Annotated in this window: 51 protein-coding genes, 1 tRNA gene and 1 pseudogene (1 of these 53 cut by a window edge); 19 read left to right on the top strand and 34 right to left on the bottom strand. The window is 71.4% G+C overall.

What is annotated here, in order from left to right:
• The 3 genes from BIU91_RS00750 to BIU91_RS00740 form a co-directional block, all read right to left on the bottom strand.
• Positions 1-1,826, bottom strand: the 5' portion of a protein-coding gene (locus BIU91_RS00750; protein ID WP_071403790.1) for an excinuclease ABC subunit UvrA. It extends 568 nt beyond the left edge of the window; only the first 1,826 of its 2,394 coding nucleotides appear in the window; the start codon lies at positions 1,824-1,826; its stop codon lies beyond the left edge, outside the window.
• Positions 1,827-1,917: 91 nt separating this feature from the next.
• Positions 1,918-2,370 carry an NUDIX domain-containing protein gene (locus BIU91_RS00745; RefSeq protein WP_071403789.1) on the bottom strand — a complete coding sequence of 151 codons (453 nt, stop codon included), beginning with the start codon at positions 2,368-2,370 and terminating at the stop codon, positions 1,918-1,920.
• A gap of 10 nt (positions 2,371-2,380) precedes the next feature.
• A complete protein-coding gene (locus BIU91_RS00740; protein WP_027465633.1) occupies positions 2,381-3,142 on the bottom strand; it encodes an SDR family oxidoreductase in 762 nt (253 codons plus the stop codon).
• 154 nt (positions 3,143-3,296) lie between these two features.
• On the opposite strand from BIU91_RS00740, the gene BIU91_RS00735 reads away from it, so the two are divergent.
• Complete coding sequence (locus tag BIU91_RS00735; RefSeq protein ID WP_071244706.1) at positions 3,297-3,770, top strand: NfeD family protein; 474 nt, start codon at positions 3,297-3,299, stop codon at positions 3,768-3,770.
• On the top strand, positions 3,767-4,969 hold the full coding sequence (locus tag BIU91_RS00730; protein WP_071403788.1) for an SPFH domain-containing protein: 1,203 nt from the start codon (positions 3,767-3,769) through the stop codon (positions 4,967-4,969). Before BIU91_RS00735 ends, BIU91_RS00730 begins: the two co-directional genes overlap by 4 nt.
• Positions 4,970-5,041: 72 nt before the next feature.
• Here BIU91_RS00730 and BIU91_RS00725 read toward each other — a convergent pair whose 3' ends face one another.
• The 9 genes from BIU91_RS00725 to BIU91_RS00685 all read right to left on the bottom strand — a co-directional run bounded on the left by BIU91_RS00725 (position 5,042) and on the right by BIU91_RS00685 (position 15,952).
• Positions 5,042-5,392: an RNA polymerase-binding protein RbpA gene (locus tag BIU91_RS00725; RefSeq protein ID WP_027465636.1), complete on the bottom strand. Its 351-nt coding sequence runs from the start codon at positions 5,390-5,392 to the stop codon at positions 5,042-5,044.
• Positions 5,393-5,502: 110 nt separating this feature from the next.
• Positions 5,503-7,095 carry an apolipoprotein N-acyltransferase gene (gene lnt / locus BIU91_RS00720; protein WP_253183651.1) on the bottom strand — a complete coding sequence of 531 codons (1,593 nt, stop codon included), beginning with the start codon at positions 7,093-7,095 and terminating at the stop codon, positions 5,503-5,505.
• 11 nt (positions 7,096-7,106) lie between these two features.
• Positions 7,107-9,545 carry a DEAD/DEAH box helicase gene (locus tag BIU91_RS00715; RefSeq protein WP_071244709.1) on the bottom strand — a complete coding sequence of 813 codons (2,439 nt, stop codon included), beginning with the start codon at positions 9,543-9,545 and terminating at the stop codon, positions 7,107-7,109.
• Positions 9,542-10,363: a twin-arginine translocase subunit TatC gene (gene tatC / locus BIU91_RS00710; protein WP_366556891.1), complete on the bottom strand. Its 822-nt coding sequence runs from the start codon at positions 10,361-10,363 to the stop codon at positions 9,542-9,544. The genes BIU91_RS00715 and tatC overlap by 4 nt, the downstream gene beginning before the upstream one ends.
• Before the next feature lie 655 nt (positions 10,364-11,018).
• Positions 11,019-11,990 carry a YafY family protein gene (locus BIU91_RS00705; protein ID WP_071403786.1) on the bottom strand — a complete coding sequence of 324 codons (972 nt, stop codon included), beginning with the start codon at positions 11,988-11,990 and terminating at the stop codon, positions 11,019-11,021.
• The gene (locus BIU91_RS00700; RefSeq protein ID WP_071403785.1) at positions 11,983-13,035 is read right to left on the bottom strand and encodes a WYL domain-containing protein; all 1,053 of its coding nucleotides are present in this window, start codon (positions 13,033-13,035) and stop codon (positions 11,983-11,985) included. Before BIU91_RS00700 ends, BIU91_RS00705 begins: the two co-directional genes overlap by 8 nt.
• A gap of 71 nt (positions 13,036-13,106) precedes the next feature.
• Positions 13,107-14,027 carry an FKBP-type peptidyl-prolyl cis-trans isomerase gene (locus BIU91_RS00695; RefSeq protein ID WP_084740364.1) on the bottom strand — a complete coding sequence of 307 codons (921 nt, stop codon included), beginning with the start codon at positions 14,025-14,027 and terminating at the stop codon, positions 13,107-13,109.
• 42 nt (positions 14,028-14,069) lie between these two features.
• The gene (locus tag BIU91_RS00690) at positions 14,070-15,206 is read right to left on the bottom strand and encodes a tRNA (adenine-N1)-methyltransferase (protein ID WP_084740361.1); all 1,137 of its coding nucleotides are present in this window, start codon (positions 15,204-15,206) and stop codon (positions 14,070-14,072) included.
• Positions 15,203-15,952 carry an HAD family phosphatase gene (locus BIU91_RS00685; protein ID WP_253183650.1) on the bottom strand — a complete coding sequence of 250 codons (750 nt, stop codon included), beginning with the start codon at positions 15,950-15,952 and terminating at the stop codon, positions 15,203-15,205. Before BIU91_RS00685 ends, BIU91_RS00690 begins: the two co-directional genes overlap by 4 nt.
• A 147-nt stretch (positions 15,953-16,099) precedes the next feature.
• Between BIU91_RS00685 and BIU91_RS00680 the strand changes: the two genes are divergently transcribed.
• A complete protein-coding gene (locus BIU91_RS00680) occupies positions 16,100-17,023 on the top strand; it encodes a PAC2 family protein (RefSeq protein ID WP_071403783.1) in 924 nt (307 codons plus the stop codon).
• Positions 17,024-17,648: 625 nt separating this feature from the next.
• On the opposite strand, the gene mshC is transcribed toward BIU91_RS00680, so the two are convergent.
• The 3 genes from mshC to BIU91_RS00665 form a co-directional block, all read right to left on the bottom strand.
• Positions 17,649-18,893, bottom strand: a complete 1,245-nt coding sequence (gene mshC / locus BIU91_RS00675; RefSeq protein WP_071403782.1) for a cysteine--1-D-myo-inosityl 2-amino-2-deoxy-alpha-D-glucopyranoside ligase — start codon at positions 18,891-18,893, stop codon at positions 17,649-17,651.
• Positions 18,890-19,720, bottom strand: coding sequence for an undecaprenyl-diphosphate phosphatase (locus tag BIU91_RS00670; protein WP_071403781.1), 831 nt, complete (start codon positions 19,718-19,720; stop codon positions 18,890-18,892). Before BIU91_RS00670 ends, mshC begins: the two co-directional genes overlap by 4 nt.
• A gap of 62 nt (positions 19,721-19,782) precedes the next feature.
• Positions 19,783-21,111 carry a M20/M25/M40 family metallo-hydrolase gene (locus BIU91_RS00665; RefSeq protein WP_071403780.1) on the bottom strand — a complete coding sequence of 443 codons (1,329 nt, stop codon included), beginning with the start codon at positions 21,109-21,111 and terminating at the stop codon, positions 19,783-19,785.
• A 161-nt stretch (positions 21,112-21,272) separates the two neighbouring features.
• On the opposite strand from BIU91_RS00665, the gene BIU91_RS00660 reads away from it, so the two are divergent.
• A tRNA-Leu gene (locus BIU91_RS00660) sits at positions 21,273-21,358 on the top strand.
• A gap of 399 nt (positions 21,359-21,757) precedes the next feature.
• On the opposite strand, the gene BIU91_RS00655 is transcribed toward BIU91_RS00660, so the two are convergent.
• The 7 genes from BIU91_RS00655 to BIU91_RS00625 form a co-directional block, all read right to left on the bottom strand.
• On the bottom strand, positions 21,758-22,342 hold the full coding sequence (locus BIU91_RS00655) for a hypothetical protein (RefSeq protein ID WP_071403779.1): 585 nt from the start codon (positions 22,340-22,342) through the stop codon (positions 21,758-21,760).
• Between the two features lie 11 nt (positions 22,343-22,353).
• Positions 22,354-23,493 carry a zinc-dependent alcohol dehydrogenase gene (locus BIU91_RS00650; protein WP_071403778.1) on the bottom strand — a complete coding sequence of 380 codons (1,140 nt, stop codon included), beginning with the start codon at positions 23,491-23,493 and terminating at the stop codon, positions 22,354-22,356.
• A gap of 156 nt (positions 23,494-23,649) precedes the next feature.
• Positions 23,650-24,978, bottom strand: coding sequence for an FAD-dependent oxidoreductase (locus BIU91_RS00645; RefSeq protein WP_071403777.1), 1,329 nt, complete (start codon positions 24,976-24,978; stop codon positions 23,650-23,652).
• Positions 24,979-25,010: 32 nt separating this feature from the next.
• A complete protein-coding gene (locus BIU91_RS00640; RefSeq protein WP_017887301.1) occupies positions 25,011-25,220 on the bottom strand; it encodes a hypothetical protein in 210 nt (69 codons plus the stop codon).
• 7 nt (positions 25,221-25,227) lie between these two features.
• A complete protein-coding gene (locus BIU91_RS00635) occupies positions 25,228-27,018 on the bottom strand; it encodes a DEAD/DEAH box helicase (RefSeq protein WP_071403990.1) in 1,791 nt (596 codons plus the stop codon).
• A gap of 191 nt (positions 27,019-27,209) precedes the next feature.
• Positions 27,210-28,454: a DNA polymerase IV gene (dinB, locus tag BIU91_RS00630; protein WP_071403776.1), complete on the bottom strand. Its 1,245-nt coding sequence runs from the start codon at positions 28,452-28,454 to the stop codon at positions 27,210-27,212.
• A gap of 268 nt (positions 28,455-28,722) precedes the next feature.
• Entirely contained in the window at positions 28,723-29,886 is a 1,164-nt protein-coding gene (locus BIU91_RS00625; protein WP_071403775.1) for an acyl-CoA dehydrogenase family protein, read from the bottom strand.
• Between the two features lie 23 nt (positions 29,887-29,909).
• Between BIU91_RS00625 and BIU91_RS00620 the strand changes: the two genes are divergently transcribed.
• Positions 29,910-30,704: an SGNH/GDSL hydrolase family protein gene (locus tag BIU91_RS00620; RefSeq protein ID WP_071244716.1), complete on the top strand. Its 795-nt coding sequence runs from the start codon at positions 29,910-29,912 to the stop codon at positions 30,702-30,704.
• A 152-nt stretch (positions 30,705-30,856) separates the two neighbouring features.
• Here BIU91_RS00620 and BIU91_RS00615 read toward each other — a convergent pair whose 3' ends face one another.
• Genes BIU91_RS00615 through BIU91_RS00600 form a run of 4 tightly spaced genes read right to left on the bottom strand, consistent with a single transcriptional unit; the run spans position 30,857 to position 35,469 of the window.
• A complete protein-coding gene (locus tag BIU91_RS00615; RefSeq protein WP_071403989.1) occupies positions 30,857-32,230 on the bottom strand; it encodes a serine hydrolase domain-containing protein in 1,374 nt (457 codons plus the stop codon).
• A 42-nt stretch (positions 32,231-32,272) separates the two neighbouring features.
• Positions 32,273-33,505, bottom strand: coding sequence for a D-alanyl-D-alanine carboxypeptidase (locus BIU91_RS00610; RefSeq protein WP_171907744.1), 1,233 nt, complete (start codon positions 33,503-33,505; stop codon positions 32,273-32,275).
• 25 nt (positions 33,506-33,530) lie between these two features.
• Entirely contained in the window at positions 33,531-34,181 is a 651-nt protein-coding gene (locus tag BIU91_RS00605) for a DUF1097 domain-containing protein (RefSeq protein WP_071403774.1), read from the bottom strand.
• Complete coding sequence (locus BIU91_RS00600) at positions 34,174-35,469, bottom strand: amidohydrolase family protein (protein WP_071403773.1); 1,296 nt, start codon at positions 35,467-35,469, stop codon at positions 34,174-34,176. Before BIU91_RS00600 ends, BIU91_RS00605 begins: the two co-directional genes overlap by 8 nt.
• Before the next feature lie 147 nt (positions 35,470-35,616).
• On the opposite strand from BIU91_RS00600, the gene BIU91_RS00595 reads away from it, so the two are divergent.
• Genes BIU91_RS00595 through BIU91_RS00585 form a run of 3 tightly spaced genes read left to right on the top strand, consistent with a single transcriptional unit; the run spans position 35,617 to position 39,043 of the window.
• Positions 35,617-36,294: an FCD domain-containing protein gene (locus tag BIU91_RS00595; protein WP_071403772.1), complete on the top strand. Its 678-nt coding sequence runs from the start codon at positions 35,617-35,619 to the stop codon at positions 36,292-36,294.
• Positions 36,291-37,418 carry an acetamidase/formamidase family protein gene (locus BIU91_RS00590; protein ID WP_071403771.1) on the top strand — a complete coding sequence of 376 codons (1,128 nt, stop codon included), beginning with the start codon at positions 36,291-36,293 and terminating at the stop codon, positions 37,416-37,418. Before BIU91_RS00595 ends, BIU91_RS00590 begins: the two co-directional genes overlap by 4 nt.
• Positions 37,415-39,043 carry an AtzH-like domain-containing protein gene (locus BIU91_RS00585; protein ID WP_071403770.1) on the top strand — a complete coding sequence of 543 codons (1,629 nt, stop codon included), beginning with the start codon at positions 37,415-37,417 and terminating at the stop codon, positions 39,041-39,043. The genes BIU91_RS00590 and BIU91_RS00585 overlap by 4 nt, the downstream gene beginning before the upstream one ends.
• Here the strand turns inward: BIU91_RS00585 and BIU91_RS00580 are convergent.
• Positions 39,040-39,858, bottom strand: coding sequence for an RNA methyltransferase (locus BIU91_RS00580; protein WP_071403769.1), 819 nt, complete (start codon positions 39,856-39,858; stop codon positions 39,040-39,042). The two genes, BIU91_RS00585 and BIU91_RS00580, sit on opposite strands and share 4 nt — an antisense overlap.
• Before the next feature lie 269 nt (positions 39,859-40,127).
• On the opposite strand from BIU91_RS00580, the gene BIU91_RS00575 reads away from it, so the two are divergent.
• The 3 genes from BIU91_RS00575 (at position 40,128) to BIU91_RS00565 (ending at position 42,478) form a co-directional block, all read left to right on the top strand.
• Positions 40,128-40,961, top strand: coding sequence for a Sir2 family NAD-dependent protein deacetylase (locus tag BIU91_RS00575; protein WP_071403987.1), 834 nt, complete (start codon positions 40,128-40,130; stop codon positions 40,959-40,961).
• A 97-nt stretch (positions 40,962-41,058) separates the two neighbouring features.
• A complete protein-coding gene (locus BIU91_RS00570) occupies positions 41,059-41,697 on the top strand; it encodes a histidine phosphatase family protein (protein ID WP_071403768.1) in 639 nt (212 codons plus the stop codon).
• A gap of 49 nt (positions 41,698-41,746) precedes the next feature.
• The gene (locus BIU91_RS00565) at positions 41,747-42,478 is read left to right on the top strand and encodes a hypothetical protein (protein ID WP_071403767.1); all 732 of its coding nucleotides are present in this window, start codon (positions 41,747-41,749) and stop codon (positions 42,476-42,478) included.
• 138 nt (positions 42,479-42,616) lie between these two features.
• Here BIU91_RS00565 and BIU91_RS00560 read toward each other — a convergent pair whose 3' ends face one another.
• Together BIU91_RS00560 and BIU91_RS00555 are read right to left on the bottom strand one after the other, a co-directional pair.
• Entirely contained in the window at positions 42,617-43,687 is a 1,071-nt protein-coding gene (locus tag BIU91_RS00560; protein WP_071403986.1) for a glycosyltransferase family 1 protein, read from the bottom strand.
• A 5-nt stretch (positions 43,688-43,692) separates the two neighbouring features.
• Positions 43,693-44,685 carry an alpha/beta hydrolase gene (locus tag BIU91_RS00555; protein ID WP_253183649.1) on the bottom strand — a complete coding sequence of 331 codons (993 nt, stop codon included), beginning with the start codon at positions 44,683-44,685 and terminating at the stop codon, positions 43,693-43,695.
• Positions 44,686-44,798: 113 nt separating this feature from the next.
• Between BIU91_RS00555 and treS the strand changes: the two genes are divergently transcribed.
• Both treS and BIU91_RS00545 read left to right on the top strand, forming a co-directional pair.
• Positions 44,799-46,508, top strand: coding sequence for a maltose alpha-D-glucosyltransferase (gene treS / locus BIU91_RS00550; RefSeq protein ID WP_071403984.1), 1,710 nt, complete (start codon positions 44,799-44,801; stop codon positions 46,506-46,508).
• Positions 46,509-46,543: 35 nt separating this feature from the next.
• Positions 46,544-47,290: a 3'-5' exonuclease gene (locus BIU91_RS00545; RefSeq protein ID WP_216099620.1), complete on the top strand. Its 747-nt coding sequence runs from the start codon at positions 46,544-46,546 to the stop codon at positions 47,288-47,290.
• Between the two features lie 179 nt (positions 47,291-47,469).
• On the opposite strand, the gene BIU91_RS00540 is transcribed toward BIU91_RS00545, so the two are convergent.
• From BIU91_RS00540 to glgA, 3 genes are all read right to left on the bottom strand, one after another.
• Entirely contained in the window at positions 47,470-47,718 is a 249-nt protein-coding gene (locus BIU91_RS00540) for a type B 50S ribosomal protein L31 (RefSeq protein WP_017887280.1), read from the bottom strand.
• A 102-nt stretch (positions 47,719-47,820) separates the two neighbouring features.
• Positions 47,821-48,603 (bottom strand): ABC transporter ATP-binding protein, encoded by a 783-nt coding sequence (locus tag BIU91_RS00535; RefSeq protein ID WP_017887279.1) that lies wholly within the window; start codon positions 48,601-48,603, stop codon positions 47,821-47,823.
• Between the two features lie 9 nt (positions 48,604-48,612).
• Positions 48,613-49,812: a glycogen synthase gene (glgA, locus tag BIU91_RS00530; protein WP_071403766.1), complete on the bottom strand. Its 1,200-nt coding sequence runs from the start codon at positions 49,810-49,812 to the stop codon at positions 48,613-48,615.
• A 47-nt stretch (positions 49,813-49,859) separates the two neighbouring features.
• Here glgA and BIU91_RS00525 point away from each other — a divergent pair, with 47 nt between their 5' ends.
• On the top strand, positions 49,860-51,101 hold the full coding sequence (locus BIU91_RS00525; RefSeq protein WP_071403983.1) for a glucose-1-phosphate adenylyltransferase: 1,242 nt from the start codon (positions 49,860-49,862) through the stop codon (positions 51,099-51,101).
• A gap of 113 nt (positions 51,102-51,214) precedes the next feature.
• The gene (gene serB, locus BIU91_RS00520; RefSeq protein ID WP_071403765.1) at positions 51,215-51,853 is read left to right on the top strand and encodes a phosphoserine phosphatase SerB; all 639 of its coding nucleotides are present in this window, start codon (positions 51,215-51,217) and stop codon (positions 51,851-51,853) included.
• A gap of 12 nt (positions 51,854-51,865) precedes the next feature.
• On the opposite strand, the gene fabG is transcribed toward serB, so the two are convergent.
• Positions 51,866-52,579, bottom strand: a complete 714-nt coding sequence (gene fabG, locus BIU91_RS00515; protein ID WP_071403764.1) for a 3-oxoacyl-ACP reductase FabG — start codon at positions 52,577-52,579, stop codon at positions 51,866-51,868.
• Positions 52,580-52,745: 166 nt separating this feature from the next.
• Between fabG and BIU91_RS00510 the strand changes: the two genes are divergently transcribed.
• The 3 genes and pseudogenes from BIU91_RS00510 (at position 52,746) to BIU91_RS00500 (ending at position 54,456) form a co-directional block, all read left to right on the top strand.
• Positions 52,746-53,168, top strand: a complete 423-nt coding sequence (locus BIU91_RS00510; RefSeq protein ID WP_051596733.1) for a DUF3099 domain-containing protein — start codon at positions 52,746-52,748, stop codon at positions 53,166-53,168.
• Positions 53,168-53,374 (top strand): annotated as a pseudogene (locus tag BIU91_RS18020) (hypothetical protein); the annotation flags it as partial. The gene BIU91_RS00510 and the pseudogene BIU91_RS18020, both read left to right, overlap by 1 nt.
• A 98-nt stretch (positions 53,375-53,472) precedes the next feature.
• A complete protein-coding gene (locus BIU91_RS00500; RefSeq protein ID WP_084740354.1) occupies positions 53,473-54,456 on the top strand; it encodes an SURF1 family protein in 984 nt (327 codons plus the stop codon).
• A 618-nt stretch (positions 54,457-55,074) separates the two neighbouring features.
• Here the strand turns inward: BIU91_RS00500 and BIU91_RS00495 are convergent.
• A complete protein-coding gene (locus BIU91_RS00495) occupies positions 55,075-56,673 on the bottom strand; it encodes an ABC-F family ATP-binding cassette domain-containing protein (protein ID WP_071403762.1) in 1,599 nt (532 codons plus the stop codon).
• A 115-nt stretch (positions 56,674-56,788) separates the two neighbouring features.
• On the opposite strand from BIU91_RS00495, the gene BIU91_RS00490 reads away from it, so the two are divergent.
• Positions 56,789-57,388, top strand: a complete 600-nt coding sequence (locus BIU91_RS00490) for a biotin transporter BioY (protein ID WP_071403761.1) — start codon at positions 56,789-56,791, stop codon at positions 57,386-57,388.
• Positions 57,389-57,671: the final 283 nt, after the last annotated feature.

The following is a 57,671-nucleotide window of genomic DNA, read 5'->3' as shown; positions in this document are numbered from 1 at the left end:
ATGCCGAGGTCGGTGTACACGACACCGGCACCGTTGCACGCCGGGCAGGCGCCCTCCGAGTTGGCGCTGAACAGTGCGGGCTTCACGCCGTTGGCCTTCGCGAAGGCCTTCCGGATCGGCTCGAGCAGACCGGTGTACGTCGCCGGGTTGCTCCGCCGTGAGCCACGGATCCCGCTCTGGTCGATGGCGACCACGTCGTCGCGCCGGGCCAGCGATCCGTGGATGAGCGTGCTCTTGCCCGAGCCGGCGACCCCCGTGACGACGGTGAGCACCCCGGTGGGGATGTCCACGTCGACGTCGTGCAGGTTGTGGGCCGAGGCGCCGCGGATCGCGATCGCCCTGTCCGGACGACGGACCTCGGACTTCACGGTGACGCGGTCGTCCAGGTGCTGACCGGTCACGGTCCCGCTGGCACGCAGCCCGTCGACGGACCCCTGGTAGCAGAGCGTCCCACCGCCGGACCCGGCACCGGGCCCGAGGTCGACGACGTGGTCGGCGATCGCGATGACCTCGGGCTTGTGCTCGACGACCAGGACGGTGTTGCCCTTGTCGCGGAGCCGGACGAGCAGCTCGTTCATCCGCTCGATGTCGTGCGGGTGCAGCCCCGTGCTCGGCTCGTCGAAGACGTACGTGACGTCGCTGAGCGAGGAGCCCAGGTGCTTCACCATCTTCACGCGCTGCCCCTCTCCCCCGGACAACGTGCCGGTCGGGCGGTCGAGCGACAGGTAGCCGAGTCCGATCTCGACGAAGGACTCGAGCCGGTCGCGGAGCCCCTCGAGCAACGGCCCGACCCCCGGGTCGTCCAGACCCCGCAGCCAGGCGACGGCGTCGGTGATCTGCATCGCGCAGACGTCAGCGATGCTGCGGCCCGCGATCTTCGACGAGCGGGCGGTGTCGTTCAACCGGGTCCCGTCGCAGGCCGGACACGTGGTGAAGGTCACCGCACGGTCGACGAACGCCCGGATGTGCGGCTGCATCGCCTCGCGGTCCTTCTGCAGGAACGATCGGCGGACCCGGCGCACGAGCCCCTCGTACGTCATGTTGATGCCGGCGATCTTCTGCTTCGTCGGTTCGCGGTACAGGAAGTCCTGCCGCTCCTGCTCGGTGAAGTCGCGGATCGGGGTGTCCCGGTCGAAGTAGCCCGACTCGGCGTACAGCCGCACGTTCCACCCGTCGGTCCCGTACCCGGGGATCGTGAGCGCGCCGTCCCCGAGCGACTTCGTGTCGTCGAACAGCTGCGTCAGGTCGATGTCGTTCACCAGCCCGCGACCCTCGCAGTCCGCGCACATGCCACCGAGCCGCGTGAACGAGACCTTCTGGGCCTTCGCATCCGCACCCTTCTGCACCGTGATCGCTCCCCCGGCCGTCACGGTGGCGAGGTTGAACGAGAACGCGTTCGGCCCCCCGATGTGCGGCTGACCGAGTCGGCTGAACAGCACGCGCAGCATCGCGTTCGCGTCCGTGGCGGTGCCGACGGTGGAGCGCGGGTCGGCGCCGATGCGCTCCTGGTCGACGACGATCGCGGTGGTCAGGCCGTCGAGCAGGTCGACGTCCGGACGGGCGAGCGAGGGCATGAACCCCTGCACGAACGCGCTGTAGGTCTCGTTGATCATCCGCTGCGACTCTGCGGCGACGGTGCCGAACACGAGCGAGCTCTTGCCCGAGCCGGAGACCCCGGTGAACACCGTGAGCCGCCGCTTCGGCAGGTCCACGTCGACGTCGCGCAGGTTGTTCGCGCGGGCACCGCGCACCCGGATCCGGTCGTGCCGGTCGGCAGGGTGCGCGTCGGCGCCGGTGGGGTCGTCGTCGACCGGATCGGTGTGCATGCGGGTCAGCGTACCGACGGGAGGCCCGTGGCGGGGCCGCCACGGGCCTCCCGTCCGGTCCTGGGTCGGCCGTCAGGCCGTGGTGCGGTGCTCAGGCGCCGTGACGGCGCACCAGGTCCGGCAGCTCGGCGGGTTCGAACTCCTCGTCGGTCGCGTCGAGCTCGTCGGCGGTCCACCACCGCGAGGCGAGGATGTCGACGCGCTCGTCATCGGTCCACTCGGCGTCCGACAGCTCGAAGCCGGGCGTGCGGACGACGTAGAACTCGGCGTGCCCGCGGTCGTGGTCGGCGAGGTCCCACTCGACCGTGAAGTCCCAGGACCACACCGGTTCGCCGGGTTCGTCGATGACGATCCCGGTCTCCTCGCGCAGTTCGCGGATCGCAGCGTCGCGGTGGGTCTCCCCCGGGTCGACCCCACCACCCGGCGTGATCCAGCGGTGGGCGCCGTCCGACGAGGGCGAATTCGTGTCCATCAGGAACACGCGACCCTCGGGGTCGAGCAGCAGGATGCGGGAGGTGCGGCGCAGGCCGGGCTTGGCGGTCACCCGCCCGACGTTAGCCGACGAATCCGCTGACGTCGCCGACCAGCTTGGTGTGGTCGGCGGGGATCGGCTCGACGGCGGCGAGGGCGATCTCGGCCGCGAACTCGGACACGCTGTAGAGCTTGCCGACCTCCTGCCGACGACCCTCGATCGCGCCGGGGTTCAGGCGGTTCAGCAGCGTCGCGGTGATCGTGCCCTCGATCATGTCGCCGGAGACGACGACGAACTCGATGCCGGCAGCCTCGAGCTGCGGGATGAGCTCACGGAGGGCGAGTTCTCCGGCGCGCTTGCTCTTGGCGACCGGGACGTACTCGTCCATCGTCTCGGCGGTCTCGACGAAGTGCGCCTGGTGGCTCGTGACGAACACCACGCGGGACCCGGCGGGCATGTGCGGCACGGCGGTCTGCAGCATGTCGACCTGGGCGTCGCGGTTCAGGCGGAGCGCGTAGTCCTCGCCGACGCCGGACTCCATGCCGCCCGACGCGTTCAGCACGAGCAGGTCGATGCCGCCCCACTCCTGGACGACGGTGTCGACGAGGGCCTGCACGGAGGCGTGCTCGGTGAGGTCGGCGCCGACGGCCAGGGCGGAACCACCCGCCTCGACGATCTTCTCGGCGATCTGCTCCGCGCGCTTGGCCTTGTTGCGGTAGTTCACGACGACCTTCGCACCGGCCTCGGCGAGGTACCCGACGGTGTCGGCGCCGATGCCACGGGACGAACCGGTGACGACGGCGCGCTTGTCGGTGAGGGATCCGGGGGCGAGGGGGTTGCTCACAGTCGTGTTCTCCAGGTCTGGTTCCGGCCGGTCGGGCGCACCGAGCCTACCAATCGCCTGCACGACCGTCGGACGGCCCTGATATGTTGAACGGAGTTGTACCGGCTGTCGCGACGCAGCGAGCCGCCGCGCGCGACCGAGGGAGGGAGATCGCGTGAACGGAATCGATTGGATCCAGAGCACCGTCTGGATCGGCCTGGTGTTGCTCCTGGGCGTGGTCGAGATCTTCACCCTCGACTTCATCTTCATCATGCTCGCGGCGGGTGCCGCCGGCGGGTTGATCGCCGCTCTGCTCGGCGCCCCGTGGTGGCTGTCCGCCATCGTCGCCGCGGTGGCCGCACTCGTGCTGCTGTCGCTCGTCCGACCAAGACTGCTCGTCGCGCTCGGCCGCGGTGCCGACCCGCACCGCACCAACGTCGAGGGGCTCATCGGGCTCGCCGGCACGGTCGCGGTCGCCTTCACCTCCTCCAGTCCTGGTCAGGTGCGCCTGGCCAACGGCGAGACCTGGAGTGCGCGGTTCGCCGCGGACTCCGTCGACCGCACACCGCCACTCGGCACCCCCGTGGTCGTCGAGTCGATCGAGGGGTCGACCGCGGTCGTGCGCCTCGCAGAAAGGGCCACCTCGTGACCAGCATCTCCCCGGGGACGATCGCACTGATCGTGCTCATCCTCGTCGTCGTCATCTTCGTGATCGTCGTCCTGGCGAAGGCGATCCGGATCGTTCCCCAGGCCACCGCGGGGATCGTCGAGCGACTCGGCAAGTACCACAAGACCCTCAACCCGGGCTTGAACCTTCTCGTCCCGTTCATCGACCGCCTGCGGCCGCTGCTCGACATGCGTGAGCAGGTCGTCTCGTTCCCGCCGCAGCCCGTGATCACCGAGGACAACCTGGTGGTCTCGATCGACACCGTCGTCTACTTCCAGGTGACCGACGCCCGTGCCGCGACGTACGAGATCGCGAACTACCTCGGCGCCGTCGAACAGCTCACCACCACCACGCTCCGCAACGTCGTCGGTGGCCTGAACCTCGAAGAGGCCCTGACCAGCCGCGACAACATCAACGGCCAGCTCCGCGTCGTCCTCGACGAAGCCACGGGCAAGTGGGGCATCCGCGTCGGCCGAGTCGAGCTGAAGGCGATCGAGCCGCCCGTGTCCATCCAGGACGCCATGGAGCAGCAGCTCCGTGCCGAGCGCAGCCGTCGTGCCGCGATCCTGCAGGCCGAGGGCACCAAGCAGTCCCAGATCCTCGAGGCCGAGGGACAGCGACAGGCCGCGATCCTGGCCGCCGAGGGTGACGCCAAGGCACAGGTGCTCCGTGCCGAGGGTGAAGCCCAGGCCATCGCGACCGTGTTCGAGGCCATCCACACCGGCGACCCGGACGAGAAGCTGCTGTCCTACCAGTACCTGCAGACCCTGCCGAAGATCGCCGAGGGCACCTCGAACAAGCTCTGGATGATCCCGAGCGAGTTCACCGAGGCACTGTCCGGCATCGCGAAGGGCTTCAGCGCCAGCCGCGGTGGCGGCGCCGGTCCGGTCGCTGGCGGCGCCGGTGGCACGGACTTCCTGTCCCGGATCTCGAAGCTCGCGAACGAGAGCCTGGCGAACACCGCAGCGGCGGACACCACGATGCCGCGTGCGGACGCCACCGCCGCGGACATCGTCCCCGAGTCCGACCTCGACGCGCGCCTGGCCGAGTCGAACCGCAGTGTCGATGCGCACCTCGCGGCCGCCGACGACGCGACCGCCGAGCAGGTCGGGGACACTCCGCCCACGCCGGGCGACGACGCCTCCGGTCACCGCACCAGCGACGGCTCCGGTCGGCGCTGACGGTCCCGCACCAACGAACGACGACGCCCGCCCCGGGGAACCGGGGCGGGCGTCGTCGTGTGTTCGGTGGTGTCAGGCGCCGCGTCGTGCGCGGAGGACCTGCAGGCGCTCTTCGAGGAGCTCCTCGAGTTCCTCGCGCGAGCGGCGCTCGAGCAGCATGTCCCAGTGGGTGCGGGGTGCCTTCACGTCCTCTTCGGCGACCTCGACGGGGATCCCGTCGTCGCCGAGCAGGCGGCCCTCGCGACCGGAGCGCGGCTCCGACCAGGTCTGGGGGACGTCCGCATCGGCCGAGAAGACGATGTCGAACGTCTCACCCGAATCCGTCTGGTAGACCGCGCGCTTGCGATCTGAGAGCTCGACGCCCTCTTCGCTCTGGAGACTCTGACTCCCGAGCCGCATGCCGCGGAGACTCCGATCAGCCATGTGTGTGCTCCTCTCGCTCGTCTGCCCTCCACAACACTGTCCCACGCCCCATCAATCCCGTACCGGCGCATTCACAGTCCGTTCCCAGTGGCTGGGCGCGGCGTGCCCGATCAGGAGCGGGTGCGACGGCCCCAGGGCGCGCAGGCGAGGAGCACGAGGAGCCCCCCGAGGGAGAGCAGGAGCGTGATCGAGCCGGACAGGATCGACGCCGGGGTGGTGGACGTGCCGAGCGGCACGTCGGTCACCATCGACGTCGCGGTGTACTCCGGCACCCGGTCGATCGTGCGGCCGCTCGGGTCGATGACCTGCGACGCTCCGACGGTCGAGATGTTCACGAGTGAGCGCCCGGTCTCGATGGCCCGCATCCGCGCGATCTCGAGCTGCTGCAGGTTCTCGTCGGTGCCCGAGAAGTCGGCGTTGTTCGTCTGCGCGAGGATCACCTGCGCTCCCCCGCGTACCATGTCGGCGGTCAACCCGTCGTCGACGATGTCGAAGCAGATCGAGATGCCGGCACGGATGCCCGCGACGGAGAGCACGTTCGGCTTCGTCCCCGGCGTGTAGTCGCGCTGCAGCAGACCGATCAGCGACGGTGCGAGCTTGGAGAAGAACCAGCGGTCGGGCACGTACTCGCCGAACGGCACCGGTCGCTTCTTGTCGTAGGACGACTGCCAGCCGTCGGCGGTCCACACGAACGACGTGTTGTGCAGCACCCCCGACGGGGTCTGCGTGATGGCACCCGCGACGATCGGGGCGTCGAGCGAGTCGACCACCGAGTCGAGGGCGGACGCGATGACCGGCTGCTGGCGCGGGTCGTACTCCGCACCGGCCTCGGGCCAGACGACGAGGTCCACACCCTTCGCGTCCACGTCCGTCGCCGCGACCTGCGCGGCCAGGACGTCGCCGGGCTCCGCACGGTCGAAGTACCCTGCGGGACCGTTGCCCTGTACCGCCTCGACCCGGATCGTGCCGCTCGTCGCCGTCGGCCACGCCGGCACGGCCAGGACCGCCGCGACGAGCAGACCCGCCGTCGCCACCCGCACGGGCAGCCGGAGCGTCACGCCCGGCACGCGGGGTGCCACGAGCGCGAGCGACACCACGACCGCGACGCAGTACACGACGACGAACGTCAGCCCGAGGACGCCGACGTACGCGGCCAGGTGCGTGAACGGCCCCTGCGACTGCGACAGGCCGACCCGCCCCCAGGCGAAACCGCCGTACGGCCAGCTCCCCGAGAACCACTCGCGTCCGGTCCAGAGTGCGGCGACGACGGCCGGGAGGCCCCACACGCGTCCGGCGGTCGAGGGCACCACGCGGGCGACCCAGCGGTACGCCAGGGCGATGGCGACGCTGCCGAGTGCGAAGAACGCGGCTTCGAGCAGGGCGAGTGCGAACCACGGCACCGGGCCCAGGTAGCGACCGGCCCACGAGATGGCAGGGATCCAGAACGCCGCGCCGGCGAGGTAGCCGATCCACGCCGCACGCCGCGCCCGCTGTCCCATCACCGCGAGCAGCATGCAGGCGAGTGCCGGGTAGGCGAGGAACCACCACCCCGGCGACGGGAACGCGAGGGCGAAGAGGATCCCGCCGATGACGGCCAACGGCAGCGCGGTGCCCAGCGGCAACGCGGCGAACGGGCCGGTCGCGACCGCCCCGCGGCCGACGCGAGCGGGCAGCCCGCGCACACTGGTCTCCGGAACCCGCACCGGGCCTCCTGTCAGACCGCCGCGTAGGCGACGATGCCGCGGCGAACCGCGTCCGTCGCCCGTCGGGCGGTCTGGGCGAGTTCGTCGTCGCCGGCGTTCCGGATCTGGTCGAGCAGGTCGATGACCTGCTTCGACCAGCGCACGAAGTCGCCGGCCGGCAGGTCGAGGGTGCGGAGGACGTCGTCGAGGGCCGAACCCGAGGCCCAGCGGAACATGCCGACGGCCATCGCCGGGGTCGGCGGCTGCGAACCGGCCAGGCGCGCCGCACGCTCGATGTCGTCGAGGCGCGACCAGATCGTCAGTGTCTCGTCGAGCGCGGGGCGGAACGCACCGCGGGGCAGGGCGTGCTCCGTGCCGGGCGCGTCCTCGCGGCGGGGCTGGTAGATGATCGTCGCGGCCATGGCGGCGAGCTGTGCCGGGGTGAGGTCCTTCCAGACCCCCGCCTCGAGGCACTCGGCGACGAGCAGGTCGCGGTCGCCGTAGATGCGCTGCAGGCGACGGCCACCCGCGGCCACCGTGGCTTCGCCGTTGCCGGCGTCCACCAGGTAGCCGAGCTCGAGCAAGACCTCGGTGACACGGTCGAACGTCGTCGCGACGGCGCCCGTGCGGGACCGGATCTGCTGGACGAGCTTGTCGTTGGCGCGCTTGAGCTTCCACCAGCGCTCGGACCAGCGGGCGTGGGCCTCGCGCTCCGGGCAGGCGTGGCAGGGGTGGCGCTGCAGCTGGCGGCGGACCGCCGTGATCGCGGCCTGGCGTTCCTGGCGGGCGCCGTGCGACGCCTCGCGACCGCCGGGCACGTTCGTGCGCTCGAGGTCGGAGAGCTCTCGGCGGAGCGCCGAGTACTCGGTGAAGTCGCCGAGGTGGCACTGCATCGCCTCGCGGTACCCGTCGAGCGACTCCTGCTGCGAGCGGACCTTGCGAGCGAGGTCGACCACCGACCGGTCGGCCTGGAACTGGGCGAACGACGTCTCGAGGACCTCGCGCGTGCGCTGCCGGCCGAACTGGTCGATCAGGTTGACGGCCATGTTGTAGGTCGGCTTGAACGACGAGTTGAGCGGGTACGTGCGACGGCTGGCCAGCGACGCGACGGCCTGCGGGTCGAGCCCGTCGGTCCACTGGATGACCGAGTGCCCCTCGACGTCGATGCCACGACGACCGGCACGACCGGTGAGCTGCGTGTACTCCCCCGGGGTGATCGGCACACGGGCTTCGCCGTTGAACTTCTCGAGCTTCTCGAGCACGACGGTGCGCGCCGGCATGTTCACGCCGAGCGCCAGGGTCTCGGTGGCGAACACGACCTTCAGGAGCTTGCGCTGGAAGAGGTTCTCGACGACTTCCTTGAAGGCGGGGAGCAGGCCGGCGTGGTGCGCCGCGACCCCTCGCTCGAGCCCCTCGAGCCACTCCCAGTAGCCGAGGACGGCCAGGTCTTCGTCGAGCAGGGTGCGGCAGTGGTACTCCGCCGTCTCGCGGATCTCGTTGCGCTCCTGCACCGTCGTCAGGGACAGGCCCGAGCGCAGGACGTTGCGGACGCCCTGGTCGCAGCCGTTGCGGCTGAACACGAAGAAGATCGCGGGCAGGAGCATCCGCTCGTCGAGCATGTGCGCGATCTGTTCGCGGTGCACCTTCTCGGTGCGGGGCCCGCGACGCTCGGGGTAGCCACCACGACCGCGCCGGCCGCGGTGGCCGCCGCCGTTCCGCTCGCTCCGCGAACCGCCACCGACCATGCGGAGCAGTTCCGGGTTCACGCGGTTCGTCGCCGCGGCACCGCTCGAGTCGAACAGGTCGACCATCTTCGAACCGACCAGGACGTGCTGCTCCAGCGGCACCGGACGGTCTTCGGAGACGATGACGTCGGTGTCGCCGCGGACCGTCTGCAGCCAGTCGCCGAACTCCTCGGCGTTGGACACCGTGGCGCTGAGCGAGACCAGGCGGACCTCGGTCGGGAGGTGCAGGATGACCTCTTCCCACACGGCACCGCGGAACCGGTCGGCCAGGTAGTGCACCTCGTCGAGGACCACCCAGGCGAGGTCGTCGAGCAGGTCCGAGTCGGCGTAGATCATGTTCCGGAGCACCTCGGTCGTCATCACGACGACGCGGGCGCGGGGGTTCACGTTCGTGTCGCCGGTGAGCAGCCCGACCTCGGACTCGCCGTAGACGTCGACGAGTTCGGCGTACTTCTGGTTGCTCAGTGCCTTCATCGGCGTCGTGTAGAAGACCTTCGCCGTCGGCTGGCGCATGGCGAGCCAGATGGCGAACTCGGCCACGATCGTCTTGCCGGCTCCGGTCGGGGCGGCGACCAGGACGCTGCGGCCCTGGTCGAGCGAGTCGCAGGCGGCGAACTGGAACGGGTCGAGGTCGAACCGCAGGTCCGTCCGGAAGAGCTCGAGGTTGCGCGACCGGTTGCGCACCTTGGCCGCGGCGAACCGCTCGGCCGCACTCGTGCCGCTCACAGGTCGTACTCCTCGTCGAGCTTCGCTTGGCGCTTCGCCAGACGGCGGTCGTGGATCCACGCGATGAAGCAGGCCGCGACGTACAGCACGGTCATCGGGACGGCCAGCAGGAACATCGAGATGACGTCGGCGCTCGGGGTGACGATGGCGCAGAAGACCAGGATGCAGAGGATCGCGACGCGCCAGCTCTTGATGATCGCGGAGGCCGACAGCACCCCGACGAAGTTCAGCAGCACGATGAACACCGGCAGCACGAACGCGATGCCGACCGCGACGATGAGCTTGATGACGAAGTCGTAGTACGCCTTCGCATCGACGATCGAGGTGTCCTGGCTCGACACGAAGCTGCCGAGGATGCCGACCACGTGCGGCAGGATGTACCACCCGAAGTAGCACCCGGCGAAGAACAACGGGATCGCGGTGCCGAGGAAGCCCCAGACGTACTGCCGCTCGCGCCGGACGAGCGCAGGCACGATGAACGCCCAGATCTGGTACAGCCAGACCGGGCTCGCGATGACGACGCCGATGGTGATCGCGATCTGCAGCTTCAGGTCGAACGCCCCGGTGATCATCGGGAAGTTCAGCTCGGCCGTGTGACCGCCGACCTTGGCGAGCTCGGTCACCGGTGCCCGGAGCGCGTCGAGCACCCACGGGGTGAGGAACCAGCCGCCTATCGCACCGACGACGATCGCCACGACTGCGCGGAAGAGACGGTTGCGCAGCTCGATGAGGTGCTGCCCGAGCGACATGCGGCCTTCGGCGTCGGTCTTCTGGCGCCCCTGCCGCTTCGCTCGCCCGCGCGCGGTCGTCGAAGCCATGTGCTCGATCTTACGGGGTCGGGACCGACAGTCCGCCGGGGGTCGGTGCGGCCGCGTGGCGGGTGGGCGGGTGGCGGCGGGGGCGGGTGGGTGGGTGGCGAGCGGGCGGGTGGGTGGGCGCGTGGGAGGCGAGCAGGTGGGTGGCGGGCGGGATCGGGTGTACCTGGCGGGAACGGGCGTACCGGGTCGGAAAATCGCACCAGGTACGCCCGGAACGACCAGGTACCCGAGGTCCACCGTGCGACATCGGACGTACCGAGCGACACCGGGCATACCTGGCGAGACCGGGCGTACCTGGCGAGATCGGGCGTACCTGGTCGGATGAACACACCAGGTACGCCCGGAACAACCAGGTACCCGAGGTCCACCGTGCGAGACCGGGCGTACCTGGCGAGACCGGGCGTACCTGGTCGGAAGATCGCACCAGGCACGCCCGGAACGACCAGCTACCCGAGCTTCACCGTGCGGGATCGGGCGTGCAGTGCGGGATCGGGCTTGCCGTGCCAGATCGGGCGTACCTGGCGAGACCGGGCATACCTGGTCGTAAGAACACACCAGGTACGCCCGGAACAACCAGGTACCCGAGGTCCACCGTGCGAGATCAGGCGTACCTGGTCGGAACGTGCAGCGCTCGGACGGGCCGTAGCGGCAGAGGTCAGCCGGCGGCGAGGGCCGCGGCCGCGAAGTCGCGCACGGCGTCACGGGCCGCCGGTGGATCGAGCACCACGGCACGACCGGGCAATCCGGCGACGAGCCGGACCACGCCGTCGAACCCGTGCGACGCCGCGAGCCGGATGCGCACACGACCGTCACCGTCGGGCGCGTCGGCGGTGTCGGACAGGAAGTCGGCGACCAGGGGCAGCGACGTCGAGTCGAGTTCCACCGTGACGATGACGTCGTCGGCGGCCTGCTGGAACAGCGTGTCCGGGATCACGACCTGATCGATGGTCTTCTCGGCCGCGCGGTCGTCGACCCGGGCCTCGGACATCCGGTCGAGCCGGAACGTCCGGAGCGCCTGCCGATCGAGGTCCCACGCGCGCAGGTACCAGTCGGTGTCGATGGACTCGACCCGGAGCGGGTCGACCCGTCGGGTGCCGCCCTGGGTGCGCGGTCCGGCGTACTCGAAGACCAGGCCGCGGCCGTCGGACATCGCCCGGCGGATGGTGGCGAGGGCGACGTCGTGCAGGTCCTGCCCGACAGCGACGGTCGACGCCGCTCCCCCGGCTCCGCGGGAGAGCTTGGCCATGAGGGCGCGGATGGCGTCACGGTCGGCGGCCTCGGGCAGCGCTGACAGGTACTGCAGACCAGCGATGAGCGCCGACGCCTCACGAGCCGACAGCCGCGGTGAGTCGTCGATCGCCACCAGGTTGGTCAGCACGATCATGTCGTTCTGGTCGAAGTCGTCCCACGCGATGTCGAACAGGTCGCCGTGCTGGTACTGCATCGTCTCGCCGGGAACCCCGGACACCGCGATGAGTTCGACGGCACGCCGGATGCGGGCCTCGGGCACACCGAAGTGCCGAGCGGCCTCGGCCACCGAGACCCGCTCGCGGTCGATCAGGTACGGCACCAGGGCGAGCAGGAACGCGAGCTTGTCCTGGGCCTGCAGGGGTTGGGCGTCAGCCACGAACGGGGTCCTCTCCGGGGGCTGCGGCAGGGTCGTCGTCGGTGTGGTCGCGCACGAGTGCACGGAGGCGCTCGTCGACCCGTGACCGCAGGTCGTCGGGCTCGAGCACCCGAACCTCGGGCCCGAAGGCGGCGAGTTCCTCGGCGAGGATCTGCGGGTCGACGTGGTGCAGCACGAGCGCGCCATCGGCGTCGGTCTCGGTGTCGCGGCGACGGGTCAGTCGGCGTTCGGCGTCGGAACCCGGCGTCACGGCGATGCGCGCGGTGCGCTCGGCCCAGATCCGCTCAAGCTCGGCGAGGGTGCGCTCCCCCGCGCCGACGGGAGCGGTGTGCTGCCCGACCTCGTACTGGGTGACCGGTCCGACGATGCGGGCCAGCAGGTAGTTCTTGTCCGAGTCCGTCGCGAACTCGTGGGCAGCGAGCATCCACCGGCCGCCGTGCTGCACCAGGGCGAGAGGAGCCACCTCGCGCCGACGGGCGTCGTGCTGCCCCGGCGTGATGTAGTCGAAGCGAACTGCGGCGCCGCGGTCGAGCGCGGAGCGGAGCGGCTCGAAGGAGGCGTCCCGGGCACGGAGCCGCGGGGCGTACGCGTCGACCCCGAGCTGCAGGGCGCCGTCGTCGTCCTCGGCGCCGGCCGAGCGGACCTTCAGCAGGCCACGGCGGGAGTCCGCGGACAGTGCGCCTTCGCGCCAGGCCATCGCGGCCAGGGACAGCAGCGCGGACTCGTCCGGGGTGAAGCGGACGTCGACGGGCAGGTCGTACTCACCCTTCGGGATCCGGTACCGGAGCGTCTGGTTGTTGCCCGCGGCACCCGGGGTCTCGATGGTCTCGAGGGGGATGCCGAGTTCGCGGACGTCGTCCTTGTCGCGTTCGAACTGGCGCTCGAGCGAGGCGTTGTCGCCACCGGTCGAGAACCGCTGCCGGTACCCCTGCACGTTGGCCAGGATCTCGGCCTTGGTCAGCCCGGACTCCGTCGAGAGCAGCGCGAGCACGAGGCTGAACAGCCGCTCCTCGGCGGGCACACGGGGCACACGGGTCGCTGGCACGAGCCGATCCTACGGCAGCGCGGGTGCACCGGAGTGCACCCGCGCCGCGGTCCGTGGACGGTCGGTCCGGGTCAGTTCGAGATCGCCCCGAGGACGTCGATCACGTACGCGTACGCGGTCCCCTGCTGGTTGACGATGGCCAGGACCTGGTCGCCGACGTGGTGCCCGACGATGGCGGTCCGGACACCCTCGTCGACCTGGCCCTTGGTGAGCGGGATGGCCTGCGCGCCGGAACCGTCGGTCCAGCTGGAGCCGGCGACGGACGGGTCGGCACCCCAGGTGACGGCGGTGTACTTGATGACCGCGGTGTCCTTCGCGGTGAGCTCGCGACCGTCGCCCTTGCGGAGCAGGTGCGTCTCGTTCGACTTCGGCGCGCTCCACGACGGGATCGTGATGCCGGGGGCGCCGGAGGGCGCGAGCACCACGGCCGGCATCTTGTCGCCGGCGAGCTGCGGGGTGCCGGTGGCACGGGCGTCGAACGCACGCTTGACGTCGATGACGGCGATCACGGCGTCCTCGGTCTTCTTCGACGAGGAGCTGCCAGCGGTGCCGCCGGTGCTGCTCAGCGCGCTCTTCGGCAGGGCCACCGCCAGGCGATCGCCGACCCGGGCGCACTGCAGCGAGGCGCCGAGGGCCCCGTAGTTGCTCGCACCGGCGGTGATCGGTGCCGTCTGGCCCGAGTAGCCGCTCGTCTGGGCGACCTGCCCCGTGGAGCCGTCGACCAGGGTGTACTCGACCAGGACGGGGGTGCCGTCGTCGATCGTGCGACCGGAACCCTGCTGCAGCACGGACACCTGGGTGCCCTTGGTGGTCAGGCCCTTCGGCACGTTGACCTTCGGCTCCGAGCCGAACTTGCCGGTGGCGGTCACCGCTTCGGACGCGGCGCCGGGAGCGGCACAGCTCGAGGGCGTGGTGCCGGCACCGTTCGAGGCGCAGGCGGTGAGGGACACCGCGAGACCGATGGTGACCAGGAGTGCGGGAATGGTGCGCACGGACCCTCTTTCCGTTCGATGCAGGACGGGCACGCCGTCAGCCTACCGTTCGTCCTCGACGGCCCCGGACGGAGCCGCAGCACCATCCGCCGCCGACGACGCCTCGGCCGCCGCGACCTTGCGCGCCTGCGCCGCCGACTGCCGGGCGACCTTGCGGAGCTTCTTGTCGCTCGTCGCCCGCTCGCCCACGGCACCGGGGGTCCAGGCCTCGATGTCCTCGTCCGAGAACTCCGCCTTGCCCGCGCGGCGCTTCAGATTCGGCAGCACGGTGCCGTCAGCCAGGCGTCGTGCCGTGATGAGGAACCCGGTGTGCCCGACCATGCGGTGGTCCGGGCGGACGGCGAGGCCCTCGACGTGCCAGGTGCGCACCAGGGTCTCGCTCGGCATCGGGTCGGTGAAGCGTCCGGTATCACGCAGGGCCTCAGCCGTGCGGGACAGCTGCGTGACGGTCGCGACGTAGCAGACGATGAGTCCGCCGGGCACGAGGGCGTCGGCTGCGGCGTCCACGCACTCCCACGGCGCGAGCATGTCGAGCACGACGCGGTCGACGCTCTGCGGCTCGGTCGCGTCGGGCAACGACTCGACGAGGTCACCGACCGTGACGGACCAGTTGTCCGGGACGGCCCCGAGGAAGGTGCCGACGTTGCCCTTCGCGATCGCCGCGAACTCCTCGCGGCGCTCGAACGACTGCAGCTGCCCGGTCGGGCCGATCGCGCGGAGCAGGAACAGCGACAGCGCCCCCGAGCCGACGCCGGCCTCGACCACGCGGGCCCCGGGGAAGACGTCCGCGAAGGCCACGATCTGCGCCGCGTCCTTCGGGTAGACGATCGCGGCGCCACGCGGCATCGACATCACGTAGTCGTTGAGCAGCGGGCGGAGTGCGAGGTACTCGTCACCGGTGCTCGCCCGGATGACCGAGCCGTCAGGCTGCCCGATGACGTCGTCGTGCCGGAGCACCCCGCGGTGCGTGTGGTACTCACCCGCGGTCTCGAGCGACAGCGTGGTGAGCTTGCCCTTCGGACCGGTCAGCTGCACGCGGTCGCCGGCCCGGAACGGGCCGCGCGGTGGCGTGTGCGGTGCGCCGCCCGCGGTGTGTGGGAGCGCTGCGGTCGGGTCCGCGGTCGGACTGGAGGCGCTGCTCGCGTCCGCCTCGTCGCGTGCGTCGTCGGTGTGGCTCATCGGGTGACCCCTTCGGTGTCCGCAGCGTGCGCCGGGTCCGGCACCGCGCCTCCAGTCCGTGCGGCCAGTGCCGGCGTCGTCAACTCGACCAGCCGGTCGACGTCGACCCCCGCCAGGGTGGTCAGGTGCACGTCGCCGCCGGCGATCTCGGACAGCGGGACGATGTGCTCGACGGCGACCGTGACGGCGCCGGAGGCGACGGCCGACGCGACGCCGGTGGCGGAGTCCTCGATCGCGACGCACGCGGTTGGCTCGACGCCGAGCTGCGCGGCGGCGGACAGGTACGCGTCCGGGAACGGCTTCGGGCGGTCGACGTCGTCGCCGGCCACGACGACGCGGAAGCCGCGCTCGCCCAGGGCCTCGGCGGCGACGAGTGCCATCTTGCGACGGGACATCGTGACCAGGGCGGTCGGGATGCCGCGGGCGTGGAGCTCCTCGACGAGCTCACGGGCACCCGGCCGCCACGGCAGTTCACCGGCGCGCAGGTGCTCCATGACGTAGTCGGTCATCCACTGGATGATCTCCTCGACCTCCATGTCGACGCCCTTGGCGCGCAGGAGCTCACCGGACCGCTCGAGGCCGGACCCGACCAGGGACAGGCCGTCCTCGTGGGTCCACTCGGCGCCGTAGCGGTTCGTCAGGTCGACCTGGGACCGCTGCCAGATCGGCTCGGTGTCGATGATCGTGCCGTCCATGTCCCACAGCACGGCTGCGGGCGGGACGAGGGCAGGAGGATGCGCGGTCACGGGCGACGAGTCTACCGGGGCCGTTCCGCTGGGCGCGGACGCGCGCGTGCGCCGACACCCCCTGGGCCTACAGTGGATGCCTGAATCGTGTCCGGCCGGGGGCATCGCTCCCGCCCCGCTCCGCTCCACCACCAGGAGGTCCGCTCCGTGCCACAGCACTCCCCCTTCAGCGACGGTCGCTTGCTCGTCGTCGCCTTCGAGGGCTGGAACGACGCCGGCGAGGCCGCGAGCGGTCTGGCGCGTCGCATCGTCGAGTCGCTCGGTCTCGACGAGTTGCGTGAGCTCGACGGTGAGCGGTACGTCGACTACCAGTTCAACCGGCCCACCGTCGGCACCGACGAGAACGGCGACCGCGGTGTGCAGTGGCCCCGGATCGTGCTGCACGGCCCCGGTGCCGAGGGCCGTCCGGTCATCGGCGCCACCGGCTCCCCCACCGACCGTGACGTCTTCGTCCTGGTCGGCCCGGAACCCTCGCGCACCTGGCGGGGCTTCTGCTCGGAGATCATCGACCTGGCGGACGTCTACTCGATCGACGCCGTCGTCTTCGTCGGTGCGATGCTCGCCGACGTCCCGCACACCCGGCCGATCTCGGTGTTCGTGTCGAGCGAGAACGCCGGTGTCCGCGCCGCCTTCGACGTCGACAAGTCGTCGTACGAGGGCCCGACGGGCATCCTCGGGGTCCTCGCCGACGCGATGGACAAGGCCGGGTTGACCACGCTCTCCCTGTGGGCGTCGGTGCCGCACTACGTGCACAACTCGCCCTCGCCCAAGGCCACGCTCTCGCTGCTCGACAAGATCGAGGAGCTCACGGACGTCACCGTGCCCCGTGGCTCGCTGCTCGACGACGCCACCGAGTGGGAAGAGGGCATCGACGCCCTCGCCGCCGACGACGAGGACATGGCGTCCTACATCGGGCAGCTCGAGCAGGCGCGCGACACCGTCGACTCCCCCGAGGCCTCGGGCGACGCCATCGCGCAGGAGTTCGAGCAGTACCTCCGTCGCCGTGAGCGCAAGGACGGCAAGGACGGCGGCACCGCCGGTGGCGAGGGGCCGTGGCGGCCCCAGCAGTAGCCGTCACCCGCTGACGGACAGGAGGCACGGTGTCAGCTGGCACCGTGCCTCCTGTCCGTGGGGGGCGTGCGGCGAGTGGTCGCGAAATGTCGGCTGCGGCCCGCGTCGGCGACAGTTCCTGACCCCTCGGCGGCGCGCACGCGACGTGTCGCGACCACACGGCGGACGGGAGGCGCGTGTCGGCCTCGCCACGGGCCTCCCGACCGGCGGCCGCGAACGGTCACGACACCCCGCTCACGTCCGGCGAGTGGTCGCGAACCGTCGGTTGCCGACCGCCTCGGCGGCGGTTCGTGACCCCTCGGCGGCACACACGCGACGTGTGGCGACCACTCGCCGCGCGGTCACGACACCCGCTCACGTCCGGCGAGTGGTCGCGAACTGTCGGCTGCGGCCCGCCCGGGCGACAGTTCCCGACCCCTCGGCGGGGCGCACGCGACGTGTCGCGACCACACAGCGGACGGGAGGCGCGGGGCAGGGCCGCCACGGGCCTCCCGTCCGGCGGCCGCGAACGGTCACGACACCCCGCTCACGTCCGGCGAGTGGTCGCGAACTGTCGGCTGCCGACCGCCCAGGCGACAGTTCCTGACCCCTCGGCGGCGCGCACGCGACCGTGTCGCGGCCCCCGTCAGGCCAGGCGGATGCCGAGCAGCGCGTCGATCAGGTCGAGGAGCTCCGGCGTGCACGCCGTGCCACCGGCGATCGCCGTGTCGACCGCGGCGACGGCACCGGGGGTGTTCAGGTCATCGGAGACCCGCGCGCGGATGCGTGCCGCGACGTCCGCCGCGTCGTCAGCGTGCCCGGCGGAGGCTCCCGAGGCCCAGGCGTCCCAGCCGGCGAGCCGGGTCTGGGCACTCGTCAGCTCGGTGTCGAACCACTCCCAGTCGTCGGAGTACTTGTGCGACAGCAGTGCGAGCCGGATGGCTCGGGGGTCGGCGCCGTCGTCGAGCAGCCCGCGCACGGTGACGAGGTTGCCGAGCGACTTCGAGATCTTCGTGCCCTGGTAGGCGATCATCCCGGTGTGCACGAACGCGTTCGCGAGGGGCTGGTGCGCGAGGGCAGCAGCGTGCCCGGCGCTCATCTCGTGGTGCGGGAAGACCAGGTCGCTCCCGCCGCCCTGCACGCTGATCGGCAGCCCGAGGCGGTCACCGGCGATGACGCTGCACTCGATGTGCCAGCCGGGGCGACCGGGGCCGATCTCGGTGTCCCAGGCCGGCTCGCCGTCACGCGCGGCGCGCCACAGCAGCGGGTCGAGCGGGTCGCGCTTGCCCGGACGATCCGGGTCGCCTCCGCGTTCGGCTGCGAGGGCGAGCATCGTCTCGCGGTCCAGGCCGCTCTCGTCACCGAGGGTCCATGCGTCGGTGGGGCGGTTCACGTCGAAGTACAGGTCGTCGCCCTCGGCGCCGTCGGTCGGGACCTCGTACGCGTAGCCGGACTCCTGCAGGAACGAGACCGCCTCGGCGACGCGCTCGACCTCGTCGGTGACGGCCACGAAGTCGTCCGGCGGCAGGATCCGGAGCGACTCCATGTCGCGACGGAACAGGTCGACCTGGGACGCAGCGAGTTCACGCCAGTCGACGCCGTCGCGGGCGGCACGCTCGAGCAACGGGTCGTCCACGTCGGTGACGTTCTGCGCGTACTCGACGTCGAGCCCCGCGTCACGCCAGGCACGGCCGAGCGTGTCGAACGCCAGGTACGTCGCCGCGTGGCCGAGGTGCGTGGCGTCGTACGGCGTGATGCCGCAGACGTACAGCGCAGCACGGTCCTCGTCGCGGGCGGGGTCCACCGGCTTGCCCGTTGCGGTGTCGTGGACGACCGGTCGGGGCGCGGCGCCGGGGACGTCGGGGACGGATGGGGCCTGCCAGGCCCTCACGGCTGGATCACTCCGAGCGACAACAACACGATGAGCACGATACCGAGTGCGATCCGGTAGACGACGAAGGGCATGAAGCTGCGCTTGCTGATGTAGTTCATGAACGCCGCGATCACGACGAACCCGACCACGAACGCGACGACGGTGGCGATGAGCGTGTCGGCGAGTCCGAACGGCGAGCCGTGGTCGCCGAGGCTCGTCGCGGCCTCGTAGAACCCGGACAGGAACACCGCCGGGATCGCCAGCAGGAACGCGAAGCGCGCGGCCGCCGGGCGGGTGTACCCGAGGGCGAGACCCATCGACACGGTCGCACCGGAACGGGACACACCGGGCACCAGGGCGAGCATCTGCGCCAGGCCGATGAGCAGACCACCACGGAACGTCATCTGCTCGATCCGGCGCTCCTTGCGGCCCACCCTGTCGAGCACCCCGAGCACGACACCGAACACGATGAGGACGATCGCGACGATCCAGAGGGACCGGAACGTGGTCTCGATCGAGTCCTTGAGCAGGAGCCCGGCGACCCCGATCGGGATCGTGCCGAGGATCACCAGCCAGCCGAGCCGGACGTCGGGGTCGTCCTTCGGCACGTCACGCTTGACCACCGACCGGAACCACCGCCCGATGATGCGGGTGATGTCCTTCCAGAAGTAGATGAGCACCGCGGTCTCGGTGCCGAGCTGCGTCACCGCGGTGAAGGCCGCGCCGGGGTCCTTCGCGTCGGGCAGGAAGAGCCCCACGATGCGCAGGTGCGCGCTGGAGGACACCGGCAGGAACTCGGTGAGCCCCTGGACGAAGCCGAGGAAGATCGCCTCGAGGATGTGCATCGCACGGGCCTTTCGGGGGGAGGTCGGTCAGGGCACCGCCACGACGGCGACCATGAACAATATCAGTACGTGGCGAGCAGGTCGCCCAGCACCCGCCGACCGAACGCCAGCGAGTCGAGCGGCACCCGCTCGTCGACGCCGTGGAACATCGCGGGGAAGTCGACACCGGCCGGCAGCTGCAGCGGCACGAACCCGTACCCCGCGATGCCGAGCGTCGAGAGCGCCTTGTTGTCGGTGCCGCCTGACAGCAGGTACGGCAGGACCGGCGCGCCCGGGTCGTGCCGGCCGAGGACGTCGCGGACGGCATCGACCAGCGGGCCGCCGAAGTCCTGCTCGAGGCCGATGTCGCGGAACGACATGACCACCTCGACGTCGGGTCCGGCGAGCTCCCGCACCCGCTCGAGCACGGTCTCCTCGTCACCCGGCAGGCAGCGGATGTCGACCAGGGCCTCGGCGGTGTCCGGGATCACGTTGTGCTTGTAGCCGGCGGTCAGCACCGTCGGGTTCGACGTGGTGTGCAGCGCGGCGTGGATGAACCGCGACGCCGAGCCGGTGGCCAGGGCGACCTCGTCCGGGCCGGTGACCGTCGGGTCGACCCCGAGGAACCGCGCCACCTCGGCCACCATCGCGTCCGTCGTGGCCGAGAGCCGGACGGGCCACTCCTCGCTGCCGATCCGGGCGACCGCCGCCGCGAGCTTCGTGACGGCGTTGTCGCGGATCACGTGCGAGCCGTGGGCAGCGGTGCCGCGCGCGATCAGCTTCACCCACATGAGCGCCTTCTCACCGGTCTGCAGCAGGTAGGCGCGACGGTCACCGAGCGTGATCGAGTACCCGCCGACCTCGCTGATCGCCGCCGACGCCCCCGCGAAGACCTCCGGGTGCTGGTCGACCACGTGGTGGGACCCCAGGACTCCCCCTGCCTCTTCGTCGGCGAAGTAGGCGATCACCAGGTCACGCTCCGGCGCACCGTGCTGTTCGATGACGTCCGCCAGCGACGTGAGCATCATCGCGTCCATGTTCTTCATGTCGACGGCGCCCCGCCCCCACAGCGAACCGTCCTTGACCACGCCACCGAACGGGTCCACCGACCAGTTCGCCGGATCCGCCGGCACCACGTCGAGGTGTCCGTGCACCACGAGCGCCGGCTTGTCACGGTTCCGACCCGGCACCCGCGCCACGACGCTCACCCGGTCCGGCTCGGACTCGAACAACTGCGGCTCGAGGCCCAGCGCGCGGAGCTTGTCCTCGACGTAGTGGGCTGCCTCCGTCTCACCACGGGACTTCCCCTCGCCCCAGTTCGTCGTGTCGATGCGGATGAGGTCGCGGGCGATCGCCGCGGTGGCCTCGAGCTCGGGCACGGACTGCGGCTCGGAGCGCTCCGGGTTCGTCATGGCTCCACGGTATCGGTCGGCACCGACCCCGTCGCCGGGACAGCGCGCGCAGGACTCGCCCGGGATGCGCGACCGTGTTCATCGCGCGTGCGGACCCGTGCTAGTGTCTTCTCTCGGCAGGAACGCCGGGTTCAACCCGGGAAACAGACACCAGACACCCTGTCCGGGTGGCGGAATTGGTAGACGCGCTAGCTTGAGGTGCTAGTGCCCGTATTAGGGCGTAGGGGTTCAAGTCCCCTCTCGGACACAGGAAATGCGTGCCCCCTGACCTTTCGGTCGGGGGGCATTTTCTGTTGTGTCTTCCCGGCGAGTGCCGCCATCGCTGCGCTCAGGGCGTCACCGCCTCGGGGGCGCCACCTCGCTGCGCTCAGGGCGACCACGTGCCACTTCGCTTCGCTCAGGGCGATCCACGGGCGCGCCACCTCGCTTCGCTTAGGACGTTCTCCGCGCAGCGTCGGTGCGCGCGGGTGGACGCGGGACGTGCGGACTGGAGGCGCGGGGCGGGGCCGCAGCGCGCCTCCAGGCCGGAACGTGCGCACGTCGGAGGCCGGTGCAGGGTTGCGCACTCCGTGTGACGGGACAAGGTCGCACCGAGTGGGCAACGCTGCACCATGGTGCAAGCCCGGCGGCTCGGCACCGCGCGCGGTCAGCGGGAGCGGCGCACCCGCCGCACCACCAGCACCACGGCGCCGAGCGCCGCCAGCCAGCCCCAGTTCGCGACCACCGGGTCGAGCACCTGGTGCCGCCAGTCCGACCGACTCGACCCCAGGCGCGACGCAACGGGGTGGTTCCCCCGCTCCGCCGCGACACCGGTCTCGCTGATCACCCGGTCCGGCCGACCCCGCACCGCATCGGTCACCCGGTGCGTCGCGACGTCCAGGCGGTCCCCCACGACGAGCAGCATCCAGTGCGCCAGGCGGCCCTCGCTGAACCGCCGGTAGGCGTACCGCCGGACGATCCCGGCGACGCCGTGCAGGGGCTGCGCGGTGCCGAACACCGGCGTCACGTGGGCGTGCTCGATCGAGCGCTCCCGGCCGTGCGCACCGTCCTGCTGCGGCGGGAGGTCCCAGTGGGCTCCGGTGGCCGAACCGGCCTCGCGCGAGAGCTTCGGGACGGACGGCCGGTCCGCCGGGTCGAGGTCGCTCCCCCACCCCGGGATGCGGGCACGGAGTTCCTCGGCCGACGGCACCCGTCGGGGTGGATCGGCGATGTACGGGGTGTGGTCGGACATGTCGGGCCTCCTCACGGCACGACGACGGTCTTGATGCAACCGTCGAGCTTGGACGAGAACAGGTGGTACCCCTCGGCGATGTGTTCGAGGGGGATGCGGTGCGTGATGATGTCGCTCGGCTTGAAGTGCCCGGCCCGGATGTGCTCGAGCAACCGCGGCCACTGGCGCTTCACGTGCGCCTGGTTCGTGTGGATCGTGACGCCCTTGTTCATCGCGTCCCCGAACTTCACCGCGCTCGGGATCGGCCCGTACGCACCGATCGCCGAGACCGTGCCGCCCTTGCGGACACCGTCGATCGCCCAGTTGAGCGCCGTCGGGGACCCGCCCTGCAGCTTCAGCTTCGAGGCGGTGACCTGCTGGGTGAAGTTGCCGTCCGCCTCGGCTCCGACGGCGTCGATCACACTGTCCGCACCCAGGAAGTCGGTCTGCTTCTTCATCTCGAGCACGACGTCGTCGACCTCGGCGAAGTTGATCGTCTCGGCGTGCGCGAAGCTCCGGGCCTTCTCGAGCCGGTACTCGAGCTGGTCGACGACGATCACCCGGCCGGCTCCCATGAACCACGCCGACGCCGCGGAGAACAGTCCGACCGGCCCGGCACCGAGCACCACGACGGTGTCGCCCTCGCGGATCGACGCGAGCTGCGCCCCGAAGTAGCCGGTGCTCAGTGCGTCCGTCATGAGGAGGGCGTCGTCATCGTCGAGCCAGTCCGGGATCACCTGCGGTCCGACGTCGGCGAACGGCACCCGCACGCGCTCCGCCTGCCCGCCGTCGTACCCGCCGGTGGTGTGCGAGTACCCGTAGATCCCGCCGACCGCGGTCGCGTTCGGGTTCACGTTGTGGCAGTTCGCGAAGAGTCCGCGGGCGCAGAACCAGCACGTGCCGCAGAAGATGTTGAACGGGACCATCACGCGGTCGCCGACCGACAGGGTCTCGACGGACGAGCCGATCTGCTCGACCACCCCGATGAACTCGTGGCCGAACGTGTGCCCGACCCGGGTGTCGGGCATCATGCCGTGGTACAGGTGCAGGTCCGACCCGCAGATCGCGGCCCGTTCCACCCGGACGATCGCGTCGTTCGGGTGCTCGATCCGGGGATCCGGTTTCTCCTCGACGCGGACCCGGTAGGGGCCGCGGTACGTCATGGCGCGCATGGACGCTCCTCTCGTTCGTCGCGTCCACGCTGGCGCGCGCCACGTTGGAACGGACCCAGGACCGCAGATGGCGGACAAGGGGTGGGCGTCCGCACAGACGGACGGGAGGCGCGGTGCCGACTGGCACCGCGCCTCCCGTCCGATCTTTGGGGGCGTCTAGCTCTTCGACGCCTCGACGAAGTTGCGTCGCGGGTCCGTCTCCTTGATCAGGGAGGTCGCGTCGCGACCCGACACCGCACCGGTGATCCAGCCGATGATGATGCGGGCCTTCCGGTTCAGGGTCGGCATCGCGTACACGTGGTACGCGCGGTGCGCGAGCCACGCGAGCAGGTTGGTCATCTTGATGCCCTTGATGTTCGCGGCACCCTTGCCGACACCGTACGACGCGACGGTGCCGATGGAGGGGTGGCGGTACTCCTCGAGCGGCTTGCCGGTGATGGTCGCGACGATGTTGTCGGCGGCGACCGCGGCCTGGCGCACGGCGTTCTGCGCGTTCGGCGGGTAGAACGCCGGCTGCTTGTCGGCGGTCAGGTCGGGCACCTGCGCGACGTCACCCAGGCCCCAGACGCCCTCGACGACCTGGTGGGTGTCCTCGGCCTCGACCTGGAGCTTCGCGTTCGCGGCGAGGTGGCCCTTCGGCCCGCGCGGCAGGTCGGAGGCGTCGAGGAGCGGGTTCGGCTTGACGCCCGCGGTCCAGACGAGCAGGCCGGTGGCGAACTCGTCGCCGTCGGAGAACTTGACGACACCGCCCTCGGCGCTCGGCATCGTGGTCTTCAGGCGGACGTCGATGCCGCGGGCGCGGAGCGACTCGAGCGTCCACTTGGACAGCTCGGGGCCGACCTCGGGCGCGACGCGGTCGAGGGCGTCGATGAGCACCCAGCGGGGCTGCTCACCGGCGAGCGACGGGTAGGTCTTGATGGCAGCCTGCGACACGTCGAAGAGCTCGCCGATCGCCTCGACGCCGGTGTAGCCACCGCCGACGAAGACGCTGGTCAGCAGACGGCGACGCTCGTCCTCGTCACGGGTGGCGGCGGCCTTCGCGATGTTGTCGAGGAGCTTGGCGCGCACGTAGGCGGCCTCTTCGACGCTCTTGAAGCCGACGCCGTACTCCTCGAGCCCGGGGGTCGGGAAGGTGCGGGTGACGGAACCAAGGGCGACGACGAGGTGGTCGTAGCCGAGAGTGCGGTCGTCGCCGCCAGCGGTCGCAATCGAGACGGTCTTGTCCGCCGAGGAGATCGCGGTGACCTTGCCCTGGATCACCCGGGTCTTGCGCAGTGCACGGCGCAGCTCGACGGTGACGTCCTTCGGCGCGATGTGTCCACCGGCGACCTCGGGCAGGAACGGCAGGTACGTGTAGTAGGTGTTCTGGTCCACGAGCGTGATGCGCATGGGCACCGTGGCCGCGTGCTTCTGGAGCTGCTTGACCGTGGTGTAGCCAGCGGAGCCGCCGCCGAGGACGAGGACGTGAGGGATCGAGTCTGCCATTCCTCCGGTCTACCGGACTTTGGCTTGGCGCGTCATGAGTTCCGCGGCCTGTCGCGGAGCCGCCACCACGCGGTCTCGGCCAGTTCGGGCCCCGTGAACACCCCGTGCGGGGTGCGGCGGGACTCGGTGAGCGAGAAGCGGCGCAGTCGGTAGCCGCCGCCGAAGCGGTCGATGATCGCCTCGGGGGACGCCTCGGGGTCGCGCTTGACGTACCAGGTGCGGTCGTCGACCGGCTCGATCACGCCGGGGTCACCGTCGTCCGCCGATGCGGGAGCGCAGGATGTCGATGCGCTTCTGGATCTGCTCGATGCTCGCCTGCGCCACCGCCGGGCCACCGCTGATCCGCCGGAGTTCGGCGTGGATCGATCCGTGCGGTTCGTTCGAGTGCCGGGACCAGATCGACACGAGCCGGGCGAGTTCGGTGCGCTGCTCCTTGATCGTCATGTACATCGGTCGGTCGGGCTCGGGCGGCTTCGGCATGCCGTCCTTGGCCGTGCGGCCCTTGGAGCGCTTCGCCTGCGTCGCCTGTCGCGCGCGCAGGAGGTCGCGCACCTGGTCGGGTTCAAGGAGCCCGGGGATGCCGATGAAGTCGAGCTCCTCGAGGGAACCGACCTCGCCGCCGGTGCCGAACTCACCGCCGTCGTAGAGGACGCGGTCGAAGGACGCCTGCGAGTCGAGTGCCTCGAACGGCTGGACCTCGAGCAGGCTCTCGGACGCGCGGTCTTCCTTGTTGGCCTCGGCGACCATCGCGTCTTCGGGGTTGTACATGCCGTCGTCGGCGTCCTTCGGGCGGTCGAGGGCGTGGTCGCGCTCGAGCTCGAGGGTGGCGGCGAGGGCCATCAGGCCGGGGACGCTCGGCAGGAAGACACTCGCGGTCTCACCGCGGCGGCGGGCACGCACGAAGCGGCCGATCACCTGGGCGAAGAACAGCGGCGTGCTCGCGCTCGTGGCGTAGACGCCGACGCAGAGCCGTGGGACGTCGACGCCCTCGGAGACCATGCGGACGGCCACCATCCAGCGCGAGGTGTCGTCGGCGAACGCGCTGATGCGGCTCGACCCGGCGGCTTCGTCGGACAGCACCACGGTGGGACGCTCCCCCGTGATCTGCTGCAGGATCCGGGCATAGGCGCGCGCCGTGGTGGTGTCGGTGGCGATGACCAGGCCGCCGGCGTCGGGCACACCACGGCGAACCTCGGTCAGGCGCTTGTCGGCGGCAGAGAGCACGGCCGGCATCCACTCGCCCTCGGGTGACAGCGCGGTCCGCCAGGCCTGAGCCGTGATGTCCTTCGTGACCTGCTCGCCCAGGGAAGCCGACATCTCGTCGCCCATCCGGGTCTTCCAGCGCATCTGTCCGGCGTACGCCATGAACAGCACCGGGCGGACGACGCCGTCCTTCAGCGCGCGACCGTAGCCGTAGTTGTAGTCGGAGATCGAGGTGCGGATGCCCTGCTCGTCGGGGGCGTACTGCACGAACGGGATCGGTGCGGTGTCGGACCGGAACGGGGTCCCCGACAGCGAGAGCCGGCGGGTGGCGCCGGAGAACGCCTCTCGGATGCCGTCGCCCCACGTCAGGGCGTCGCCACCGTGGTGGACCTCGTCGAGGACGACCAGGGTGCGGCCGCCCTCGGTGATGCGCTTGTGCACCTCGGGGTTCATGCCGACCTGGGCGTAGGTGATCGCGACGCCCTGGTAGTGCCGGCCGAACATGCCGTCGCCGTTCTTGAACATCGGGTCGATCCGGATGCCCACACGGTCGGCGGAGTCGGCCCACTGGCGCTTCAGGTGCTCGGTCGGGGCCACGACGACGATGCGGTCGACGGTGCCACGGGCGAGGAGCTCGGTCGCCAGCCGCAGCGCGAAGGTGGTCTTGCCGGCGCCGGGGGTCGCGGCCGTGAGGAAGTCGCGGGGTTCCTTCTCGAAGTACTTCGTGAGCGCTTCGATCTGCCAGGCGCGGAGCTTCGAGGCCGTGCCCCAGGCGGCCCGATCCGGGAACGCCGGCGACAGGTGCTGGACGGCCGAGTTGCCGGCCGCTTCGGCCAGGGCCGCGGCATCGGCTTCGGCACGGGCTGCGTCACCGTGCGCCTGGGTGCCGTCGTGCGCTTGGGTGCCGTCTTGCGTCGGCGACGATCCGCCTGCGCCGGACTGGTCGTCACCCGACTCCGCCCACAGCGTGGCGGGCTGCTGGTCTTCGTACTCCGCTGCGCTCACTGAACCCGATTCTACCGCCACCGTCAGTCCTGCCGAGCGTGCGGGACGCCGCCGTCAGCGGTCCGGCGGACCAGGGATGCCGGTCGCAGCACGCCGGCGCCGAAGCGTGCGGCGACCGCGTCGACCGTGGTCTCGGTCTCGCGCCACGGCGCGTCGTCGTCCCACAGGGCGTTGCTCGCGGCCGCGGGCACGAGGTTCTCGCCGCGCACCCCGATCAGCCGGATCTGGTTGCCCGGTCGGTGCAGCACGTCGTACAGCTCGACGGCTTCGCGGTGCAGGCGCTTCGCGACGTCGGTGGGCTCCGCCAGCGTGCGCGACCGGGTCAGGGTGGTGAAGTCGGTGTACCGGACCTTGAGCGCCACGGTCCGGGCCTGCACGTCGGCCTGGCGCAGGCGGACGGCCACCTTGTCGGCCAGGCGCAGGAGTTCGCGGGCGACGTCGTCGCGCTCCGTCAGGTCGCGGCCGAACGTGACCTCGTGCCCGATCGACTTCTCACCGACGCCGGTGTCGACCACGCGGGGGTCGCGGCCCCAGGAGAGGTCGTGCAGCCGCTGCCCACCGGCCGGGCCGAGTGCCGACACCAGTGACCCGAGCGGGGTGTTCGCCAAGTCGCCGACCGTGCGGATGCCCCGGCGTTCGAGCGTCTCCTGCGTCTTGCCGCCGACGCCCCAGAGCGCGGACACGGGCTGCGGGTGCAGGAACGCCACGGTGTCGGCGGCGGGCACCACGAGCAGGCCGTCCGGCTTCGACCGGCTGGAGGCGAGCTTCGCGACGAACTTCGTCGATGCCGCCCCGACGGAGCAGTGCAGACCGGTCTCGGCGAGGACCGTGCGGCGGATGGCCTGGCCGATCTGCCACGGGGTGCCGTACAGGCGGAGGGCGCCGGCGACGTCGAGGAACGCCTCGTCGATGCCGAGGCGCTCGACCCGCGGGGTGAACCGGTCGAAGATCGCCATCACCGCGGCGGACTTCGCACGGTACTTCTCGAAGTGGGGCTCGACGATGACGGCGTTCGGGCAGCGTCGCTTGGCGACGGCCATCGGCATCGCGGAGTTGACGCCGTAGCGACGGGCTTCGTAGGTTGCGGCGGTGACGACGGAGCGGTCGGAGTCGTGTCCGACGATGACCGGCAGCCCCACCAGGTCGGGGCGGTCGAGCAGTTCGACGGAGGCGAAGAAGGCGTCCATGTCGACGTGCAGCACGGTCGCCGAGACGTCGTCCACCGGTGCGTCGGAGACGAGGCGGTTCCGTCCGTCCTGCTTGCTCACACCGAGATGATGCCAGGCACCGCCGACATCGCCGTGCCCGGGCGTGCTCGCGGCCGCTCGGTGCGAGGTTCGTCCCGTCGTGCGGGGTTGCTCGCCCGCCGTCGCACCGTGCGCCCTTCGCGACTCGGTGCCGGGTTGGTTGCACGGTGCGGCGCCACAGGGCAGCACCGAGCGACCAAGCTCGCACCGGCCGACGGACTCCGCACCGTGCGCGGCCACGCCAACCTCGCAACAGGCACCAGGCACCAGGCAGCCAGGAGCACAGCGCTCAGCCGAGCGGGCCGAGCACCGACGCCGCGATCGTCCGCGCCGCGGAGTCCCGCGACGACGGGTGGTACTGCCCCGCCCGGACGTCACGCGCCAGCCGCGCCAGCTCGCTCGACGACCGGAAAGCCGAGCCGCCGACGACGCGCATGGCCTCGTCCACGACGTGCTGCGCGGTGTCCACGGCCCGGGCCTTCGTGCCGACGAGCAGCGGGAACCAGCGGGCTCCGAGGTCGTCGAGCTCGTCGACCGACCGCGCCAGCGAGTCGACCTGCAGCGTGATCGCGTCGACCGAACCGCGCAGGTCGGCGATCGCCCGGCGCACGTCGGGGTCCTGCGACCGCCGGGTGCCGTCGGCCGCGGTCCGCCCCGCCACGGCGGCCGCCGCGAGCGTGATCGCCCGCTCCGCGATCCCGGCGTACACCGACGCGATGAGGAGCTCGAACGACGCGAAGATCCCGAACACGAGCGGGTCCTGGTTCGGTCCGACCGGCAGCGACCGGACGATGCGGTCGGCGGGGACGTGCACGCCGAGCAGCTTCGTCGTGCGGCTCTGCGTCGCGCGCATCCCGAGCGTGTCCCAGTCGTCCAGGTGCTCGACGTCGCCGTCCGACCGCAGGACGAACCCGTGCACGAGCCGTGGCTCCGGCCCCGAGGTGTCCTTGCCGAAGACGCTCATGACGTCCCACGCCGGTGCGAGGGACGTGAAGACCTTCGTCCCGGTGAACCGGTAGCCGCCGTCGCCATCCGGCTCCGCGGTCGTCGACGAGTCGAACAGCACGGCGTCGTTGCCGGGTTCGCTCACCCCGAATGCGAGCAGGTGGTCGTCCGCAGCGTGGTCGGTGACGGCCTGGAGGAACGACTCGCCTCGCGCACGGACGGCGCGGGCCGCCTGCACCCACACCTGGTGCATGCCGAGGCCGAGTGCCGTCGCCGGTGCGGCCTGGGCGAGGGCGCGCTGCACCCGCGCGGTGGCGCGGAGGCCGAGGCCTGCCCCGCCCTGCTCGACGGGGACGCCGATCCGTAGGTAGCCGGCGGCGCGGAGCTCGTCGAGGTCCTCGGTGCAGAACGCGTTCGCGGCGTCGTAGCCCGGGGCGCGCTCGGCGATGCGGTCGAGCAGCTCGTCCGGCACCGACCAGCCGACGGCGTCCGTGTTGGCCTTCGTCATGCCACGAGACTAGGGTCCGGGACGTGTCAGATCGTCATCCTTGGACCAGGTACGTCGCGATCGGTGACTCGTTCACCGAGGGCATCGGGGACCCCGACCCCACCGTCCCGGGCGGCAACCGCGGCTGGGCGGACCGCGTCGCCGAGGTGCTCGCACACCAGACCGACGACTTCGCCTACGCGAACCTCGCGATCCGCGGGCGGTTGCTGCAGCAGATCATCGACGAGCAGGCCGAGGCCGCCGTCGCCCTGCACCCGGACCTCATCACGGTGTCCGCCGGCGGCAACGACATCATACGCCCCGGCTCGGACCCGGACGAGCTCGCCGAGCGCGTGGACCGGCTCGTCGCCGACCTGCGCCGCGACGGCGCCACCGTCGTCCTGTTCACCGGCCCGGACGTCGGGATGACCCCGGTGCTCGGCATGGTCCGTGGCAAGACGGCGATCTACAACGAGAACCTGCACGCCATCGCCCTGAAGCACGGTGCCCTGGTGGCGAACATGTGGGCACTCCGGGTGCTCCGGGACCCGCGGATGTGGGCCCCGGACCGCCTGCACCACTCCCCGATGGGTCACTCGACGATCGCCGCGGCGGTGCTCGACACCCTCGGCGTGCCGCACGGGCTCGAACCGTTCAACCCGGACCCGCTCGAGGCACGCCCGTGGCGCGAGGCCCGCGCCGAGGACCTCGGGTGGGCCCGGGAGTACCTGGTGCCGTGGGTGGTCCGGCGCATCAAGCACACCTCGTCCGGCGACGGGGTGTCGGCGAAGCGGCCCGAGCTGCAGATCGTCACCGAGCACCCCTCCGACACCCCGTAGCCAGACGCCCGTCCGAGTCCGCACGCCTCCCCGACCGCGCCCCACCACGGTCATCGCGCCCCGACTCCCCAGGGCGCGATGACGACACCGGGGCGCGAACCGGATCGTGCGCGCCGCGAACCGCGTCGTGCGCGCGGTGTGGTCGGCGCAGGTCAGTCCGCCGGGCGACGGAGCGTCATCGGACCGTCGTGCAGCGGCTCGGTCTTCCACTTCGCACCGAGCGTGCCCGCGTCGAGGTCGACGCGCAGGTGCAGCAGGTGCGGGGTCTCCAGGAAGCGGACCGCGACGAGCACGCTGCCCTCCGGCTCGGTGGCCGCACTCGCCGCGAGGGCGCCCTCGACGGCCCACCGTCCTTCGCCGAGCGGCACGGACTCCGACCGGCCGTCGTCGGTGATCGTCAGGCGGATCCCGTCCGCACCTCGGGCGAACGTGACGGCATCGAGGATCCCGCGGGGACGCAACCGGAGCTCGACGTCGGCGAGGTGCTCCGGAAGGCGACCACCCTGGACCGGAGGCAGTCCCAGGGAGGCGAGCCGGGCCTCCAGGGCGGATGCCGATGCCGCGTCGGACGCGCGGTCGACGGCGGGCAGCAGGTGTTCCCAGACCGCGTCGAGGACGGCCTGCATGTCGAGGCTCTGACCGGTCATCGCGAGGACGACGTCGTGCTCCGGCAGGACGATGCAGAACTGGCCGTAGGCGCCGTCGCCGCGGAAGCCGTGGCGGGCCATCCAGAACTGGAAGCCGTAACCCTGGGACCAGTCGGGGTTGGCCTCGTCCGGGTTGGCGACCTGCGTGCTGGTCGCCTGCTCGACCCAGTCGGCGTCGAGGATCCGCTCGCCGTTCCAGACGCCGCCCTGCAGGTACAGCTGGCCGAGCTTGGCGACCGCGTCGGTCGGCGCGTAGCACCCGCTGTAGCCGAGCTCCGCGCCGGTGTCGTCGCGGCGCCAGGCGAGGTCGTCGATGCCGAGCGGATCGAGCAGGTGCGGGCGGAGCCACGCGACGAGGGACCCGCCGGTCACCCGCCGGACGATCTCGGCGAGGGTGTACGTGCACGGCTGGTTGTAGGCGAAGACCGTGCCGGGCTCCTCGTCCGGCGGGAGCAGCAGGAACCCGCGCACCGTGTTCGTCGGGTCGAGGGCCTTGGCGCGGTCGATCGTCTCCTCGCGGTGGCCGCTCGCCATCGCGAGCAGGTGCCGGACGCGGATGCGGCGGCTGCGTTCGTCGGTGACGTCGGCGTCGAGCTCCGGGAAGTACGACAGCACGGTCGCGTCGAGGTCGATCAGGCCCGCCCGGACGGCGATGCCGACCCCGGCGGCGGTGAAGCTCTTGCTCAGCGAGTAGAGCAGGTGCACGCGGTCCGCGGCGTAGGGCTGCCACCAGCCCTCGGCCGCGACCTGGCCGTGCCGCAGCAGCATGATGCTGTGCGGCTCCACGCCGGGCGTGGACTCGAGGGCGTCGAGCAGGGCGGTCACACCACCGGGATCGATGCCGAGGGCGGCAGGGGTGGTCCGGGGGAACGTCGTCATCGTCGTCACCCGACCGACTCTACGGTCGGCGGCCGACGGGCGTCACGCCCCCTGGAACGGGTTCGTCCAGCGCCACCAGACGCCGGGGTCGTCGATCGTGCGTTCGAGCACGAGCGGCACCGTGACCGGGTCGTGGTCGGAGATGCGGAACCGCACCTGCCCGACCCGCTCGCCCTTCGTGCCGAAGGTCACCTGCTCGAGCTTCGCCTTCGCGGTGACGGTGGTCTTGCCCCACACGAGCACCTCGGCAGCCTTCGTCGTGACCGCGTCGGCCTCGTCCTGCCACGGGGTCGAGAAGGTGCCGAAGGTCTGCCCCTGGTGCGTGAGCGTCACCACCTGGAAGTTGTCCGCCACGGACCGCAGCAACCGCTGCACGTCGACGTCGAGGGAGTCGTGGTCGACACCGCCGAGCATCACGCCGACGACGGTGACGTCCCTGCCGCCGCGCTCGTACGTCGCCGCGAACAGCAGACAGGCGCCGGCTTCGTCGAGGGTGCCGGTCTTGATCCCCTCGATGCCGTCGAGCCCGAGGAGCTTGTTCGAGTTCTCGATCTCGCCGACCGTCGGGATCGTGACGTCCTGGGTACCGACGATGTCCTTCACGACCGGGTTCGCCAGCGCGAGCTGCCCGAGCTCGACCAGGTCCGTGGCGGTCGAGGTGTTGTCCGGGTCGAGGCCGGTCGGCTCGTGGATCGTGGTGTCGTCCAGGCCGTGTTCGTCGAGCCAGTCGTTCGCCGCGTGCTCGTAGGCGGCGATCGAGCCGAAGGCCCAGATGGCGAGTGCGCCGGCGTAGTTGTTCGCCGACTTCATGAGCATCACCTGGAACGTCTGGTGCTCGGTGAGCTTCAGGCCGGCGGGCATCGGGGCGACCTCGCCGTTCTGCGCCGCGTACTTGGCGTACAGGCTCTCCATCTGCTTCGTGAAGCGGATGGACGGGCCGGACTCCCCCGCGGCCATCGGCTTCTCGTCGAGCACCACGAGCGCCGTGACGACCTTCGTGATGCTCGCGATCGACCGGGGCTTCGTGTCACCGCTGGTGCGCAGGCTCTCCGGGAAGTCCGTGGCTTCGACCGCGGTCGCGCCGTACCCCGGGAAGCTCAGGGCCGGGACGGTCGTCTTCGGTGCCGAGTACGTGGTGGTGCTGGCGCTCGCTGGGCCGAACGGTACGACGGCCGCGGCCACGAGGTACCCGGCCACCAGGAGCAGGACGGCGACCACCGAGATCGTGATCGGCCTCCGGACGGCGGAGCGGGGGCGGCGGACGACTCGTGACACGGGACCCGAGCGTACCGGTCCGCTCCTAGGCCGAGGCTGCGACGGGCTGGTCGGGCTGGCGTTCCGGAGCAGGAGGCGGGGCCGCTGCGCCGCCGGCGTCGGTCGCGGCGACCGGGTCGGCCGAAGCGGCCGGGTCGGACGAGCCGGCCGAACCGGCCGAGCCCGTCGTCTCGGCCCGGGCGAAGGTCAGGCGGCGGGACAGGTAGGCGAACACCGGCCCGAGCGCGTTCATCAGCACGACCGACACCCAGGCAGCCCAGGCGTTCCCCGGGTCGAACCCGAAGCCGCCGAAGCAGGTCGCGAAGAACGAGGCGAACCCGAGGAACATGCCGGGGACGAGCCCGAACAGCTTCGTGCGACCGGTGTACATCAGGGCGCAGTTCACGACGAGGATGAGCAGCGCCAGGACGGTGTTCTGCGCCGCCTGCCCCTCGCCGAACAGCGTGCCGAACCGCTGGTCGAGCAGGACGATGACCAGGCCGAACGCCGACCCGATCGGCATCGCGGCCCACAGGCGCGTGGCGTTCCGCAGCGTCGGCTTGCTGCCGAGCAGGAACATCCCCGCCCAGCTGATGAAGATCGCCCAGGTCGGCAGGTGCAGGGCGTTGCCCCCGATGAACGCCGTGGCACCGGCCAGGACGGAGGCGACGATCTCGTGCGGGATCCGTTCACGCATGGCTGAGTTCCTTCGATCGGTTCGTGGTGCGGCTGGTGGTGAGGCGGGTGGTCCGGGTGGTCTCGGCGACGACCCGGCCGCGCTTGAGGACGAGGGCGCGGTCCGGCCGGTCGAGCAGGACGCCGTCCGGGTCGGTGGTGGAGAGCACCACGAGGTCGGCGGCGGCACCGGGCCGGATGCCGTGGGTGTCCGCGACGCCGACGACCTCGGCCGCCCCCGTGGTGGCCATGGCGAGCACCCGTCCCAGGTCGTCCGGGCCGGACAGGTGCCCGGTCTGCGCCAGGAGCAGCCCGACGTCGAGCAGGTCGGCGTTGCCGAACGGGGTGAAGGCGTTCCGGACGTTGTTCGACGCGTAGGCGCTCGTGACCCCGGCGTCCCAGAGTTCGCGGACCGGCACGACCCCGCGCCGCACGTCGTGGTCGTCGGACCGTCCCCCCAGGTGCAGGTCGGTCGCGGGGAGCGGCACGACGGCGACCCCGGCAGCTGCGAGACGGACGAACAACGCCCGGCGCTCGCCGCGGGGCAGGCTCGCGACCGAGGTCACGTGCCCGAGCGCCACCCGCCCCTGCAGCCCACGGGCGGTCACGCGGTCGGCGATGTGCCCGGCGAGGGCGTACCGCGGGTCGGAGGTGTCGTCGGCAAAGTCGGCGTGCAGGTCGGCCGGCACCCCGAACTCCTCGGCGAGGTCGAGGACGGTCTCGACGTGCTCGTGGCACGCGGCCAGGGTGTGCTCGTTGTACGTGCAGCCCCCGATGACGTCCGCCCCCGCGGCGAGCGCCTGACGGAGCAGCGCGAGGGTGCCCGGTGCCTTGGCGATGCCCTCCTGGGGGAACGCGACGATCTGCAGGTCGAGGGCGTCCCGGTACTCGTCGCGCAGGTCGAGCAGCACCTCGACGCCGGTGAGCCCGACGATCGGGTCGACGTCGGGGTGTGCGCGGACGAGCGTCGTGCCGTTCGTGATGGCCTGGTCGAGCAGGGTGCGGGCGCGGTCGCGGACGGTGGCGTGGGTGAAGCCGCGCTTGAGCTCCCCCGTGACGGCGATGGCGCCGGCGAGGGTGCCGTCGGGGTTCGGGCGTTCCCGGTCGAGCAGGGCCTTGTCGACGTGCAGGTGTGCCTCGATGAGCCCGGGGATGAGCACACGTCCGGCGCAGTCGACCACGCGAGCGGAACCAGCGGGAGCGGCGGCACCGGGCAGCGCGTCGGCCACGCTGACGATCACGCCGTCGGCGATGGTGACGTCGACGGATCGGCCGTCGGTCAGCCGTGCGTTGGTGAGGACCAGGTCCACGTCGAACCCCTCTTCCGGTCGGTGCGGGTGGGACGTGCTCCACCATTCGCCCGCCGTGTTTCGGGTTCCGACGCCGCGTGTGACGGCCGTGTAAAAGATGGTCGTACCAATGAACCAAGCAGACCAACCGGCCCTACGGTCGAGGGCATGCACCGTGGACGGACCCTGAGCGCGGCGACCGCCGCCCACCTCGGCACGCTCGTGCTCGACGACCTGCAGCCCGGCGACAAGCTGCCGCCGGAACGCACCCTCGCCGAGGACCTCGCCGTGTCCCGCACGACCATCCGCGAGGCGCTGCAGGAACTCGAGCGTCGTCGCCTGGTCTCCCGGACCCCTGGTCGTGGCACCGTCGTGCTGCCGCGGCCGGAGGAAGCGTCCGCCCTGCTCGACCACCACCGCGACGACCTGGACCACCGGGCCGAGCACGTCGCCGAGTTCCGGACCGTGGTGGAGCCGCAGGTCGCCGGACTCGCGGCGGCGCGGGCGGGCGAGGCCGACCTGCTCACCCTGGAGCGCATCCTCGCCGCCACCCACGCGGGCCTGAGCCCGGAGGAGTCGCTCGCCCAGGACGTCGCCTTCCACGTGCAGGTCGCCCGCACCTCGGGGAACCCCCTGCTCGTGTCCCTGTGCGAGCTCAGCAGCGGCTGGGTGCAGGACGTCCGTGCCCGCTCGCACAGCACCAGCGAGGGGCGCCGGTCGTCGTTCGAGTGGCACGAGCGGATCCTCGAGCGGATCCGGGAGCACGACGTCGCGGGCGCGACGCGGGCGATGGCCGACCACCTCGCCGACGTGGCCCACCTGGTCGAACGGAGGACGGACCGATGACCACCACACACCGCACCACTGCACACCAGACCACCGCCCCCGCGGTGGCGCCCCTGCAGCCCGGCACCGGACCCGTCCGCGGCGACCACTCCCTGCCCGTCGACCCGGAGACCGTCCTGTGGGGCCGGCTGCCGAGCGAGGCTGACACCCCGGCCCTGACGATCGGCCCCGGGGAGTCGGTCACGATCGACACCGTGAGCCACGAGGGGATCCTCCCCGACCAGGGCAGCGACCCCGTCGCCTGGTTCGGCGACCACGGCGTCGCTCCGGAGCACGTCCTCGCCGACGCCGTCGCGATCGCCCGCTCCGGTCACCGCGACCCCGCGTCGGACGGACCGCACGTGGTGTCCGGGCCGATCGCGGTGCGCGGTGCCCGTCCCGGTGACGTGCTGACGATGACGGTCCTCGAGACCCTGCCCCGCGTGCACTACGGCGTCGTGTCGAACCGGCACGGCCGCGGCGCCCTGCACGATGAGTTCCCGGTCGACGGCACGACGGTGAGCGTCTTCGCCGACGTCGTGGACACCGACCAGGGCCGGCGGGGCCGTATCCCGCTCACCGCCGCCGGAGACCGCTTCGCACACTTCCCCCTCGCCCCGTTCCTCGGGATCATGGGCGTCGCCACCCCCGGGGAGCGGCTGCACTCCGTCCCGCCCGGTCGCCACGGCGGCAACATCGACGTCAACCTGCTGCAGGCCGGGTCGCAGCTGCACCTGCCGGTGCTCGTCCCCGGCGCGCTCGCCCACGTCGGTGACCCGCACTTCGCCCAGGGCGACGGCGAGGTGGCACTCACCGCGATGGAGGCCTCGCTCCGCGCGACGATCCGCTTCGACCTGACCCCGGCCGCCGAGGCCGCCGCGCGCTTCGGGGACCTGGTCTGGCCCGTCGCCGAGACGCAGGAGTTCCTCGTGCCCACCGGCATGGACCCCGACCTCGACGAGGCCGTCCGGCAGTGCGTCCGGCACGCCGTCGCGATCCTCGGCTCGCGCTGGGGCATGGAACGCCACCTGGCGTACGCGTACCTGTCGGCCGCGACCGACTTCAACATCTCGCAGGTGGTGGACCTGGTCACCGGGGTCCACGCCCGCATCCGCAAGGCCGACTTCGAGGAGCCCGCCCGATGACCGCGCCGCACACGTCGACGGCACCCGACGGACTGCTCGAGGCGCTCGACGCCTACGAGGCCGCCTTGCTGGCGAACGACCTCGACGCCCTCGACGCCGCGTTCGTCGACTCCCCCGGCACGATGCGCGGCGACGACCGCGGCCTGCTCGTCGGGCACGACGCGATCAGCGCGTTCCGCGGGGCACGGGGCGGGGTCGCGACCCGGTCGCTGACGCACGTCGAGGTCCGCCCCCTGACCGAGGACCGCGCCCTCGTCGTGTCGGTGTCCCGGTTCGCCGCGGGTGGGCAGGGCCTCCAGACCCAGCTCTGGCGCCGCGACGGCGACAGCAGCGAACGCGAGACCAACGACGGCGACACCGGTGCCCGCCCCCGCTGGCGCATCGAGGCGGCCCACGTCACCGGCCGCCCGAAGGCCGTCGACACCACCGTCTGGCGGGCCGTCGGCGACCCGCTCGTCGCCCCCACCGCCTCCGGACCGCTCGACGGCCTGAGCGTCGCCGTGAAGGACCTCTACGCCGTCCCCGGCCAGCCGGTCGGCGCGGGCAACCCGACCCACCTGCGCGAGGCACCCGTCGAGACCGCGCCCGCCGCAGCGGTCGCCGCGCTCCTCGCCGCCGGCGCTTCGATCCGCGGGATCGCACGCACCGACGAGTTCGCCTACAACCTGACGGGCCGGAACACACACCACGGCACGCCGCCGAACAGCGCGGCTCCCACCCGACTGCCTGGAGGCTCGTCCAGCGGATCCGCATCGGCCGTCGGCCTCGGGACGGCCGAGATCGGGATCGGCACGGACACCGCGGGATCGGTGCGGGTCCCCGCCTCGTACCAGGGACTCTGGGGCCTCCGGACGACCCACGGCACGGTGTCCCGCGAGGGGCTGCTCCCGCTCGCGCCGTCGTTCGACACCGTCGGGTGGCTCACGCGGAGCCACGGTGTGCTGCTCGCCGCCCTCGACGCCACCGTGCCGCCGCCCGCGTCGGCAGGGGCTTCCGATGCGACCGTGCTCGTCGTCCCCGAGGAACTCGTCGCACTCGTCGAACCGGCCGTCGCCCGGTCCTTCACCGCCTTCGTCGAGACACTCGACGAACCCGTCGCGACCGTCCGGCTGCGCGACCTCGGCATCCCGGACCCCGCAGCACTGCAGGAGCAGATGCGGCTCGTCCAGGCCGCCGAGGCACTCGCCGCCCACGGCCCCTGGATCGACGCGCACCCCGGCGCACTGAGCCCCGTCGTCGGTGACCGGTTCCGGGCGGCACGCGCGAACGACCCCGACGCGACCGCCGACGCCGTCGGACGCCTCGACGAGGTCCGTACGAGGATCCGCCGTGCCCTCGCCGGTCGGACCCTGCTGTTCCCGACCGTGCCCGGACCCGCACCCCTGCTCGACGCGGACACCGATGCGCTCGAGCGCACCCGGACCGCCACCACGGCGATGACCGCGCTCGCGAGCGTCGGCGGCCTGCCCGCGGTGAGTGCACCGGCGCTGACCGTGGACGGCGCGCCCGTCGGCGTCTGCCTGGTGGGCGGGCCGGCCACCGACCGTGCCCTGGTGATCCGTGCCGGGCGCATGCTGCCGGACCAGGCCGCCCCGGGCCTCCCGACCGTCTCGGTGGTGCGCTAGGAGGCGAGCCGCCGGGCGTGGGTGACCGCCCACAGACCGACGGCGCTCGCCGCGGCCACGTTGAGCGAGTCGACGCCGTGCGCCATCGGGATCCGGACCGTCGTGTCGGCCGAGGCGATCGCGGCCGGCGTCAGCCCCTGCCCCTCGGTGCCCATCACGAGCGCGACCTTGTCGGGCAGGTCCGCCACGAAGGCGTCGAGGTCGACCGACTCGTCGGTCAGCGCCATCGCGGCCAGGTGGAAGCCCTGCGCGCGGAGTTCCTCACCAGCCGCGGGCCAATCGCCGATGCGGGTCCACGGCACCTGCAGGACCGTGCCCATGCTCACCCGGACGCTCCGGCGGTACAGCGGGTCGGCACACCGCGGGCTGACGAGCACCGCGTCGGCGCCGAGGCCGGCGACGCTGCGGAACACCGCGCCGACGTTCGTGTGGTCGACGATGTCCTCGAGCACGACGACGACCTTCGCGTCCCGCACCACGTCGGCGACACTCGGCAGCTCGGGACGCTGCATCGCGGCGATCGCACCGCGGTGCATCCGGAAGCCGGTGAGCTCCTCGAGCAGGGCGTCCGCGCCGACGAAGACCGGCCCGTCGTGCTCCGCGACCAGGGGCAGGACGCTGTCGAGCCACTTCTCCTGCACCAGGATGCTCCGCGGCACGTGCCCGGCGCGGACCGCACGCTCGATGACCGTGTTCGACTCGGCGATGTACAGGCCGCCCTCGGGCTCCGAGACCCGGCGGAGTGCCACGTCGGTCAGACGGGCGAAGTCGTCGAGGCGGGGATCGTCGAGGGAGTCGATGCGGACGGGGTGCACGGGGCTCGTTTCGGTGTGGTGGGGAGGCGGCGCGTGGGTTCGGCGGGCCGGGGCCGACGGGCCTGGGCCGGCGCGGGTCCGACGGGCCTGGGCCGGCGCGGGTCCGGGCTGCCGACGGGCTGCTCCGGGCTGCCGCCGGGCGGGTCCGCCGAGGATGCGCTCCGCCTGGGAAGCGACCGGGACGGTCGGGTGTTGAGGGTACCGTGAACAGGGTGCTGGATGATGCTGCGTCGACGACCGGACCGACCACCGGGGCGGCCGCCGGGTCGGTGACCGCCGACGACCTGGACCGCGTCGTCGAGGTGCTCGGCGGCAAGCGGATCGCCGTGCTCTCCGGTGCCGGTCTGAGCACCGACTCCGGCATCCCCGACTACCGCGGTGCCGGGCGGGTGGTGCGCAAGCCCATGACGTTCCAGGAGTTCCTGGCCGACCCCGCGAAGCGCCAGCGCTACTGGGCCGGATCCCACCTGGGCTGGCGGAGCTTCGCGGCCGCCGTGCCGAACGACGGACACCGGGCGCTCGCCGCACTCGAGGACGCCGGGATCGTCGCCGGGGTCATCACGCAGAACGTCGACGGCCTGCACCTGCGCGCCGGCTCCCGCCGCGTCGTCGAGATCCACGGCTCGATGGACCGCGCCGTGTGCCTGCGCTGCGGGCAGGTGTTCTCCCGCTCCGACCTCGCCGCCACCATCGACCGCGAGAACCCCTGGATCGACGAGCCCGGGTCCGTGCAGCTGCAGCCGGACGGTGACGTCGAGATCACCGACGTCGAACGGTTCGTCGTGCCCGCGTGCACCGTGTGCGGCGGCGACCTGAAGCCGGACGTCGTCTTCTTCGGCGAGTTCGTGCCGGCCGAGAAGTTCCGCGAGGCCGTGTCGATCGTCGCCGACGCCGACGCACTCCTCGTCGTCGGTTCGTCCCTCACCGTGAACTCGGGCGTGCGGCTGGTCGACCACGCTGCGCGCCGCAAGAACCCCGTGGTCATCGTGAACCGCGGCGAGACCCGCAGTGACCGTCGGGCGGCCGTCAAGCTCGACGCCGGCACCACCGAGACGCTCGTGCACCTGGCGGAGCGGCTCAGCGCGGCGGCGTCGACCGACTAGCGGGTCGCGGCGGGCTGGACCCGCGCGGGCGCTGCCTGCACCCGCGCGGGCGCTGCCGCCGGACGGGCTTGCCGGGCGCGTCTGCGAAGATCGACGGGTGACGACCCTCCTGTACCTCGTCCGGCACGGCGAGACCGACTGGAACGCGCAACGCCGCATCCAGGGCTCGACCGACATCCCGCTCAACGACACCGGACGACGGCAGGCCGCCGAGGCCGCCGAGCTCCTGACCCGCCGGCCGTTCGACGCGGTCGTCGCCTCCCCGCTGTCCCGTGCGGCCGAGACGGGCGCGATCATCGCCGACCGCCTGGGCCTCGACGCACCGACGACGTACCCGGGCCTGGCCGAGCGCTCCTACGGCGAGGCCGAGGGCCTGACCGACGACGAGGTGTCGGCACGGTACCCGCACGACGACATCCCCGGTCGGGAGTCCCGCTCCGCGCTGCTCGCCCGCGTCACCGAGACCCTCGGTGAGATCGCGGTCCGGTTCGATGCCGGCGTCGTCGTGGTCGCGACCCACGGCGCGGTGATCCGCAGTGTCGTGAACGCCGCCGCCCCCGGCACGGCCGACCGCCGCAACACCCCGATCCGCAACGGGTCCATCCACTCGTTCCGGTGGGACCCCGAGCGCTTCCACGCCGAACTCGTCCGGTTCGACGACCCGATCGACGACGTGTCCGACACCACCGGAGGGTCCGCGTTCGAGTACCAGAACCCCTTGGAGCGCCGGGGCTGACCGGGGACTAGGCTCCGACGCACCCGCACACCGGGGTGAGGGGAGCCACATGTCCGACGACGGAACCAGCCGACACGGCCAGCATGCCCTCGACCAGCAGGCCGACGACCTCGACCAAGTGTTCGGTCCCGAGACGGCGAGCGTCCCCACCCGCACCCGGGCCCGCACGTGGTTCATCATCGGCGGCAGCACCCTCGCGGTGGTCGCGGTCATCGCCGTGGTGCTCGGGTCGATCATCGGGAGCGTCCAGAACGGCATCGGCGGGGTCTTCCCACGGCCGGACGTGGCGCTCGACCGGTTCGACACGCGCGTGCGTGCGCTGCCCGGCGTCACCGACGTGCGGCACCATGCCCCGTCGAAGACGGCGTTCGCGAGCTACGACGCCATCGCCTCGGTCCGGGCGGACCCGGCGCTCGACCCCGCTGCCCGGCGTGACCTGGTCGCCGCCATCAGCCGCGCAGCCGACGAGTCCGGTGGCAACGGTGTCCGCGTCGTCGTGGTCGCCGACCTCGGCAACCTGGAGATCGGCGTCACCGGTGCCGGTGGGGTCGCGGCGAAGCGCCTGGCACTGGCGAACACGCTCGACCACATCGGCGGTGTGACGGAGGTCCGTTGCTCGTGGGAGCGCGGCGGCGACCCGTCCGACGCCGCACGCGACCAGTCGATCGTCGTGCGGACCCCGGGTCGGGGCGCCGCGGTGCCGCCGATCGTGTCGCGGGTCACCGAGGAGACGCAGAAGGTGTTCCCCGGGGCGGACGTGCAGGTCATCGCGCCGGAGTGACGGTGTGGTGGTCGCGCGGGGTGGCGCGGCGGTGGCGCGTCCGACGTGGGACGACACGGTCGACGTCGTACGACATCGACATCGTCGTTCCGCATCTCCGCGAACCGCAAGCGCCGGCGCCCGCGCCCGCACCAGCCCTCAGCCCCGCCGGTCCCCCACGGCCCGCTCGACGGCCCGGACGACCTGCTCCGCCGAGTCCTGCCACCGGAACCGACCGGCACGCTCGATCGACTGCCGCGAGGCCTCGTCCCACCGTTCCTCGACCCGCCGGACGGCCGCGGCAAGGGCGGACGGCGACGCCGGGTCGAAGTACTCCGCAGCCGAGCCGCCGATCTCCCGGAAGATCGGGATGTCGCTGACGACGACCGGGGTCCCGACGCCCATTGCCTCGACGAGCGGGATGCCGAACCCCTCGTCGTACGACGCGGTCGCCAGCGCGGTGGCCGAACGGAGCACGGACAGGTACTCCTCGTCCGTGGCGCCGTCGTGGAACACGATCGTCCCCGTGGGAGCCAGCGCCTCGAGCCGTGCACGGTCGGCGTCGGACACCCGCGACATGCAGTGCAGCGTCCAGTCCGCCCCCAGGAGCGGCAGCGCCGCCGCCAGGGTCTCGACGTTCTTGTACGGCATGAACGAGCCCATGTAGACGAGCGAGCGTCCACGTGGCGCTCCGGCCACCCGCGGTGTCGCCGGGTCGGCCGCGTTGTAGGCGACCGTCACGGGTCGCTTCGTCAGCCGGTGCTCGGCGATCAGCCCGGCGGTCGTCTCCGACACCGTCACCACCCCGTCGGCGCCGTTCAGCAGGAACCGCTGCGGCGCCCAGGACAGGTGGAACGCCCGCCAGCCGAGCCGCAGCGGCCACGAGAACTCCCGCGGGGGCGTGCGGTTGCGGTAGTAGATCAGGTCGTGCAGCGTCAGGACGAGCGCGTACCGGCGCCCCCGCGACCCCATCGTCTGCATGGGCGAGAACACCGCGTCGAGCCCGAGCCGGTTGACGCGCCGGGCGACGAGCGGCTCCCCCGCGTCCGTCGGCGCGGGCAGCAGCTCCCACGGCAGGTCCCTCGGCAGCGACTCGAGCTGGCGGTCGTCGCTGACGAGCAGCACGTAGTCATGGCGGTCCGGCAGGTGCGCGACGACCCCCGCGGTGAACCGGCTGATGCCGTCGTGCCGACCGATCCGCACGTACCGGCAGTCGATGCCGATGCGCAGGCGCGTCACGACGCGTCCGCCGTCCGGGAGGCCCGCCCCGCCCCCGACGGTCGGCTGTCCGTCGCCGCCGCGCCGCGTCCAGTGCGTCCCTGGCGTCCGGCACGCCCGGTCGTGTCCGCCATCCGGCGGAGCACCGCCGCCGCGGCCGGAGCCGGCGTCTCGTAGTGCACCAGGTGGCCGACTCCCGGGATCACGACGAGCTCGGCGTCCCGCAGACGCTCGGCGAGCGCGCGCTGTTCGGGGACGGCGGTGATGTCGTCGTGCTCGGCCGCGACGAGCAGCACGGGCACCGTGATCCGGTCGGCGTACTCGGAGACGTCGTGGGTGACCGAGGTGCGGAACGCCTCGAGCACGCTCGTGCGGTTCGCGAAGGCCGAGAAGTAGCGGTCGTGCTGGTCGTGCACCCATCGGCGGACGGCGGGGTCGTGCGACTTCAGCATCGCGATGCTCATCGCCCGGACGATCGCGCCGTTCCGCAGGATCCCGAGCCCGATCGGCTTCGGCAGCACCGCACCGGCGCGGTAGTACCCGATCGCGATCGCGGTCCCCACGGCACGCGGTCCCTGCAGTGCCGGGGCCGCGATGGGGTTGACGAGGACGAGCAACCGGGTGTCGAGCCCGGCGGCGACGGTGGCCGACACCACGATCGACCCGAACGAGTGCCCGAGCACCACGGTGTCGCGGCCGAGCCCGAGCGCGGCGTGGAACCCCGTCAGCCAGGCCACGTACGCGTCGATGTCCGACACCGGCAGCGGGTCGGACACGCCGAAACCGGGCAGGTCGGGCACGATCACACGGACACCTTCGAGGTGCGCGGCGATGGTCTCGAGCCCGTGGTGGTCCCCGCGGAACCCGTGCACGGCGAGCACGGTGCGATCCGCATCCTCGGGCCCGTAGACCCAGTAGTGCGTGGTCCGGCCGTCGACCTGGACGGCCCGGTGCACGACCGGGGTGGCGGCCATCAACGACTGGTACGGGGAGAGCACGGGCGGTTGCATCCGCGCCAGTCTAGGGAGCGAACCGCACGAAACCCCGGACACCCGCAGCATCTCGCGCCTATCGTGTCCGGGGCGGGCCGTCGACCGGTCCGTCGATGACGACGAGGAGCACGGTGACCTTCACAGCCCCGATCCAGCTGCCCGGCCTGACGCTCGACCCGCAGTGGTACAAGCGCTCGGTCTTCTACGAGTGCATGATCCGGTCGTTCGTCGACTCCAACGGAGACGGCATCGGCGACATCCAGGGCGTGATCGGCAAGCTCGACTACCTGCAGTGGCTCGGCGTGGACGCCCTGTGGCTCCCGCCGTTCTTCCAGTCGCCGATGCGCGACGGCGGGTACGACATCGCCGACTACCGGGCGATCCTGCCGGAGTTCGGCACGCTCGACGACTTCCGCGAGCTCGTGACGAAGTCGCACGAGCGGAACATGCGCATCGTGATCGACATGGTGATCAACCACACCAGCGACCAGCACGAGTGGTTCCAGCAGTCCCGCGAGGACCCGGACGGCCCCTACGGCGACTTCTACGTCTGGCGGGACACGGACGAGGACTACTCCAACATCCGCATCATCTTCGTCGACACCGAGGAGTCCAACTGGACCTTCGACCCGGTCCGACGCCAGTTCTTCTTCCACCGCTTCTTCTCGCACCAGCCGGACCTGAACTTCGAGAACCCCGCGGTCATCGAGGCGATCTACGACGTCGTCCGGCACTGGCTCGACATGGGCGTCGACGGGCTCCGGCTCGACGCGATCCCGTACCTGTTCGAGTCGGAGGAGGGCAACGGCGAGGGCGAGCCGGAGACCCACGAGTTCATCAAGAAGCTCCGCGCGATGGTCGACGACGAGTACCCCGGCCGTGTGCTCCTGGCCGAGGCCAACCAGTGGCCGCGCGAGACGGCGGCGTTCTTCGGCACCGACGAGGAGCCCGAGTGCCACATGGCGTTCGACTTCCCGGTGATGCCGCGCATCTTCTACTCGCTCCGGGCACAGCACGCCGCCGAGCTCAAGGCGATCCTGTCCGAGACCCTCGACGTGCCGGCCAGCGCGGCGTGGGGCGTCTTCCTCCGCAACCACGACGAGCTCACGCTCGAGATGGTGAGCGAGGAGTACCGGCAGGCGATGTACGGCTGGTACGGCTACGACCCGCGGATGCGCTCGAACATCGGGATCCGCCGACGCCTCGCTCCCCTGCTCGACAACTCGCGCGCCGAGCTCGAGCTCATCCACGCGCTGCTGTTCTCGCTGCCCGGTTCGCCGTTCCTGTACTACGGCGACGAGATCGGGATGGGTGACAACATCTGGCTGCCGGACCGTGACTCCTCGCGCACGCCGATGCAGTGGACGCCGGACCGCAACGCCGGCTTCTCCACCGCTGACCCGGGCAAGCTCTACCTACCCGTCGTCCAGTCGCTCGTGTACAACTACGCGCAGGTCAACGTCGAGGCGCAGCTCGCCCAGTCGCGCTCGCTGCTGCACTGGGTCCGGAACGTCATCCACACGCGCAAGGCCCACCCGGTGTTCGGCCTCGGCTCCCTGCACGTGCAGGAGACCTCGAACGACTCGGTGCTCGCCTTCGTCCGCTCGTGGGAGGGCTCCGGCCAGCAGTTCGGGCCGTCCGCCGAGGACGTCCTGTGCGTGTTCTCGTTCGCGACGAACCCGACCTCGGTCACGATCTCCGCGCCGGAGTTCGCGGGACGCCCGCTCTACGACCTGTTCGGCGGCAGCTCGTTCCCGTCGTTCGACGAGGACGGCACCGTCACGCTCACCATGGGCACGCAGTCGTTCTACTGGCTGCACGTCGGCGCGCCGACCCGGTAGTCGGGGGTGTCGGTGCGTCCCGTTAGCCTGACCGCGTGACGTTCCCCACAGCACAGCTCGACGCGCCCGCTCCGTCCCAGGACCTCACGGGTCGGCCCTGGTGGCACGCGCTGGGCGTCTTCGACCTCGAGACCACCGGGGTCGACGTCGAGACGGCCCGCATCGTCACCGCCCACGTCGGGCTCATCGACATGACCGGGGCCTCCATCGTCGAGGGTGCCTGGATCGCGGACCCCGGTGTCCCGATCCCGGAGGGCGCCGCCGCCGTGCACGGCTACACCACCGAGCGTGCCCAGGCCGAGGGACGCCCTGCGGCCGAGGTCGTCGCCGAGATCATCGCCGCGATCGAGGCCGTGTTCGCCCGGGGCATCCCCTTGGTGATCTACAACGCCCCGTACGACCTCACCGTCCTCGACCGCGAAGCGAAGCGGCACGGGTTCGCCTCCCCCGTCATCGGCAACATCGTCGACCCGCTGGTGATCGACAAGGCGCTCGACACCTTCCGCAAGGGCAAGCGCACGCTCGAGGCCGCGTCCGAGCTCTACGGCGTCACGCTCGACGACGCCCACGACGCCGGTGCCGACGCGATCGCTGCCGGGCGTGTCGCCCAGGCCATCGCGGGCAAGTACCCGGACGAGCTCGGCATCTCCGCCGAGGAACTCCACCGCAAGCAGGTCGGCTGGTGCGCCGAGCAGGCCACCTCGTTCCAGGACTACATGCGCAAGAAGCGCGATCCGACGTTCACCGCCGACGGCCGCTGGCCCCACCGCAACGGCGCCTGACCCCGCACTGCCCCTCGCAGAGCACCGGTGTTCGCGCGCCGAACACCCGCAGACCGCGGTGTGACGCGCAAACACCGGTGTCCCGTGTCCCTGGGTCAGCGGCAGCCGTGGACACCGCACAACGCGAACGGGCGGCCCTCCCGGAGGAGGACCGCCCGTGGGCGTTGCGTGGGGGCTGCTTACTTGCTGAAGCCCTTGAAGCGCTGGTTGAACTTCTCGACGCGACCGGCCGAGTCGAGGATGCGCTGCTTGCCCGTGTAGAACGGGTGCGAAGCGGACGAGATCTCGACGTCGATGACCGGGTAGGTCGCACCGTCGAGCTCGATGGTCTTGTCGCTGTTCGCGGTCGAACGCGTCAGGAACGTCTCACCGGAGGCCAGGTCGCGGAAGACGATGGCGCGGTACTCGGGGTGGGTGTCGGTCTTCATGGAGATTCCTCGATAGCGGTGATGGGATTGCGCGAACTGCGCGGGAAGTCGTCGGCTTGCGCCAGCTGTCCACGATACCAGAGAGACGGCGGGATCGCAGCGCTACGCGGCGCGTGCCGTGTAGCGACCGGCGTCCTTGGTGACCGAGAGGTCGATGCCGAACGCCTCGGTCAGGGTCTGGTCCGTCAGGACCTCGTCGATGGGGCCTGCGGCCTGCACGTGGCCGTCGGCGAGGACGAGCGCGTGGGTGAAGCCGGCCGGGATCTCCTCGACGTGGTGGGTCACGATGACGATGGCCGGCGAGTCGGCGCTCTGGGCGTAGCCGCCGAGGGTGCGGACGAGGCTCTCACGGGCACCGAGGTCGAGCGACGCGGCCGGTTCGTCGAGGAACAGGATCTCCGGGTCGGTCATCACGGCACGGGCGATCTGCACGCGCTTCTGCTCGCCGTCGCTCAGGTCGCCGAACGTGCGGTCGGTGAAGGACCCCAGGCCCCACTCCTCGAGCACGCGCTGCGCGCGGCGGACGTCGAGCTCCTCGTACTCCTCGTTCCAGCGGCCCGTCACCGAGTACGCCGCGGTGAGCACGACGTCGATGACCTTCTCGGTTACCGGGATGCGACGGGCCAGCGCGGTCGACGCGAAGCCGATGCGCGGGCGGAGCTCGAACAGGTCGGCACCGCCGAGTTCGGTCCCGAGCACCTCGACGTCGCCCGAGGTCGGGAACGTCTGGGCACCGGCGACCTGCAGCAGCGTCGTCTTGCCGGCGCCGTTCGCGCCGAGCACGACCCAGCGTTCGTCGTCCTGCACCTCCCACGAGATCGCGTCGAGGATGGTGGCCCCGTTGCGGACCACGGAGACGTCTGACAAGCGCACGACCGAGGGCATGCGACCAGCCTACGGGTTCTGGCCGAGCACCCGGTCGTAGACCTGCCGTGTCCTGGTGGCGATCGCGTCCCAGGTGAACTCGGTCTCGACACGGAGCCGTCCGGCGCGTCCCATGAGCTTCGCCAGCCCCTCGTCGGCGAGCACCTCGGTGAGGGTCGCGGCGAGGTCGGCCACGAAGCGGTCGGGGTCGGTCGGGGTCCCGGTGCCGTCCTGCACCTGGTCGATCGGGACGATGCGACCGGTGAGCCCGTCGGCGACGACCTCGGGGATGCCCCCGGTGCCGGTGCCGACGACCGGGATGCCGCACGCCATGGCCTCGAGGTTCACGATGCCGAGCGGCTCGTAGACCGACGGGCACACGAACACGGTGCCCGAGGACAGCACGTTCACGATCTCCTCGTGCGCGAGCATCCGGTCGATCCAGACGACGCCTTCACGTTCCGCGCGGAGGCCCTCGACGAGCTCGGTGACCTCGGCCAGGATCTCGGGGGTGTCCGGCGCGCCGGCGCACAGCACGATCTGCACGTCCGACGGCAGCGACGCCACGGCGCGGAGCAGGTACGGCAGGCCCTTCTGGCGGGTGATGCGTCCGACGAACACGACGCTCGGGCGCGTCGGGTCGATGCCGAGGGCGCGCACGGCGTCCTCGTCGACGGTCGGCTTCCACGCGTCGATGTCGATGCCGTTGTAGACGACGTGGACCTTCGCGGGGTCGATCGACGGGTACGAACGCAGGATGTCCGCACGCATGGCCTTCGAGACCGCGATGACGCCGTCGGCGTGTTCGAACGCCTCGCGCTCCATCCAGCTGGACAGGCGGTAGCCGCCGCCGAGCTGCTCGGCCTTCCACGGGCGGAGCGGCTCGAGGCTGTGGGCGGTCACGATGTGGGGGATGCCGTAGGTCAGCTGCGCGATCCGGCCCGCGGAGTTCGCGTACCAGGTGTGCGAGTGCACGAGGTCGGCACCCTCGACGTCGGCCGCGATGGCCACGTCGGTGCCGAGGGCCTGCAGCGCGCCGTTCGCCTGGCCGAGGCCGTCCGGGGTCCGGTAGCCCCACACGTCGGGTTCGTCACGGAAGGCCCCGAAGGCCCGGACACGGACTTCCGTGTCCGTCCCCGACCGCAACGCGGCGGTGAGTTCGGACACGTGGACACCCGCTCCGCCGTAGACCTCCGGCGGATACTCCCTGGTCAGCAGATCGACTCGCACTGGTTCAACGTAACCGGTTCCCAGTGCTGACGCCTACTGTGAGCGGCATGGCACCAAAGAAGGTCTTCGGCATCGTGCTCGCCGGCGGCGAGGGCAAACGACTCATGCCGCTCACGGCCGATCGCGCGAAGCCCGCCGTCCCGTTCGGCGGCAACTTCCGTCTCATCGACTTCGCACTGTCGAACCTGGTCAACTCCGGTCTGCAGAAGATCGTCGTCCTGACCCAGTACAAGTCGCACAGTCTCGACCGGCACGTCGCGGAGACGTGGCGCATGGAGGGGCTGCTCGGCTCCTACGTCGCGTCCGTCCCCGCGCAGCAGCGGCTCGGCAAGCGCTGGTTCGCCGGCTCGGCCGACGCGATCCTGCAGTCGCTCAACCTGCTGCGCGACGAACGCCCCGACATCGTGGTCGTCGTCGGTGCGGACCACGTGTACCGGATGGACTTCCACCAGATGGTCGAGGCGCACATCGCGTCCGGCCGCAGTGCCACGGTGGCGGCGATCCGTCAGCCGATCGGGCTCGCCGACCAGTTCGGCGTGATCCAGGTGGCCGACGACGACCCCACGAAGATCGAGGCGTTCCTCGAGAAGCCGAAGGATGCGATCGGTCTGGCCGACTCCCCCGGCGAGATCCTGGCCTCGATGGGCAACTACGTGTTCAACGCGGACGCCCTCGTCGACGCGGTCCTGCGCGACGGCCAGCTCGAGACGTCGGCACACGACATGGGCGGCGACATCGTCCCCGACTTCGTCAACCGCGGCGACGCCGGCGTGTACGACCTGCAGCGCAACGAGGTCCCCGGTTCCACCGACCGCGACAAGTACTACTGGCGCGACGTGGGCACGATCGACTCGTTCTTCGACGCCCACATGGACCTCATCGCCCCGGTCCCGGTCTTCAACCTGTACAACCAGGACTGGCCGATCTTCAACCAGCAGACGAACCTGCCGCCGGCGAAGTTCGTCCGCGACGCGAACGGCAACACCGGGTCCACGGTGGACTCGCTCGTGTCGCTCGGCTGCCTGGTGTCGGGTGCGCAGGTCGAGCGCAGCATGATCGGGCCCTGGTGCTCGATCGATTCCGGCGCGAAGGTCCTCGACTCGATCGTCTTCGAGCGCGCCACCATCGGCGCCGGCGCGGTCGTCAACCGCGCCATCCTCGACAAGGACGTCGTCATCGCACCGGGCGCGCAGGTCGGCGTCGACCGCGAGGCCGACGAGGCACGCGGCTTCACCGTCACCGAGTCGGGGATCACCGTGGTCGGCAAGGGCGTCCGCGTCGACGCATAGGCACGACGCGTAGACAAGCAGACACCCGGGGCGCAGCCCCGGACGGACGGCCTGGAGGCACGGCTCGCGTCACGGACGCGGCCGTGCCTTTCGTCAGTCGGTACCGTTGGTGCGTGCCCCGCTTCCTCGTCGTCCTCGATGCCGATTCCACGCTCCTCGAGGACGAGGTGATCGAACTGCTCGCCGACAGCGCCGGGACCCGGCCACAGGTGGCGGCGATCACGGAGCGCGCCATGCGCGGGGAACTCGACTTCGCCGAGAGCCTCCGGGAGCGTGTCGCGACCCTTGCGGGCCTCCAGGCAGACGTCTTCGTCCGCGCACAGCAGTCGGTCTGTGTGACGCGGGGCGCCGACCAGCTCGTCCGTGGGGTGCACGCCGCAGGCGGCACCGTCGGCGTGGTGTCGGGCGGGTTCCACGAGGTGCTCGACCCGTTCGCCGAGCAGCTCGGGCTCGACCACTGCCGGGCGAACCGCCTCGAGGTCACCGACGGCGTGCTCACCGGCCGCGTGCTCGGCGACGTGGTCGACGCGCACGCCAAGGCCGTCGCGCTCCGCGAGTGGGCGGACGCCGACGGGGTCGACCCGGCACGGACCATCGCCATCGGCGACGGCGCGAACGACCTCGAGATGATGCGCGTCGCCGCGCTGTCGGTGGCGTTCGACGCGAAGCCTCGCGTGCGGGAGCAGGCGGACGTCGCGGTCGTCGACCGTGACCTGTCTGCCGTGCTCGCGACGCTCGGTCTGCGCGGCTGATCAGTCCGAGGGCTAGTGGCCCATCCCGAGGCCACCGTCGACCGGGATGATCGCACCGGAGACGTACCCGGCGCCGTCGCTCGCCAGGAACAGCGTGGCGTCGGCGACGTCGTCGACCGTGCCGTAGCGGGCGGCCGGGATCGCCTTCTTGAACTCGGCCTGCAGCTCCTCGGAGAGTGCGGCGGTCATGTCCGTCTGGATGAAGCCGGGCGCCACGACGTTGGCGGTGATGCCGCGCGAACCGAGCTCACGCGTGATCGACCGGGCCATGCCGACCAGGGCGGCCTTCGAGGACGCGTAGTTGACCTGGCCGATCTGGCCGTAGGCGCCCACGACGCTCGACATCAGCACGATACGGCCGAACTTGGCCTTCATCATGCCCTTCGTGGCGCGCTTGACGACGCGGAAGGTGCCCGTGAGGTTCGTGTCGACCACGCTGGTGAAGTCGTCCTCGGACATGCGGAGGAGCAGCTGGTCGTTCGTGATGCCGGCGTTCGCGACGAGGACCTCGATCGGACCGAGCTCGGCCTCGACCTGCGTGAACGCGGCGTCGACGGAGGCCGTGTCGGTGATGTCGGCCTGCACCGTCAGGGCGCCCTCGGGACCACCCTGACCGCTGCGCGACGTCACGGCGACCCGGTGGCCGGCGGCGACGAACCGCTCGGCCAGGGCGTGGCCGATGCCGCGGTTGCCGCCGGTGATGAGGACGGTACGGGGGGTGCTCATGGTCGCTCCGTTTCGGTGGGATCTGCTCGGCACGCGGTGCCGGGGACCCGGCGGACACGCCCGGACGAGCGTACCGGAGCGGACCACCCCGCCGGTTCGCGCGCGGCGCACCCACGATCGGTCCGGCGGGATTAGGCTTGACCACGGGTAGACGGAGACCATCTGTATGAAGAGCACGCACACGAGCATCACGTCGCTGCCGGACACACCGGAGCAGGACCGGGCGCACCGCCTGTCCCGCTACGTCTGGCAGATGGCCATCCGAGTGGTCCTCTTCATCTCCGCCGTGCTCGTGTACTCGATCTGGCACTCATGGCTCGCGGTCATCCCGATCGTCCTCGCCGCGGTGATCCCCTGGGTCGCCGTCGTCATCGCGAACGCCGGCAGCCGGACCGAGAGCGACATGATCTCCCCCGCCGGGTCCATCGAGCTCTACGACGCCGTCGACCCGCGTCTCCGCGAACAGCAGGAGGACGCCCGGGCCCAGGCCTACCGCGACGAGCAGGACCGCCTCCGCCAGCAGGCGCAGCACGCGCAGGACGAGTGGCAGCGCAACGGCGACCGATCGAAGATGTGGGGGCCCCGCTGATGGGTGCGACGTTCGACCTGCAGACCGAACCCGGATCCACCCCGGTGTGCTCGCGTGCCGGCTGCGTGTCGACGGCCGGGTGGCGTGTGAACTGGCGCAATCCCCGGATCCACGCGATCGACCGCGTGAAGATCTGGGCCGCGTGCGAAGAACACCGCGACTTCCTGGCCGACTACCTGCGGTCCCGCTCCTTCCCGGTGCGCGTCACCGGCATGCACGAGGACGTCGACCACCTCGACGACGAGCGCGAGTCGACGGCGGCGCCGAAGAACGACGTCGGGGTGCGCTCCACCGGCACCTCGCGATGACCGACGGCTTCGACCCGCAGTCCCGGTACGGCCGCAAGCACGCCGCCAAGCTGCAGCGCGCCGCGGCGGAGTCCCGCTCGACCGACGACACCAGGTCGGGCTCGTCCGGTCGGGACCCCCACGAACCGTTCGTCGGCTGGCGCTTCGTCCGGAGCCGCCGCTGGCTCGGCTACTTCGCGATCGCGGTCGCCTTCGCCATCGTGTGCGCACTGTTCGGCATGTGGCAGTGGGACCGCCGCAACGAGGCCGTCCGGCAGAACGAGCAGGTCGCGCAGAACTACGACCACACCCCCGTCCCCCTCGACCGGGCGCTGCCGAAGGCCTCGAGTTGGCAGGACGAGCAGGAGTGGCTCCGGGTCGCCGTGACCGGCCGCTACGACGTCGACTCGCAGCTGCTCGTGCGCAACCGCGTGCACAACGGGCAGCCCGGGTTCGAGGTCCTGACGCCCCTGGTCACGTCCGAGGGCCGCGCCTTCATCGTCGACCGCGGGTGGGTGCCGACCGGCAACGCCCAGGACGCACCCGACCACGTGCCCGCTCCCCCGTCCGGCGAGGTCACCGCGATCGTCCGCCTGCAGCAGAGCGAGCCACGCATCCCCGGCCGATCCGACCCGAAGGACACCGACCAGGTGCAGTCGGTGACCCTGGCCGACGTGGCGAACAAGGTCGACGACCCGATCTGGACCGGTGCGTACGGGCAACTCGCCTCCGAGTCCCCCGCCCCGACCGAGGCACGCCCGCTCGGCTGGGAGCGTCCGAACGCCGACACCGGGCTGCACCTCAGCTACTTCATCCAGTGGTTCCTGTTCGCCGCCGGGGGCTTCGGGTTCCTGGCGTACGTGATGGTGCAGGAGTACCGGAACCTCAACCAGGACGACCCCGAGGAGCGCGAGCGCGCACTCGAGCGCGAACGCCGCAAGAACGCGAAGCCGAAGACCGACGCCGAGATCGAGGACGAGCTCATCGCGTCACGTCGCTGACGCGCGGCCGAGGGTGCGCGTCAGCGCACCGTGCGCACCTCGCAACCCCGTGCGCGGTTCCGCGCACCGTGCAGCGCCACAAACGGCCACCCAGCACGCAACGCCGCACCGGATGGCGAACGCGGCACCGTGCGGACGGGAGGCGCGACGCACGACCGGCACCGCGCCTCCCGGCCGCACCGTGCGCACCCCGCAACCCCGTGCCCGCTTGGGCGCACCGTGCAGCCCCACAAGCGGGCACCCAGCACGCAACACCGCACCGGATGGCAAAACCGGAACCGTGCGGACGGGAGGCGCGACGGACGACCGGCACCGCGCCTCCAGGCCGCACCGTGCGCACCCCGCAACCCCGTGCGCGTTTCCGCGCACCGTGCAGCGCCACAAACGGCCACCCAGCACGCAACGCCGCACCGGATGGCCAACGCGGCACCGTGCAGACGGGAGGCGCGACGCACGACCGGCACCGCGCCTCCAGGCCGCACCGTGCGGACCTCGCAACCCCGTGCGCGCTTCCGCGCACCGTGCAGCGCCACAAGCGGGCACCCAGCACGCAACGCCGCACCGGACCGCGAACACCGCACCGTGCGGACGGGCCTCGCCCGACCACACGCGCGGCGGCTACGCGAGCTCGATGAGCTCCGCGTAGTCCTTATTCCAGTGGTCCTCGGTGCCGTCCGGCAGCAGCAGGACGCGCTCGGGGTTGAGCGCCTCGACCGCGCCGGCGTCGTGGGACACCAGGACGACCGCCCCCTCGAAGCCGGCCAGGGCGTTGAGGATCTCCTCGCGCGAAGCCGGGTCCAGGTTGTTCGTCGGCTCGTCGAGCAGCAGGACGTTCGCGCCGGACACCACGATCATCGCGAGCGACAGACGCGTCTTCTCACCACCGGACAGGACACCGGCCTTCTTGTAGCCGTCGTCGCCCGTGAACAGGAACGAGCCGAGCACCCTCCGGGCCTCGGTCTCGTTGAGGTCCGTCGACGCCGACACCATGTTCTCGATCACGGTGCGGTTGATGTCGATGTTCTCGTGCTCCTGCGCGTAGTAGCCGATGCGCAGACCGTGACCGGGCTGAATCTCGCCGGTGTCGGGCTGGTCGGCACCCGCCAGGATGCGCAGCAGCGTCGTCTTGCCCGCACCGTTGAAGCCGAGGATGACCACGCGCGAACCGCGGTCGATCGCCAGGTCGACACCCGCGAAGATCTCGAGCGACCCGTACGACTTCGACAGCCCCTCGGCCATCAGCGGGGTGCGGCCGCACGGCGCCGGGGTGGGGAAGCGGATCTTCGCGACCCGGTCGGCGACACGCTCGTCCTCGAGGCCGGCGAGCAGCTTGTCGGCACGCGCGACCATCTGGTGCGCAGCCGCGGCCTTGGACGCCTTGGCGCCGAAGCGGGCGGCCTGGTCCTTGAGCGTGGCGGCCTTCTTCTCGGCGCCCGCGCGCTCCTTGCGACGGCGCTCCTCGTCGGCGACGCGCTGCCGCTGGTAGAGCTTCCAGCCCATGTTGTAGATGTCGATGGTCTGGCGGTTGGCGTCCAGGTAGAAGACGCGGTTCACGACCTCGTCGACGAGCTCGACGTCGTGGGAGATGATGATGACGCCGCCGGGGTAGGTCTTCAGGTGCTCGCGGAGCCACACGACCGAGTCGGCGTCGAGGTGGTTGGTCGGCTCGTCGAGGATCATCGTCTCGGCGTCCGAGAACAGGATCCGGGCGAGCTCGATGCGGCGGCGCTGACCACCCGAGAGCGTCTTGAGCTGCTGGTCGAGGATGCGGTCGGGCAGCTTCAGGTTCGAGGCGATCGACGCCGCCTCGGCCTCGGCCGCGTAGCCACCGAGCGCGTTGAACTGGTCGTCGAGGCGGCTGTAGCGCCGCATCGCCTTCTCGGCCACGGCCGCATCGTCGCTCGCCATGTCGAGGGTCGCGAGGCGGATGCCCTCCACGAGCTCCCCGAGCCCACGGGCGTCGAGGATGCGCTTCCGCGCGGTCTCCTCCGGGTCGCCGGAGCGGGGGTCCTGCGGCAGGTAGCCGATCTCCCCACCGCGGTCGATCGTGCCGCCGTTCGGCTGCGTCTCGCCCGCGAGGGCCTTGGTCATCGTCGTCTTCCCCGCGCCGTTGCGGCCGACGAGTCCGATCTTGTCGCCCTTCTCGACACGGAAGGACACGTCCTCCATGAGGAGACGAGCTCCGACGCGGATCTCGAGTTCGTGCACGGCAAGCACAGTGGACGTCCAATCAGTTGGTGGGTTTGCACAACGGTGTGTGCGTGAGGTGCACCGCTACGCTGACGGGACCGATGGTTCCGAACGGAACCAGCAGTCCATTCTAGGAGAATCCATGACGAACGCCACCGGGTTCGCTCCCCGCGCAGTCCTCGCCGACCGTCTGCGCACGCACGGGCTGGCCACCGACGCCGCCCTCGTCGCCGGCGGAGCCCTGTTCACCGCCGCGATGGCGCAGCTCGAGGTCCCGATGTGGCCGGTCCCGATCACCGGGCAGACGCTGGCCGTCGTGCTCGTCGGCGCGACCCTCGGCGCACGTCGCGGCATGCTCTCGCTGCTCGTCTACGCCGTCGCCGGACTCGCGGGTGCCCCGTTCTTCGCCGACATGCAGGGCGGTCTGCAGGCCCTGGCCCTGCCGAGCTTCGGGTACGTCATCGGCTTCATCCCCGCCGCCGGGCTCGTCGGCTGGCTCGCCCGTCGCAACTGGGACCGCAACGTCGGCCGCGCCGCGGTCGCGATGCTGCTCGCGAGTGCCATCCCGTTCGTGACCGGCCTGCCGTACCTGGCCGTGGCGCTCGGCCAGCTCGGCGCCCCGAACGACGTCCAGTCGGTGCTCGCCGCCGGCCTGTACCCGTTCATCGTCGGTGGCATCGCCAAGGCCCTCATCGCCGCGGGCATCCTGCCGCTCGCCTGGAAGGCCGTCGGCCGCCGCTGACACCTCGCGCGAGAACGGCCCCGCACCTGATCGGTGCGGGGCCGTTCTGCGTCCGGAGCGGGTGAACAGTCCGTGCGGGGCCGGGCCGGGGTTTCGGTCGTTCACGACTCCCCGCCACCCGGACGCCGAGTGGTCGCATTCCGTCGCCTGGAGCGCTGTCAGCCGACAGAACGTGACCACTCGGCGAACTTGAGCGGGCGGTCACGACCACTCCGCGGCGCGCCCCGCGCGTGGCGTGCGCACAGACGGACGGGAGGCGCGGTGCCAGCTGGCACCGCGCCTC

The organism is Curtobacterium sp. MMLR14_002, assembly GCF_001864975.1.
Lineage (GTDB): Bacteria > Actinomycetota > Actinomycetes > Actinomycetales > Microbacteriaceae > Curtobacterium > Curtobacterium flaccumfaciens.
This window is presented reverse-complemented; position numbering and strand designations above follow the sequence as displayed.

Bases quoted from the DNA above. Each gene is read 5' to 3' on its own strand.
- BIU91_RS00725 (WP_027465636.1), bottom strand. From the start codon at position 5,392: ATGGCTGATCGGAGTCTCCGCGGCATGCGGCTCGGGAGTCAGAGTCTC.
- tatC (WP_366556891.1), bottom strand. From the start codon at position 10,363: ATGGCTTCGACGACCGCGCGCGGGCGAGCGAAGCGGCAGGGGCGCCAG.
- BIU91_RS00690 (WP_084740361.1), bottom strand. From the start codon at position 15,206: ATGAGCCACACCGACGACGCACGCGACGAGGCGGACGCGAGCAGCGCC.
- BIU91_RS00670 (WP_071403781.1), bottom strand. From the start codon at position 19,720: ATGCACATCCTCGAGGCGATCTTCCTCGGCTTCGTCCAGGGGCTCACC.
- BIU91_RS00665 (WP_071403780.1), bottom strand. From the start codon at position 21,111: ATGACGAACCCGGAGCGCTCCGAGCCGCAGTCCGTGCCCGAGCTCGAG.
- BIU91_RS00655 (WP_071403779.1), bottom strand. From the start codon at position 22,342: ATGTCCGACCACACCCCGTACATCGCCGATCCACCCCGACGGGTGCCG.
- BIU91_RS00650 (WP_071403778.1), bottom strand. From the start codon at position 23,493: ATGCGCGCCATGACGTACCGCGGCCCCTACCGGGTCCGCGTCGAGGAG.
- BIU91_RS00645 (WP_071403777.1), bottom strand. From the start codon at position 24,978: ATGGCAGACTCGATCCCTCACGTCCTCGTCCTCGGCGGCGGCTCCGCT.
- BIU91_RS00625 (WP_071403775.1), bottom strand. From the start codon at position 29,886: ATGACGAAGGCCAACACGGACGCCGTCGGCTGGTCGGTGCCGGACGAG.
- BIU91_RS00615 (WP_071403989.1), bottom strand. From the start codon at position 32,230: ATGACGACGTTCCCCCGGACCACCCCTGCCGCCCTCGGCATCGATCCC.
- BIU91_RS00605 (WP_071403774.1), bottom strand. From the start codon at position 34,181: ATGCGTGAACGGATCCCGCACGAGATCGTCGCCTCCGTCCTGGCCGGT.
- BIU91_RS00595 (WP_071403772.1), top strand. From the start codon at position 35,617: ATGCACCGTGGACGGACCCTGAGCGCGGCGACCGCCGCCCACCTCGGC.
- BIU91_RS00590 (WP_071403771.1), top strand. From the start codon at position 36,291: ATGACCACCACACACCGCACCACTGCACACCAGACCACCGCCCCCGCG.
- BIU91_RS00585 (WP_071403770.1), top strand. From the start codon at position 37,415: ATGACCGCGCCGCACACGTCGACGGCACCCGACGGACTGCTCGAGGCG.
- BIU91_RS00565 (WP_071403767.1), top strand. From the start codon at position 41,747: ATGTCCGACGACGGAACCAGCCGACACGGCCAGCATGCCCTCGACCAG.
- BIU91_RS00555 (WP_253183649.1), bottom strand. From the start codon at position 44,685: ATGCAACCGCCCGTGCTCTCCCCGTACCAGTCGTTGATGGCCGCCACC.
- BIU91_RS00540 (WP_017887280.1), bottom strand. From the start codon at position 47,718: ATGAAGACCGACACCCACCCCGAGTACCGCGCCATCGTCTTCCGCGAC.
- BIU91_RS00535 (WP_017887279.1), bottom strand. From the start codon at position 48,603: ATGCCCTCGGTCGTGCGCTTGTCAGACGTCTCCGTGGTCCGCAACGGG.
- BIU91_RS00525 (WP_071403983.1), top strand. From the start codon at position 49,860: ATGGCACCAAAGAAGGTCTTCGGCATCGTGCTCGCCGGCGGCGAGGGC.
- fabG (WP_071403764.1), bottom strand. From the start codon at position 52,579: ATGAGCACCCCCCGTACCGTCCTCATCACCGGCGGCAACCGCGGCATC.
- BIU91_RS00510 (WP_051596733.1), top strand. From the start codon at position 52,746: ATGAAGAGCACGCACACGAGCATCACGTCGCTGCCGGACACACCGGAG.
- BIU91_RS00500 (WP_084740354.1), top strand. From the start codon at position 53,473: ATGACCGACGGCTTCGACCCGCAGTCCCGGTACGGCCGCAAGCACGCC.
- BIU91_RS00490 (WP_071403761.1), top strand. From the start codon at position 56,789: ATGACGAACGCCACCGGGTTCGCTCCCCGCGCAGTCCTCGCCGACCGT.